Here is a 57,671-nt window from a genome sequence, read left to right as displayed (position 1 = left end):
GCCAGGCCGACGGCGATCGTGGGCCAGATGCCGACGAACCGCCCGACCAGGCCGGCCGCCATGGCGGGGAGGACCAGGAGCGTCAGGGCGCCCGGGGTCAGCCCGGTGACCGGGATGAGCAGGATGCCGGCGAACGCCGCCATGGCGCCGCCCATGCCCCAGGTGATGATGCCCGTCGGGTGCGGCGAGACGCCGATCGCGGCGGCGGCCTGCGGGTTCTCGCGCAGCGCGGTCGCGTTCATGCCGAGACGGGTGCGCCGGAAGAGGAGCGAGAGCCCGATGCCGAGGGCCAGTGTGATGAGCAGGATCGCCAGCGTGTCGTGGGTGACGATGCCGCCGAAGATCGTGATCTTGCCGGAGCCGAACAGCGGCTTGAGCAGATGGGGCTGGGTGCCGTAGATCTTCACCGCCACGCTCTGCAGCAGGAGCATGAACCCGAGGGTCGCCACGACCTTGGCCATCTCCGAGGAGTTGTGCAGGAAGCGCACGATGACCAGATAGAAGAGCATGCCGAGCGCGGTGCCCACGGCGACGCCGATCGCCAGGGCGGGCAGGACCGGCAGGGAGCCCCGGCCGCCCTCGTACAGGTCCCAGAAGGCGTAGCTGCCGATCATGCCGATGGCGCCCTGGGAGAAGTTGAGGATTCCCGAGCCGCGGTACACCGCCACGATGCCGAGGGCGATCAGGGCGTAGGCCCCGCCTCCGGCGAGGCCGACCAGGGCGAACTGCCATAGTTCCGTCAACGCTTCTCCTTCCGGCGGGGGATCGCCGCCGGCGTTCCCTGCGTCGAGTTCGCGGGCGCGTGGTGCCGCGGGGGTTGTTCGGAAAGGGGACGCCGATCACGACCGGGGGCGAGCGGGCACGGGTCGTCGGCAGGCGGAAGGCGGCCTCGGCCGTCGGGACCGCGTCGGGGCCTTCGGAGTCAGGGGTGGGGGTGGGGAGTTCGGGGGTGGGCTGGGGGTGTGTGTTCAGGGGTGGGGTGGTCGGGTGGTGCGGTGCTCAGGCGGTGTCGATCCAGACCGACTTGACGTTGAGGTACTCGTCGAGCGAGTGCTGGCCCATCTCCCGGCCGTAGCCGCTGGCCTTGTAGCCGCCGAAGGGGACGGCGGGGTCGAAGAGCAGCATCGTGTTGACCCAGACCGTGCCGGTCTGCAGCTCCTGGGCCAGCCGGTGCGCCTTGCCGACGTCGCGCGTCCAGATGCCGCCCGAGAGCCCGAAGGAGGTGTCGTTCGACCGGGCGGCGACCTCCTCCAGGGAGTCGAACGGCAGCACGCACGCGACGGGGCCGAAGATCTCCTCCTGGGCCACCCGCATGTCGTCGCGGACGTCGGCGAAGACGGTGGGCGCCACGAAGTAGCCCTTGGCCAGGTCGCCGTCCTCGAGGCGGCGGCCTCCGGCCGTGGTGCGGGCGCCCTCCTCGCGTCCCAGGTCCAGGTAGCCGGTGACGCGCTCGAGCTGCTCCGCCGACACCACGGGCCCGATCTTGGTCGTGCGGTCCAGGCTGTCGCCCACCTTGAGGCCGTCGGCGAACTTCGACACGCCCTCGACGAACTCGTCGTAGACGGGGCGCTCGACGAAGATGCGGGTGCCCGCGCAGCAGATCTGGCCGGAGTTGGAGAACACGCCCCAGGCCGCTCCGGGGATGGCGCGGGACAGGTCGGCGTCGGCGAAGACGACGTCGGGGGACTTGCCGCCCAGTTCGAGCGAGACCCGCTTGAGGTTGCCGGCCGAGGCCTCCACGATCCGGCGGCCGACCTCGGTGGATCCGGTGAAGGCCACCTTGTCGACGCCGGGGTGCCCGCTGAGCGCCGCACCGGCCTCGCCGTAGCCCGTCAGGATGTTCACGACGCCGTCGGGCAGGCCGATCTCCGTCAGCAGCTCGCCGATGCGCAGGGCGGCCAGCCCGGCCTCCTCGGCCGGCTTGAGGACCATCGTGCAGCCGGTGGCGAGCACCGGCGCCATCTTCCAGATGGCGTTGCTGATCGGGCGGTTCCACGGGACGATCGCGGCGACGACGCCGACCGGTTCCTTGAGGGTGTAGCTGAACACCGAGCCCGGGATGGAGTTCTGGAGGGTCTCACCGTGGATCTTCGTGGCCCAGCCGGCGAAGTAGCGCAGCACCTCCGCCTCCCAGGGCGGGGTCCGGCCGGAGCGTTGCTTGCCGATCGGCGCGCCCATGTCGAGCGCCTCCAGGAGCTGCAGCTCCTCGTAGTGCTCCTGCACCGCGTCCGCGAGCGCCCACATCAGGGCCTGCCGGTCGCGCGGCGTGAGCCGCCGCCAGGGGCCCTCGAACGCGGCCCGGGCGGCCGCGACGGCGCGGTCGGCGTCCTCGGAACCGGCCTCGGCCAGCTCGGCGACGGTCTCGCCGGTCGAGGGGTTGACGCTGGGGAAGGTCCTGCCGGACGCCGCCTCCTCCCACCGGCCGCCGATCAGCAGCTTCTTGGGGCGGCCGTCGAGGAAGGGGAGTGCCGGCGTACCGGGGTGGGAAAGCGTCGGCATGGGTGCTCCTTCGTGACGCTGCGCCGTCGTGGGGCTCACTGTAGCGACGCCCGCGCCCTTATAAAAGAGTATTCACTCACTAATGCCTGGTCGGCGGTCGGGCGCCCTCCATGGCGACGCTCGCCACCAGGGTCGCGACCGGGGCGGCCGGGCTCGCGCACTCTAGAAAGTAATCACTCACCTTGTTATAGTGCGAAGGCCCGATCGGTCGCCCGCACGGCCCGGATCACGTAGGGGGACATCGATGGAGAAGAGCACGTCGGAAGCCGTTTCCATGCCCGACGACTGGTGCTCGCGCCACTTCGACCATCTGTCCCCCGACCTCGCCGCCACCATGCCGGCGACCATGGCCCGCATGCGCGACCTGTGCCCCGTCGCGCACAGCGAGGAGCACGGCGGCTTCTGGATCGTCTCCAAGTACGAGGACGTGCTGAGCGTCGCCCAGAACTGGGAGGTGTACAGCTCCGCGCACGGCCTGGGCGTGTCCAAGGCGCCGACCGTCGTCCGCAACCTCCCGGTCCAGGCCGACCCGCCCGAGCAGCGCATCTACAAGCGCCTCATCAACCCCTTCTTCACGCCCGCCGCCGTGGCGCGGTGGGAGCGGCCCACCCGCGACCTCGTCACCCGCCTCATCGACGACTTCGTCGAGGACGGCGCCTGCGAGTTCATGGACGCCTTCGCCCGGCCCCTGCCCAGCCTGGCGTTCTTCACCCTCGCCCTCAACGCGCCCCCCGAGGACCTGGACAAGGTCGCCTACCTGGCGTCCAAGTCCTCGGTGCCCGACGACCCCAAGGCGGCCGAGTGCTGGCGCGGCCTGTACGAGTGGATCAAGGAGTTCGTCCGGGAGCGCCGCACGCAGCCCGCGCGCGGCGACGTGGTCGACGCCGTGCTGAACGCCGAGATCGAGGGCCGCCCGATCACCGAGGACGAGATCATCGGCACCGTCCAGCTGCTGATCCTCGGCGGCCTGGAGACCACCGCCGGCGCGCTGGGGCTGATGTTCGCCCGGTTCTGCGCCGAGCCGGAGATCCCCGCGCTGCTGCGCGAGCGGCCGGAGCTCATCCCCGACGCCATCCAGGAACTGCTGCGGCTGGAGCCGTCGTTCGTGTCCGTCGGCCGCACGGCGGTCCAGGACGCCGAGCTCGGCGGCCGCAGCATCAAGAAGGGCGACAAGGTCCTGATCCACTGGGCCTCGGCCAACCGGGACGGCGAGGAGTTCACCGACCCCGACCGGTTCGACCTCGACCGCGAGCGCAACCGGCACCTCAGCTTCGGCGTCGGGCCGCACCGCTGCGCCGGCTCCAACCTCGCCCGCCTCAACCTGCGGATCGCCCTGGAGGAGCTGCTCGGCCGCCTGGACGACATCAGGCTTCAGGACGGCGCGGAGATCGGGTACCACCGGGGCATGACCCGCTCGCCGAACAGCCTCCCGATCTCGTTCACGCCCGGTCCGTGCCTGGGCCCGGCGACCTGAACGGGCGCCCCGACATCCCAGACACCCGCTCCACCGGGGAGGACGCAGATGGCCCAGCGGACACTCCTGAAGAACGCGCGCGTGCTCGCCTGCACCGGCGACGCGTCGGAGAAGCCGTTCGACGGTGACGTCCTGATCGAGGGCGACCGCATCGCCAGGGTCGTGGAGGGCCGGCTCGACGCCGACCCCGCCTCGGCGCGGACCGTCGACCTGCGGGGCGCCACCGTGCTGCCCGGCCTCGGCGACGCGCACGTCCACATCAGCTGGCCCCTGGACTTCGTGTTCGACCACGCCGGCGTCGCCGCGGCGCCGCCCGCCGAGCACATGCTCGACGTCGCCGCCGTGGTGCGGACGTTCCTGGAGAGCGGCTACACCTTCATCATCGGCGCCGGCACCACCCAGCCGCGCGACGACCTGCTCGCCAGGGACGCGATCGACCGGGGGCTGATCCCGGGGCCGCGGATCATCCCCAGCGGGCCGATGGTGGCCGAGGTCGGCGGCCTGGGCGCCGAGGGCGAGCTGATGGAGGTCGCCGCCGACGCCGACGCCCTCCGCGAGATCGTCGCCCGCCAGTGCGACATGGGCGCGCGGGCGCTCAAGCTGTTCATCTCCGGCGACGGGGTGGTGCCCGCGCACCCGTCCGACGACGTGTACATGAACGACGAGATGCTGCACGCCGCCGTCAAGGAGGCCGACCGGCACGGCGCGTTCATCACCGTCCACGCCCGCGGGTCGGAGAGCGTCGCCATGGCGGCGCGCACCGGCGTCCGGATCATCCACCACGCGTGCTTCCTGGACGACGCGGCGCTGCGCGCGCTGGAGGCCCGGCGCGACGACGTCTGGGTGTGCCCCGGCCTCCACTACCTGTACGCGATGGTGAACGGGCACGCCGAGCCGTGGGGCATGACGCCCGAGCGGATCGAGGCGTCCGGCTACCGCGAGGAGCTGCGGTCCCAGGTCGAGGGGATGCGCAGGCTGCGGGAGTCGGGCATCCGGATGCTCTCCGGCGGCGACTTCGGCCACCAGTGGACCCGCCACGGCACCTACGCCGCCGAGCTGCAGAGGTACGTCGAGCTCGCGGGCATGACGCCGGCGGAGGCGATCCACACCGCCACCCGCAACATGGGACCGGCCAGCGGGCTCGACATCGGGCAGGTCCGCGAGGGCTACCTGGCCGACCTGGTCGTCGTCGACGGCGACCCCACCGCCGACATCACCGTCCTGCAGCGGCCCGAGCTCCGCAGGGCCGTGCTCAAGGACGGTGCTTTCGCGTACGTCAACCCCGAGGTCTACCCGTGACGCAAACCCGGCCGGACCGGACGGATACCGCGATCCTGTCCGGCGTCGACACGCTCGCCCGCCTGCTCCTGCTGCGGCGGCGGCTCGACGAGAGGGACGGCCTCACCACGGCCACGATGGTCTCCGGGTACCCGGGCTCGCCGCTGGGCACCTTCGACCTCACCCTGGACCGCATGGGCGACGCGCTCGCCGAGCACGGCATCGTCCACCGCCCCGGCCTCAACGAGGAACTCGCCGCCGCGACCGTCTGGGGCAGCCAGATGGGCGCGGTGATCGAGTACGCCGAGGGCGTCGACGGCGTCGTCGGCGCCTGGTACGGCAAGGGCCCCGGGCTCGACCGCTCCGGCGACGCGCTCAAGCACGCGAACGCGATGGGGGCCGGGCCCAACGGCGGGGCCGTGATGTTCTGCGGCGACGACCCGGCCTCGAAGTCGTCCACGCTGGCGTGCGACAGCCACCACGCCTTCGAGGACGCGTGCGTCCCGGTGCTGTTCCCCGGCGACCAGCAGGACGTGCTCGACTTCGGGGTGCACGCCTTCCGCCTCTCCCGGTACTCGGGCGCGTGGGTCGGGATGAAGATCGTCACCTCGGTCGCCGACGGCGTCGGCACGGTCGACCTCGACCCCGGGCGGCACGCGCCGAGCGACCCCGAGGGGGTCGTGATCGAGGGCTCGCCGTGGCGCCACCGCCCCCAGAAGACGATCGGCCCCCACGCCGTGCCGGGCCAGGAGGCGCTGGTGGTGGAGCACCGGCTCCGCGCCGCCCAGGCCTACGCCCGCCACAACGGGCTGGACCGCGTGGTGGGCGCCGGGCCGGGGGCGCCGCTCGGCGTGGTCTGCGCGGGCAAGACCTACTTCGACGTGATCCAGGCGTTCGCCGACCTGGGCGTCACCGCCGGCGGGCTCGCCGCCGCGGGCGTGCGGATCCTGAAGCTCGGCATGACCTTCCCGCTGGTCGAGGAGACGGTCCTGGAGTTCGCCGCCTCGGTCGGCGAGCTGGTGGTCGTCGAGGAGAAGCGGCCGTTCATCGAGACCCACCTGCGGGCCGTCCTGCACCGGGCCGGGAGCACGGTGCCGGTGTCGGGCAAGCGCGACCGCTCGGGGAAGGCGCTGGCCTCGTCGGTGGGCGAGCTGGACCCGTCCGCGGTGGCGGCGATCCTCACCCGGATCCGTCCCGGGCTCGGCCGCCGCCGGGAGGCCGAGAAGGCGGCGCAGGCGGCGCAGGCGCCCCGGAAGACGCGGCTGCCGATGGTCCAGATCCCCTCGCGCGCGCCGGGGTTCTGCAGCGGCTGCCCCCACAACCGGTCCACGGTCGCCCCGGACGGCGCGCTGGTCGGCGGCGGCGTCGGCTGCCACGGGATCATGTACTTCGAGGCGCGGCACCAGGACCTGCGCAGCCTGCCGCCGACGCCGATGGGGGCCGAGGGCGTCCCCTGGATCGGCCTGTCGCCGTTCGTCGCCGAACCGCACGTGATCCAGAACCTGGGCGACGGCACCCTCAGCCACTCCGGGACGCTGGCCATCCGCGCGAGCGTCGCCGCCGGGACCGACATCACCTTCAAGATCCTCTACAACGCGGCCGTGGCCATGACGGGCGGCCAGGACGTCACCGGGCTGATGGACGTGCCCGCGATGACGCGGGCGCTGGAGGCCGAGGGCGTCGAGCGGATCGTCGTCTGCGCCGAGGAGCCCGGGCGCTACCCCCGCCGCGCGCGGTGGGCCTCGGGCGTGCAGGTGCTGGGCCGCGACCGGCTGCCCGAGGTGCAGGAGGAGCTGCGCGGCGTCCCCGGCGTCACCGTGATCATCTACGACCAGCGGTGCGCCGCCGAGTCCCGGCGGCTGCGCAAGCGCGGCGAGCTGGAGGAGCCGCCGCGGCGGGTCGTCATCAACGAGGCGGTGTGCGAGGGGTGCGGCGACTGCGGCACCAAGAGCAACTGCCTGTCGGTGCTGCCGGTCGACACCGAGTTCGGCGAGAAGCGGCAGATCCACGACCCGTCCTGCAACCGCGACTACACCTGCCTGGACGGCAACTGCCCGTCGTTCGTGACCGTCACCCCCAAGCGCCGGGGCCGGCGCAGGGTGCGGGCGCCGCAGGACGGCGGGACGGCGCGGCCGTCGCTGCCGCGGGGCGCGCTGCCCGAACCCGCCCTCCCCTCGGTGGACGGGCAGTACGGCGTCTACTTCACGGGCATCGGCGGCACCGGGGTCGTCACCGCCAACCGCATCATCGCCTCCGCCGCGGAGTCCGCGGGCTTCGTCGTCGGCGGCATGGACCAGACGGGCCTGTCCCAGAAGGCGGGCGCGGTCGTGTCGCACCTGCACCTGGCCGAGAGCAGGAACGCCCTGGGCTCGGCCTCGGTGAGCGAGGGCGGCGCCGACCTGTACCTGTCGGGCGACATCATCCAGGCCGCCGCCGAGGGCCATCTGGCCAAGATCCGCCCCGGCCGCACGGTCGCCGTCGTCGACCGGCACCTCACCCCGACCGCGGCCATGCTGCAGAGCGACGTCGCCCCGCCCGAGCTCCCGGCCCTGGAGCAGGCGATCGCGGAGCGGGCCGGGAAGGAGCGCGTGGCCTTCCTCGACTCCCAGCGCATCGCGGAGGCCGTCTTCGCCGACCACCTGCTCGCGAACGTGGTCCTGCTCGGCGCCGCGTTCCAGCTCGGCGGCCTGCCGGTCGCGCTCGGCGACGTCGAGCGGGCGATGCGGGGCCGGGCCGCCGACGCCAACCGGGAGGCGTTCGCCTGGGGCCGCTGGGCGGTGCACGACCCGGCGGCCGTCGAGGCGGCCCTCCAGGGCACCGGCGACGGCGACGGCGGGGGAGCGGAGAACGTCAACGACCCCTCGCCGCACGCGCTGGAGACGGCGGCCGCGCTCGTCGGCCGCAGCGCACTGCCGGCCGAGCTGCACGACCTGCTCATCCGGCGCGCGGCGCAGGCGGTCGACTACCAGGACGCGAAGCGGGCCGGGCGGTTCCTCGACCTGGTGGAGCGGACCGCGGCCCGCGACGGCGCCGACCGCAGCTGGGCGCTCACCACGGCGGTCGCGGAGGCGTGGTTCAGGCTCCTCACCTACAAGGACGAGTACGAGGTGGCGCGCCTGCACCTCAAGGTCGACTACGACCGGGTCGCGCGGGAGCTGGGGATCGAGGGGGCCTACGCGGTGACCTACCACCTCCACCCGCCCGTCCTGAAGAGGTTCGGGATGGACCGGAAGCTGCCCATGGGCCGGCCGTACGAGATCGCGTTCCGCGGGCTCCGCCGGATGAGGCGGCTGCGCGGCACCCCGTTCGACGTCTTCGGCTGGATCCCCGACCGGCGCACCGAGCGCGCCCTGATCGAGGAGTACGAGCGGCTGGTGGGCGAGATCCTCCGGCCGGAGGCCGCGCTGCCGTACGAGACGCGGGTGGCCGTCGCCGGGTCCGTCCTGTCGGTCAAGGGCTACGCCGAGATCAAGGACGGGAACCTGGAGGCGTGGCGGAAGCGGGTCGCCGAGCTCACCGCACCGGCGGCCGCGGCGGAGCCGCGCGCATGATCAAACGGATCCGGTGCGCCGCCCGGGGCAAGGGCGTGTCGGCCGCGGAGTTCGCGGAGGCCTGGCCGGGCGTGGTCGCCGGGGCGGCGCACGCCCCGCCGGACGTCCGGCCGTCGCGCGTCGCGGTCTGCACGACCGTGCCCGGCCTCGAGGGCGCCGCGCCCAGGCACGACGGCGTCGGCATCGAGTGGTTCGCCGACGCCGGGCACCTGCGCGGGTACCAGGCGTGGCTGCTGGAGTCGTCCGGCGGGCGGACGCTGCTGCGGAGGGCGGTCGAGCTGGTCGAGTACCGGGCCAGCCCGGTGGTCGTCGCCGAGGAGTCGGTCATGCGCGGAGAGGACTGGCTCGAACGGCGCTGGCGGGACGGGGGCGCCAGGCTCAAGCACATGGCCCTCGCGCTGCGGGCCGCCGGGCTCACGCCCGCGGAGTTCTCCGAGCGCTGGCGGAACCACGCGGGCCGGGTGGGGCGGGCGGGGCCGGCGGGCGCCGCCGCCATCCCCGCCGACGCCCGCGGCCAGGCGTACGTGCAGAACCACCCGAGCCCGCGGGCGAACGGGGAGTGGGCCTACGACGCCGTGAACGAGGTCTACTTCGACGACGTCGAGGGCCTGCGGAAGCGGATCGAGTGGTTCCGGGAGAACGTCACCGCGCAGGCCAACGAGGACCTCGTCCGCCGGTCGTGGTTCATCGCCGTGCGGGAAGAGGTCGTGCCGCCGGCCTAGGGTGACCGACATCCGTGACCGACATCCGTGACCGACATCCAGGAGGCAGGCGCATGCCGAAGGGCATCATGGTCGTCCAGTCCGGCCCGAGCGATCCCGCGCGCGAGGACGAGTACAACGAGTGGTACGGCAAGACGCATCTGGCCGACGTGTGCGCCGTGCCAGGCTTCGTGGGCGCCCGCCGCTACAAGGTGCGGGACGGCGGGGGAGAGGGCGGGGCGGGGCCGTCCTACCTCGCGATCTACGAGATCGAGGCGGACGACCTGGCCGCCCCGCTCGCGGAGCTGCGCGCCCGCAGCATCTCCGGGCAGATCAAGATGAGCGACGCGCTCCAGATGGACCCGGCGCCGGTGGTCACCTTTTACGAGCTCATCGAGTAGCGCGCGGCATCGGGTCCCGAGGGGTGTGCCCGGCATTGCGGTGGCGCCGTGCCGGGCACGTCCGTCATCGGGCGGTCATCGGTTCGCGGTGACCAGCTTGCGCGCGATGTAGACCTCGGCGCCGGCGAGGATCATCGACAGCGCGGAGGCGTTCTCGAGCGCGAGCCCGAGGCCGTTCTCGCCGACCTCGCGGACCTGGATGCCGTACGGCCCGATGGTCAGCGCGAGCGGGCCGGTGGAGCGCGCCGCCTGGCGGGGCGGTTCTGGAAAGCACCACTTCATCGGGCCTTCGGGGGTTGTGAAACACAGCTCGATGTAGTCCGCGCGGGCGGGGCAGCGGTGGACGGAGTCGAGTGTGGCCGGGAGAAAGGTCTCGCCCGGACGCGGACCGGAGAGGGAGGCTGTCTGCGCCACGATCCACCACCAATCAAGTAAGTGTTCACTCAGTTAGTATGGTAGCACCAACACACAGCATAAGAAAGGACGCCGCGGCACCATACGGCGGCCACGGCGTCCAAGGGATATTCCGGGGGTTCCGGTCCCCGCGCTCCTACCCGAGCGAGGCGGGGATGCCGATGCTCCGGGGCTCCAGGAAGCTGCGCAGCCCCTCGGGGCCCAGCTCCCGTCCCAGGCCCGACTCCTTGAACCCGCCGAACGGCACCAGCGGGAACGGCGGGTAGGCGCCGTTGATCGCGATGCTCCCGGTGCGGACGCGCCGCGCGATCGCCAGCCCGCGCGCCGGGTCGCCCGCCCAGACCCCGCCCGAGAGGCCGTAGGGCGAGTCGTTGGCGATCCGCACCGCCTCGTCCTCGCCGTCGTAGGGGATGAGGCACAGGACCGGCCCGAAGATCTCCTCGCGCGCCACCCGCATGGAGTTGTCCACGTCGGCCAGGATGGTCGGCTCGACGTACCAGCCCTTGGGGAGATGGGCGGGACGGCCGCCGCCCGCCGCGATGCGGGCGCCCGCCGCCGCGGCCAGGGCGATGTAGCCCTCGACCCGCTCGCGCTGGCGCTCGGCGACGAGCGGCCCGACCAGGACGGCGGGATCGTGCGGGTCGCCGACCGTCACCTTCGCGGCGGCCGCGGCCGCGGCCTCGACGGCCTCCGCGTACCGGGACCGGGGCAGCAGGACCCGGGTGTGGGCGCCGCAGACCTGCCCGGACAGGTGCATGGCCCCGCCCACCAGCGTCGGCATGACGCCGGCCACGTCGGCGTCGTCGAGGACGATGGCGGCCGACTTGCCGCCGAGTTCCAGCGAGACGCGCTTGACCTGCTCCCCGCACAGGCTCATGATCCGCTTGCCCGCCGCGGTGGAGCCGGTGAAGGCGACCTTGTCGGTGCCCGGGTGCGTCACCAGGTGCTCGCCGGCCTCGCGGCCGCCCGGCACCAGGTTGACCACGCCCGCCGGGACGCCCGCCTCCTCCAGGGCCTCGGCCAGCAGGTAGTTGCTCAGCGGGGCCTCGGGCGGCGGCTTGATCACCACCGCGCAGCCCGCCGCCAGCGCCGGCGCGGTCTTCCAGGAGGACAGGGTGACCGGGGCGTTCCACGGGACGATCGCCGCGACCACCCCGACCGGCTCGTTGGTCACCAGCGCCCTGCGGTCGCCGGCGGTCACCTCGCGCTCGAAGTCGAAGGTGCGCGCGAGCTCGGCGTAGTAGTCGAACAGTGCGGCGACCAGGCCGGTCTGGGCCCGGGGCGCCTGGCTGACGGCGCAGCCCATCTCGTCCACGGTCACGCCGGCGATCTCGCCCTCGCGCTTGCGCAGCGCGGTGGCGGCGCGGGCCAGGACGTCGGCCCGCTCGGCGGGCGCCATCCGCGGCCAGGGGCCGTCGTCGAAGGCCGCGCGGGCGGCGCCGACGGCGCGGTCGATGTCGGCGGTCGTGGCGACGGGGACCTCACCGACGACCTCCTCGGAGGAGGGGGACACCACGCCGAGGCGCTCCCCGCCCGCCGGTGCCGCCCAGTCGCCTCCGATGTAGAACTCCCGCCGGTACATCAGCCGGTCTTCCACGCTGCCTCCCACCTCGGCCAAGGGGCCCACAACCTAACATGATGAGTGAACGCCCGCTATAATCCGATCTAAGTATGTGAAGGCTCACTTGCCAAGGTTTCGCGGTGGCCGTTAGGTTCGTCGCGCAGCCGGACGCGGCCGGAGCGCGAACCCGAGAAGGGGACTGATGGGCCTGCTGGATGGGAAGGTCGCCGTCATCACCGGCGCGGGATCCGGGATGGCGAAGGCGTCGACGAAGGTCTTCGTGCGCGAGGGCGCCCGGGTGGTCGCCGCCGACATCAGCGGCGCCCAGAAGGACACCGCGGCCGAGGTCGGCGAGGCCGTCCTGCCGGTCCACTGCGACGTCACCAAGGAGGACGACGTCGCGGCGATGATCGAAACCGCCGTGCAGCGCTTCGGGCGCGTCGACGCCGTCCTGAACGTGGCCGGCATCGGCGTGGGCCTGCCCATCACCGACCTCACCATGGACCACTACGACACGACGATGAACGTCGACCTGCGCGGCGTGCTGCTGGGCATGAAGCACGGCATCCGGGCCATGCTCCGCACCGGCGGCGGCACGATCATCAACTGGTCGTCGGTGGGCGGGCTGAACGGGTCCACCAAGGGCACCAGCGTCTACTCCGCCGCCAAGGCCGGCGTCATCGCCGTCACCAAGGCCGCGGCCGTCGAGTACGGCCCCCAGGGCGTCCGCGCCAACGCCCTCTGCCCCGGCTTCATCCTCACCGAGGTCATGGGCGCCGCGGGCCTCAGGGACTTCCCGGACATGGTGGAGAAGGCCGCGCTGAGGCGGGCGGGGGAGCCGCACGAGGTCGCCGAGGTGGCCGCCTTCCTCGCCTCGGACCGGGCCTCGTTCGTCACCGGTGCAGTCATCCCGGTCGACGGCGGCTGGGCCGCCCACCTCGCCTGAGCCGCCGCACGGCGGAGAGCCTGACCGAAACGCAACGATCGGAGTGTCGATGGATCTGCTCCTGCGCCGGGCCACGTTGGTCGACGGCACCGGCGGCCCGGCCCGGCCCGCCGACGTGGCGGTCGAGGGCGACCGCATCACGGCCGTCCGGTCGCCCGGCGAGCTCACCCCCCTCCCGGACACCGAGGTGGTGGACCTGGACGGCCTCGTCCTGGCGCCCGGGTTCATCGACGTCCACACCCACTACGACGCGCAGATCCTCTGGGACGCCGACCTCACCCCCTCCAGCTGGCACGGCGTGACCAGCGTCGTCATGGGCAACTGCGGGTTCGGCGTGGCGCCGACCCGCCCCGAGCACCGCGACATCATCGTGCGGACCCTGGAGAACGTCGAGGGCATGTCGATGGAGGCGCTCGAGGCGGGCATCGACTGGTGCTTCGAGACCTTCCCCGATTACATGGCCGCCATCGACCGGCGCCGCAAGCGCCTCAACGTCGGCGCGTTCGTCGGGCACTCGCCGCTGCGGCTGTTCGCCGTCGGCGGGGAGGAGCGCCCGGCCACCGAGGAGGAGGTCGAGACCCTCCGCGGGCTCGTCCGCGAGGCCATCGAGGCCGGCGCCATCGGGTTCTCCACCTCGCGGCAGCCCGCCCACCAGGGCGCCTACGGCCGCCCGGTGCCGAGCCGGTTCGCCGAGACCGACGAGATCTACGCCGTCGCGTCGGTGCTGGGCGAGCTCGGCAAGGGCGTCATGCAGATCTCGATCGGCCCCGGCATGTTCGTCGACCAGTTCTCCGAGATCGCGGTCCGCTACGGCGTCCCGGTGACCTGGACGGCGCTGGTGGCGCGCGCCGACAAGCCCGGCGCCGCGCTGCGCACCGTCGAGCGCGGCGGCAAGCTCCCCGGCGAGGTCTACCCGCAGATCGCCTGCCGCCCGATCGTCATGCAGATCGCCATGACCGACCCCACCCCGCTCGGCGAGATCGACGCCTGGAAGGAGGTGCTGGCCCGTCCTCGCGAGGAGCGCGCCGACCTCTACCGCGACGAGGCGTGGCGGGAGCGGGCCCGGCCGGAGACCCTGGAGGCGTGGAGCCACCGCTGGCCCAAGACCAGCGTCGAGGAGACCCGCGCCCACGCCGACGCGGTCGGGATCCCCCTGGACCGGCTGGCCAAGGAGCGCGACACCACCCCCTTCGACCTGCTGATCGACCTGGCGCTGAGCGACGGCATGGCCACCCGGTTCCGGATCGTCCTGGACAACGACGGCGACGACGAGGTCGGCGAGCTGCTCGCCGACGAGCGCACGCTGCTCGGGCTGTCCGACGCCGGGGCGCACGCCACCCAGCTGTGCGACGCCTGCTACTCGACCCACCTGCTCGGGCACTGGGTGCGCGAGCGCGGGGCGATCACCCTCGAACAGGCCGTCTGGCGGCTGACCGGCCACCCGCACAAGGCGTTCCGCATCGCCGACCGCGGCCTGGTGCGCGAGGGCTTCCACGCCGACCTGGTCGCCTTCGACCCCGGCACCGTCGGCACCACGCCCGTCGAACGGGTCGACGACCAGCCCGGCGGCGCCGACCGCCTCGTCGTGCGCAGCACCGGCGTGGAGCACATGTGGGTGAACGGCGTGGCGACGCGGACCGGCGGCGAGGACGTCGCCGACGTGGCCCCCGGCCGGCTCCTGCGCAGCTGACGCCATGGCACCGCTGGAGGGACTGCGCGTCGTCGAGGCCGCGCTCGGCATCAGCGCCGTGGGCGCGGGCCCGGCCGTCAGCCTGCCCGGAACGCTGCTGCGGGACCTGGGCGCGGAGGTGACCCGCGTGCGCCCGGCGCGCCGCTCCACCCTCGACGCCGGCGTGGAGTTCGACCGCGTCTGGGACCGGGGCAAGGAGATCGTCGAGGTCGGCGACGACCCCGGCCGGGCCGCGGGCGCGGTGGCCGCGCTCGCCCGGGACGCCGACGTGCTGGTCGTCGCGGGCGCCGAGGACGCGGTCGAGCGGCGCGGGCTGCGCTACCAGGACCTGGCCCGGGAGAGCCCGCGGCTCGTGGTGACGCGCGTCAGGCCGAGCCACAACGCGCTGGGCCCCGTCCCCGACCTGGAACTGCTCGTCCACGCCCGGGCGGGCCTGCTCACCCAGATCCGCGGGCACCGGCCCGGCCCCGTCTTCGGCGACCTCACCGTCGCCTCCGCCGGCGCCGGGCTCTCCGCGACCGCCGGCACCCTCGCCCGCCTCTACGAGCGCGAGTCGACGGGCCTCGGCGGCTGGGTGGAGACCTCGCTGTACGACGGCCTCCAGGCCCTCCTCCCGATGATCATCGGGAGGGTCGAGCACCACTCGCCGTCCACCACCCTGCTCTGGAAGGAGCAGGGCCCGGCCGAGGCGCTGTCCTACCGCTGCGCCGACGGCGAGTACGTGCAGCTCTGGTTCGGCGCCAAGGGCGCCTACGAGGCGTTCCTCGACCATGTCGGCGACCCGCCCAGCGAGAAGGGCTACAACGCCGACCTGATGAGCGGCGCCATGGTCGAGCGGGGCGAGCGGTGGGCGGCGATGTTCGCCACCCGCGACCGCGACCGGTGGGTCGAGGACCTGAGCGGCAAGAACTTCCGCTGCGAGCCGGTGTGGCGGCCGGGGGAGGCGCTGCGCGACCCCCACGTCCGCGAGATCGGCCTCAGCGCCGACCACCACGACCCCGACCGCGGCGCCATCACGGCACTGGGGCCGGTCGTGCGCGTCACGCGCACCCGCGACGGCGCACCCCGGGGCGGCGGGGCGCCTACGGCCGGAGACGCCGCGGGCCCGCTGGCCGGTGTCCGCGTCCTCGACCTGTCGGCCTACCTGGCCGGGCCGATCGCGCCGCTCGTCCTCGCCGGGCTCGGCGCCGACGTGGTCAAGGTCGAACCGCCCGGCGGCGACGCGCACCGCGGCATGGAGCCGATGTTCGCCGCCGGCCAGCGCGGCAAGCGCGCCCTCGCCCTCGACCTGAAGTCGCCCGGCGCCCCGGCCGTCCTGGAACGGCTCTTCCGCTGGAGCGACGTGGTGCACCACAACTCCCGGGTCGGGGCGGCCGAACGGCTCGGCTACGACGAGGAGACGGTGCGGGCGGCCAACCCGGACGCGGTCTACAGCTTCGCCAGCGGCTTCGGCGAGCGTGGCCCCCGTGCCCTCCTGCCCGCCAACGACCAGCTGATGCAGGCGCTGGCCGGGGTCGAGGCCGCCCAGGGCGGCGACGGCCGTCCCCCGACGTACCTGGTGTGGGGCGCGGTCGACGTCACCGGCGGCTGGCTGGCGGCCTGCGGCATCCTCGCCGGACTGTACGCCCGCCGCCGCCGCGGCGGCGGGCAGTCGGTCGCCGGCAGCCTGCTCGGCGCCGCCCTGACCCTGAAGTCGGGCGCGTTCCGCACCGCGGACGGCGTCGTCGGCGGCCCGGTACTGGACGCGGAGCAGACCGGCTACGGCGCCGCCTACCGCCTCTACCAGGGCGGCGACGGCGCCTGGTTCGCGTTGGCCGTGCCCGACGAGCGGGCGTGGAACTGCCTGCGCGAGGTCACCGGGCTGGACGGCCTGCCCGCGACGCCCCCACCGCTGCGCACCGGGCCCTCCGGCCCGCAGCCCGAGGAGACCCTTCTGGAAGACGCCTTCCGGACCAGGGACGCCGCCGCCTGGACGGCCGCGCTCCGCGCCGCCGGAGTGCCCGTCGAACCCGTCCCCGACGCCGACCGGACCGAGTTCGCGGCGGGATTCGTCGACGACCCGGTCAACCGGCGCCTGGGGCGCGTGGTCGGCTACCGCTGGGGCGCCCGCGGCAGGGTCGACCAGCCCGCCCTCCCGCCCCGCGTCGGCCCCGGCCCCGAAACTCCCGCCCCCGCGGGAATACCCGGGCTCGGGGAGCACACCGACGAGGTGCTGCGAGAACTGGGCCTCGACGCCGCCGGGGCCGGCACCACCGGCGCACGGCGGCGACAGGATGAATGACGAAGCTATGAACAGCGGCCGGCAAGGGGCCGCCGGAGAAGGAGATCTGATGGAGACGAGCGCGTCGGGCGGACCGATCACCGACGAATGGGTCGAGCGCCATTTCGACCATCTGTCGCCGGAGCTGGCCCGCGACTTCCACCCGACGCTGGCCCGCGCCCGCGCCAAGTGCCCCGTGGCGCACAGCGACCAGTACGGCGGGTTCTGGTACGCCACCAAGTACGAGGACGTGCTGCGCATCGCGCAGGACTGGAAGACCTTCAGCTCCGAGCTCGGCATCACGGTGCCCAACCTCGGCGCCGGGATGAAGGTCCTGCCGGTCACCATCGACCCGCCGCTGCAGCGCACCTTCAAACGGCTGATCAACGTCCACTTCACCCCCGCGAAGATCGCGCCGTGGGAGGAGCCCACCCGGCGGCTGGTCACCGGGCTCATCGACGACTTCATCGAGCGCGGCGAGTGCGACTTCATGAAGGACTTCGCCCGCCCCTACCCCGGGCTGGCGTTCTTCGACCTCGCCCTCCACGCGCCCTCCGACGACCTGGACGAGGTCAACCACTACGCGACGATGGCCTCCCTGCCGCACATCGAGGAGTCGCGCGACTGCCTGATGAAGCTCGCCGGATGGATCAGCGAGTTCATCGAGCGGCGGCGCAAGGAGGAGCCGCGCGGCGACGTCGTCGACGCGGTCATGAACGCCGAGGTCGAGGGCCGTCCCATCACCCACGAGGAGGTCATCGGCACCGTCCAGCTGCTGGTGCTGGGCGGGCTGGAGACGACCGCCGGCGTGCTGGGCGCCGCGATGCAGCGCTTCTGCGAGCACCCCGAGATCCTGGAGGAGCTCCGCGCGAACCCCGAGCGGATCCCCGCCGCCGTGGAGGAACTGCTGCGCCTGGACGGCTCGTTCATCTGCATCGGCCGGACGGCCAGGCACGACGTGGAGTTCGAGGGCCACCAGATCAAGGAGGGCGAGCAGATCCTCATCTACTGGGCCTCCGCCAACCGCGACGAGGCCGAGTTCCCCGACGCCGACTCCTTCGACCTCGACCGCACCAGCAACCGCCACATCGCCTTCGGCGCCGGCCCGCACCGCTGCGTCGGCTCCAACCTCGCCCGCATGAACCTGCGCATCGCCCTGGAGGAGATCGCGCAGCGGCTCGTCGACGTCAGGCTCCAGCCGGACGCCGACATCGACTTCCACTCCACCTTCAACCGCGCCCCGCTGTCGGTGCCCATCACCTTCACCCCCGGCCCGCGGTCCTGACCCCCCGCCCATGAGATTCGTCCTGGTCCACGGCGGCTTCCACGGTGCGTGGTGCTGGAGCCGGACGATCCTCGAACTGGAACGGCTCGGGCACCGGGCCGTCGCCGTCGACCTGCCCGGGCACGGCGAGCGCCGCGACGAGGAGGGCGATCTGGGCGACCGCCGGGACGCGATCGTGTCCGTGCTGCGGCCCGGCGACGTCCTGGTCGGGCACTCGGGCGGCGGCTACGACGCGACGGTCGCCGCGGACGCGGCGACCGGCCTGGTGCGCCACGTCGTGTACCTCGCGGCCGGGCTGCCGCGCGAGGGCCGCACCATCCCCGAGGCCATGACGATGCGCGACGCCGAGGACGGGGAGATCGACGGCGACGTCACCGGGATGCTGCGGTACCTGCGCTTCCACGACGACGGGCGGATGGAGTTCGCCGACTACGAGGGCGCGCGGGACTTCTTCCACCACGACTGCGACGAGCCGACCGCCCGATGGGCGTTCGAACGGCTCACGCCCGAGTCGTTCGGCGACTACCACAGCGCCACGGTGTCGATTCCCCGGTTCTGGGAGGCGGACCAGGACCGGGCGAAACCGTTCCTAAACAGTGTCCAGGAGTGACATCTGATGTCGGCTCTGGGTACTGCGCGTATCCCGAACGGTGTTGGATGCGCTGGTCGCCCGCGTTCGTCTGCCCGTCCGGCTGGGTGCATCGTGTGCACGTTCCGTGATGGGTGGGCGGGTTCCCTCGCGCTCGCGTGCGCCGGGTCGGGCCTGGGCGGTCCGATGCCCCTGCTCATCGCTCTGGTGGGCAGGGGGCGGTGCCGTCCGTCGCCGGATCGGGTGCCCGAGGGCGCGTCGCCCGATCGCGATGCTCGCGGCATCGTGCCGGGAAACTTCTCGGTCAGGGGTGCGCAGTGGCTGCTGCCAGTGCTGGGCACCCCACTTGGATGTGTAGGCCGGGTCGACGGCCACGACCGCCAAGCCCGCTTCGGCCGCCATCGACACCAGCCGTGCCTTCAGTTTCCCGGTGGGAAGCCGGAGATCAGCTGGCGGAACCGCCTGCGCCGCCCGTGCTTCTCCCGGGTCTTGCCGTCGGTGAAGTCGAGGTCTTCGATGGCGATGGCGGTGACGCCGCAGGACGCGGCCCAGTGCAGCAGGCGGGTCAGAGCGTGCCGGATCTGCGCGTCGCGATGCGAGGCGCTTCCGGTCAGGGTGTAGTCGAACCGGTGCGGGTCGCCGACGGGGTTGCCGCAGGGGTCGAGCCGCCATGCGGCCAGGTGGTCGGCGTTGGCATCCACCCCGATCACACCCCGCGCATACGCCGTCCGGAGGGGGAGGGTGCGGGAAGGAGTGCGCTGCCAGGACACGGTCAGGTACCAGCGGTCGCGTTCGGGGTCGTGGTGGATGCGGTAGGCCACGGCACGGTCGGCCTCGATGCGGTCGGCCCACTCGGCTCCCCGGTGCCGGAACGCGACGCGGGCGGTGAGGACGTAGCGGCCGTGCGGAGCGTTCGCCAGGGACGCCAGGGGGGTGGGGAGGCGGATCGACACCTGGCCGTCGGGGGTGAGGCGGATGGTCTCGTTGCCGTACCGCTTCCCGCTCTCGCCATCGGCCTGCAGGAACCGGCGTCCGGCCTCCCAGCGCTCCCGCCACCGCTGCTCGGTGAGCCCGGCGGCGTCGAGGTGGTGGCGGGTGCGGGCGAGCCTGGTTCCGCCGCGCACCACGTGCACGATCCCGGCGTCCCGGTCGGCCCGCTCACGGGTGAGGCGGTCTTTGAGGACGCCCAGGCGGCGGGACTTGTGAAACCACTCGCGCCGGGACCGGTACCCGCCCGGGGCGCGCTTGGTGCCTTCGGCCCCGATCGGCAGGGACAGTCGGTGCTCCAGCGTCCGCACCCCCGCCTCCAGGCCCTGGATGTGGGCCTGCTGGGCGCGCCGGGCCAGGGCCCACTGGTCATGGGTGGCCTTGGTGATCGAACCGGCCCACCGCGCCGACGACACCCCGGTCAACTCCCGCTTACGCGCCGCCCACCGATCCGCATCATGGTGCAGGCCGTCGCCGCACCGGGCCTTCAGATCCCGGGCGGCCTGCGAACCCAGATGCGCTCCTACCAGCCGTAGCACCTGCTCGTCGGCAGCGGTCAGGCCCTGAAACGGTCACGCACCGCCACCCCCGACGGGCCCGCCGCCACGAACGGCGCCGCAACCGCACGCACCCCGGACGCCGCACGCATGCCGGACGCGGCGCGGACTCGGGGGGCGGGTGCATCGCCGCGGGCCGTCTCGTCGGCGACCACCACCCTGGAAGCGGAACGCGACATGGCGAACACTTTAAGTGAGGCTGTTCGAACGTGCAATCGATTTGATTGCTCGTACACTGTGGCGGCACGCCACCACGGGCATTCCTGATTGTTCATGGACACTCATGAACACTCTCCCGCCAACAGTTCCGAACCCCGCTGGCTCTCGGACGCCGTCGTGCGGCGGCTCGGTGTCGAGCCGCTCACCATCGACGCCTCGCACTCACCGTTCCTCAGCCGTCCGAGGGAACTGGCCGAACTGCTCGTGCACGCGGTGACCACCGTCCCGGTCGGCCCCCTCCTCCGGGACTGTACGGTTTTCGGTGTAACTCCTGATCATGGAGTGACACATGACAACCGGAACGAGCACGGAGGCTGTGGTGGCCGAGTCCGACAAGCCGACCACGGCCGCGGTCGAGCAGGAGCTGGTCGGCCGACTGGTGGCCCAGGCCCGCGAGCAGGGCCTGGAGCTGACCGGTGAGGGGGGGGCTTGCTGGCCGAGTTGACCAAGCGGGTGCTGGAGTCGGCGCTCGAGGGCGAGATCACCGATCACCTGGGCCGGGACCGCCACGAACGGACGGGCGAGGGTGGCGGGAACGTCCGGAACGGTCACCGTTCCAAGATGGTCACCACCGAGGTCGGCCGGGTCGAGATCGAGGTGCCGCGGGACCGGGACGCCACGTTCGAGCCGAAGATCGTCCGCAAGCGGCAGCGGCGGCTGACCGGGGTGGACGAGATGGTGCTGTCGCTGAGCGCGAAGGGCCTCACCCATGGCGAGATCTCGGCGCACCTGGCCGAGGTCTACGGCGCCTCGGTGTCCAAGCAGACGATCTCCACCATCACCGACAAGGTCATCGACGGCATGATCGAGTGGCAGAACCGGCCGCTCGACCCCGTGTATCCGGTGATCTTCCTGGACGCGATCCAGGTCAAGATCCGCGACGGGCAGGTCGCCAACCGCCCGATCTATGTGGCGCTGGCGGTCACCGCCGAGGGCACCCGCGACATCCTGGGGCTGTGGGCCGGGGACGGCGGCGGTGAGGGCGCCAAGTACTGGCTGCAGGTCCTCACCGAGCTGCGCAACCGGGGCGTGGACGACGCCTGCATGGTGGTGTGCGACGGGCTGACCGGGCTGCCCGACGCCGTCGCCCACGTCTGGCCGCAGGCCCTGGTCCAGACGTGCATCGTGCATCTGCTGCGCGGTTCCTTCCGCTATGCCGCCCGGCAGGACTGGGACAAGATCGCCAAGGCGCTCAAGCCGGTCTACACGGCACCGACCGAGTCGGCGGCGATGGAGCGGTGGCTGGAGTTCGCCGAGACCTGGGGCGCCAAGTACCCGGCGATCGTGCGGTTGTGGGAGAACGCCTGGGCCGAGTTCGTGCCGTTTCTGCAGTTCGACCCCGAGATCCGCAAGGTGGTGTGCTCCACCAACGCCATCGAGTCGGTGAACGCCCGGATCCGCCGCGCGGTCAAGGCCCGCGGGCACTTCCCCAACGAGCAGGCCGCCCTCAAGTGCGTCTACCTCGCGGTGATGAGCCTGGACCCCACCGGCACCGGCCGCAAACGCTGGATCGCCCGGTGGAAGGCCGCCCTCAACGCCTTCGACATCGCTTTCGAAGGCCGCCTCACCACCGCCGGCAGCTGACCTCAGCAATATCGAGTCACACCGTTAACTGGACAGACCCCCTCCTCCCGGACTGAGACCCCGCGGGCTCGGGTCAGGGGGTCTTGTCCGGCTGCGGCGCGGGCGCCGCGGGGTCGCCGCCCGTCCCGTTGGGTGTGGTGGGGGTTCCGTCGGGTTTGGTCATGGTCTCGTCGTCGGCTTCGAGTGAGGCGAGGCCGCTGACGCGCCATTGGCCTTTTTCGCGGATGAGTTCGAGGAGGAGTTTGGTGCCCAGGACGCGGCGGGTGCCGGCGGTGGAGCGGACTTCGGAGTCGAGGACGACGAGGGCTTTGGCGCGGTCGCCGTCGATGTGGTTGATGTAGGTGTCGCGGACGGTGGCGGTGGCGGTGGCTTTGTATTTGCCGATGGTGTCGGCGAGTCCGGTGAAGGCGGCTTCGTAGGTTTTGCCGAAGTCGGTGGCGGTGAGTTGTTGGATGCGGGTGCGGGCGCTGTTGAGGTCGGTGTGGTCGTAGGCGAGGAGGGCTCGGCCGAATTGGGCGGCGCGGGTGCGGACTTGCTGCTGGGTGTGGGCTTGCTGGTTGAGGTGGTCGGCTTGGCGCCATTGCAGGACGGCGGTGGTGGTGACGGCGGCCAGGACGATGAGGATGAGGGCGGTGCCGAGCTTGTCGCGTCGCCCGGCGACCAGGCCGCGGCCGCGCGGGGGCGTCCGCCGCCGCGGCCGCTCCTTGGCGGTCTTCGTGTCGTCGTCGCCCTCATCGCCGGCGTCGCCGTCCACGGCCTCGCCCTTGGCCTTGCCATCCGCGTCGGCCTTCTCGGCCTTCTCGGCCGCGGCACTCTTGCCGTCCGCGTTGGCCTTGTCTGTGTCGGCGTTCTCGGTCGCCGCTGCGGTGGCGGTGTCCGGGGTTTCCTCGTCCCGGGTTTCCTCGTCGCCGGTGGCCTTCTTGTCGTCGGTGCCGGTCTTCTTGGTTTTGGTGGTCATACTGCCTCCGGTCAGCTTCGGGGTCGGCGTCGGACGGTGGCGCTCATCCGGTAGGCGGCGTAGGCCAGGACGAGTGCGGCGGCGGCCACGGGCAGCAGCGGCAGCCACCGTGACCACGGGGAGTCGTGTGGGGTGTCGGCGGCCCGTTTGTCAGCGGTGATGAAGGGGCCCTTGGCGATGGTGCCCGCCGTGGATCCGGGCGCCGAGGGAGCAGCCGTGCCCTGCTTGGAACCGCCCTGCTGGCCGGTGTTGGTGCTCTGTGCCTGGCCGGTGCACTCATAAAGCGGCGGAATGACTGGTCCGGGGGTTTCACGCGAGTAGAGCCGGCCATCAGGGGTGGGGACGCCGTTCCCGATGGAGATGAGCGGCCTGAGCCGGACGTAACTCCCCTCGGGTCGTTTCTCGATGAAGGAGTCGGTGGCGATGGGGAGTTGTTTGGCCAGCACGGTCAGAGCGTGGTCGAAATGCCGGGTGTTGGCCGGGGTGAACACCGGCGGCGCGGGTGCGCTCATTGCGTGGAGGATGCAGCGCAGGCCGGGGCGGGCGGCGGTGAGGAGGTTGTTGGTCTGGGTGACCATGGCGGGGCCGCGTTGCAGGATGCTGTCGAGGTCGTGGCGGGATTGTTTGAGGGTGTGGGTGAAGGCGGCCAGGTCGTTGATGCCGGTGCCGAGTTGGGGGGCGGTGGGGGCCAGGGTGGCGGTGAGGGCGGTGAGCTGGACGGCGAGGCTGTCGAGGGTGCCGGCGTTGTCGGCCAGGGTGCCGGCGAGCTGGTGGGTGTCGCCGATCAGGTCGCGCAGGGTGGTGCCGCGTCCTTCCAGTCCGTTGGACAGCTCGCGCAGCAGCGTGTTGGCGTCCTGCGGCCGGGTCGCCCGGAGCAGTTTGCCGGCGTTGTCGAACAGCTGCTTGTACTCCACCGTCACCGACGTGCGGGCGAGGGGGATGTTGTCTCCGGCCCGCATCGGCGCCCCGTCGGGCCCTGAGGGCGGGGACAGTTCGACGTAGGGTTCGCCGACGGCGGATTTGCGGAGGACGGCGGCGCGGGCGCCGGTGGGGATGGTGGTGCCGCGGTCCATCTTGAGCTGGACGGCGACCTTGCCCGGTCGCAGGGCGACGTTGCCGATGCTGCCGACGCGCACGCCCAGGTAGGCGACCTCCAGGTCGGGGCGCAGGCCGGGTGAGGAGGCGAACTCGGCGGTGAGGGTGTAGGGGCGGCGGACGGCGTCGACGCTGATGATGCTGGTCAGCGCCCAGACGATCAGAGCGACGCCGAGGGCGGTGAAGAAGGCCAGGTTGGCCAGGATGCGTGAGGTCACGACCGCTCTCCCTTTTACCTGGGTGCCAGCAGGCGTCGAAGTTCACGGGCCGGATCGCGTACCGGTTTGGGTCCGGTGTCGGGCAGGAACCCCGCGACCCAGGCATGGGCCAGGGCTTGCCCGTCGTAGGTCATGGAGGGGGCGTTGACCAGGCCCTTGTCCAGCAGGTCCACCACCTCTTTGAGTTGTTCCTTGCCGCGGGTCATGGAGGTCATGATCTGGTCGATGCGCAGCAGCAGGGCGCGCAGGCGGGTGGCGTGGCGCTGCTGGAAGGTGGTGTTGAAGGAGTTGCCCAGCCGCACCAGTTCCTGCACCGACCCCTTCAACTCCGCCCGGTCCTTGCGCACCCGCTCGGTCGCCAGCGACACCATGCCGGGCAGGCGGTCCAGGTCCCGCGACCCCTTCTCCAGGGAGGAGGACAACCGGCCGAGCCCGTCGATCACCTTGCCCAGGTCGGTGGCGGCGGCGGCGTAGCTGTCGGACAGTTCGGTGGAGCGTTTGATGATGCGGTTGAGCTGGGGGCCTTTGTTGGTGGTGGCGCTGGCCAGGGTGGTGACGATGGCGTCGATGTCCTGGCCGCCGACCGCGGCCAGGATCGGGCCGACCCGCTGGGTGACCGATTCCAGGTCGGGGGCCAGGGTGGTCTGGGTGATGGTGGCGCGCTGGGCCAGGAACGGGCCGGTGCTCATCGCCGCGCCCTTGGGCGGGGTGAGGCGGACGAAGTTCTCGCCCAGCAGGGAGGTCTTGGCGATGGCGGCGGTGGTCCCGGCGGGGACGCGGCGGCCGTTGGTGATCGACATCCTCACCCGGACCTTGTAGCCCTGCAGCTGGACGGTCATCACCGTCCCGATCCGCACATCGGCCAGTTGCACGCTGTGCCCGGTCACCAGGTTCTGCACATCACCGAACACCGCGTACAGGGTGAAGTCGCCCTTGGGCGCCCCCAGCGTCTGCACCGAACATGCGGTGCAGGTACCGGCGGCCAGCACGGCCGCGACCACTGTCCTCCTGCCACCGGTCATGATCGTCCCTTCCGCTGCACGGTGGACCGGCACCCGTTCCGCCCGTCCAGGCAGGGCACCTTGCCCCAGCCCATCGCGGTGAAGATCGGCTGCAGCCAGATCCGCAGCGTGGCGTTGATCTGCGCCCGCACCGTGATCGTCCCGGTCTTGCGGTCCCAGGCCTTGATGACCGCGTCGGTGACCCCGGCCAGCGAGGTGATGGCCTGGGAGATCGAGGCGCTGTTGGCCTTGAGCGTCATCACCATCTCCGACGCCTCGGTCAAAACGGCGGGGAGCTTCTCCTGGTAGGCGGTCACCACCGCCCCGCCCTGCCGGATCAGCGCCTCCAAACCCGCCAGGAAGGTCCGCAGCCGCGCCCGCTCATCGGCCAGCGCGCGGCTGGCGGCGGAGAAGTCGCCGATGAAGGCGGTGAGCTTCTCATCGCGGCGGTTGAGGGAGGTGGCCAGCTGGTTCAGATCGCGGGCGATCCCGGCGAGCTTGCGGTCCTGGGCGGCCAGATTCCCCGCCAGCGTCCCGGTCGACTGCAACGCCCGGTTGACATCATCACCACGCCCATCGACCGCCCGCGCACCCCCCTCGAACACCTCACCCAACGCCCCCGGATCAATCGACTGAGTGAGAGCGGTGAAAGCGGTGAGGGCCTCATCGATCTCCACCGGCAGGTCGGTCCGCTCCTGCGGGATCACCGACCCCGCAGGCGCCCGCGGAGTCCCCGGACGCCAGGCCGGATGCAGGACCACGCTGCGTTCGCCGATGGTGCTGGCCGCCACGATCGTCGCGCGCACATCACGCGGGACGGGGACGTCCTCGCGGATCCGCAGATCGACGCGGACCTGGCGGTTGTGGACACCGATGGCGGTGATGCTGCCGACATCGGCGCCCATCACCTTCACCCGCGACTTCTCATACAACGACGGAGTCTTCGCGAAGTACACGCTCATCCGATAGGTGCCGTTCCCGCCGGGGACCACGGCGCAGCCGCCGATCGACAACACCATCACCGCGGCGGCAAGGACAGGGATCAAACGTCTCATCGGGCGGTCCGTCCACTCTGCAGCATCTGGGTCAGGCCCTGCAGATCACTGGCCGCCAGCGGACCGAGCTGGGAGAACACCGCGTTGAACCACGGCCCGTTCACCCCGGTGCTGACAAACCCCGCCATCGTCGGCCCCGACCACGCCAGCGTCTGATTGAGATCGTCCATCTGCGGCTCGAGCGTCTTCATCGTCGTCCCCAGCTCATCCACGATCTCGACCAGCTCCGCCTGCTTGGTGCTGATCAACCGCGACAGGCTCTGCACGGTGCGGTCGCCGCTGCCCAGCAGCACACTCAACTCGGCCTGCCGGTCACGCAGCTGCCCCAGCAGCACACTGGCGTTGCGGGCCAGCTGCGACAACTGCCGATCCTTGGAATTGACCAGCCCGATCAACCGGTCCCCATCGGCCAGCAACCGCGCAATCTGCGGATCGCTCTCATTGACCGCCTCCGCCAACGCCGTCAGATTCTGCAACGCCCCGCCCAGGCGGCCGCGGCCCTGGCGGGACACGTCCCGCAACTGGTCCAGGACCGAGGAGACGGCTTTGGCGTCGAGTTTGGCCAGGGTGCCGGTGCCCTCGTTCAGCAGATCGTTGAAGGTGATCGGGGTCGCGGTCCGCTCCAGCGGGATCCGCCGCCGGCCCTCGGACACATCGGCCATGTAGGGTTCCCCGACCGGGCCGCTGAGGCGCAGGTACCGGCCGCCCAGGATGTTGGACATCCGGATTTCAGCGCGGGTGCGCGGGCCGAGTTCGACCTTGCTGTCGACCTTCCACGTCACCATCACGCGGCCGTTGCGGAAATCGGGTTTGACCTCGGTGACCTCACCGACCGCGACCCCGGCGACCTCGACCTCGTGGCCCGAGCGCAGGCCGCCGGTGTCGGCGAACACCCCGGTCATGGTGTACCGCTCCTTGAGCAGGCCCAGGGTGCCGGTGAGGAAGGAGATCGTGACGCCCAGCGACAGCACCGTCAATCCGGCGATGCCGACGATGAGGGGGTTGCGGTCACGGAAGGACGTGCGCGCCATCAGTTCCCCTCTCCGACCACCAGGCCCCGCAGCACATCCTCCGAAGAACCGCGCTCGGGGTACTTCTTCAACTCGGCCTTGTAGGGGCAGGGGCCGGGAGCCAGGGTCAGGCAGGGGGTGGTGCCGACGAACAGCTCGCCCTCGTTGATCAGGTCGAACAGCCGCGACATCTTGGGGCCCGCCGACTTCAGGATCGGGGTCAAACGGTCCAGATTGCGGTTGGTGCCGCCCATCACCACCGCCATCCGGCCCACCACCTCCTCCAGCTCGCGCGCGTTGCCGGCCGTGAGCTTGTCGGAGGTCCGCACCATCGCCGCCAGCTGCGTGATCGCCTGATCCACCAGCCTGCGGTTGTCCACGAACGCACCCGACAGCGTCACCAGGTTGTCGGTCATCGTCGCGATCTGCTTGTCACGGCGGGACAGGACCTGGGTGACGGCGGCGAAGTCGTCCAGGGTGCGCTGCAGGCTCTGGCGGCGCGCGGCGATGGTGGAGGAGAGCTGATCGATGTTGCCGATCAGCTGGTGGATGTTGGCCTCGTTGCCCTCCAGCGCCTGGTGCAGCGAGGTCATCAGCTGGTTGATCTGCTGGGGGTCCAGCGTCCGCGTCAGCGGCGCGATCTGGTTGATCAGCTCACCCAGATCCACCACCGACCGGGTCCGGGTGATCTTGTCGCCGTCCTTGAGCCTCGCGCCCGCCGTGCCCGGGATCAGATACACCACCCGCTGCCCGATCGGATCCCGCCACCGCACGGCGGCCTCGCTGTCGGAGGGGAGGCGGTGCCGCTCACGGACCGACAGGGTGACCTCGGCGCGGCCCTTGCGGACGTGAATCTGGTCGACCTGCCCGACCGGGGCCCCGGCGATCTTGACCCGGTCACCCTCACGCAGCCCCCCGACATCGTCGAAGGTCGCGGTGACCCGGTAGGAATCGGAGAAGTCCAGCCGCGCGATCTGCATCGCGATGAACCCGGTCAACGTCACCGTCACGGCCAGGAACAACAACAACCGCGCCAGCGAGGAGAACGCCTTCTCAGGACGCGCCGCCATGTCACCGCCCTCCTAGGGAAGGGAGCGGCGTGGACGGAGTGCCGGAGCCGCAGATGCCCAGAATGAGCTCGCAGGGATCGGTGGGAAGCATGATCTTGGCTGCGAGCATGTGCTTGCCTTGCGGAGCGGCCGGCCACGACACCGCCCGGTAGATCGGCAACTGATCGATGATGGCGTTCACGGAGGGACTGACGATGCCGCCCCCGACCCCTAGTTGGGCGTAGATGAACGCGGTGGCACGTTCCGCCGAGCGGCCTGCTTGGCCGAGTTGGCCGCCGTGCCGGTTCAGGCCACCGGCCAGCGTGCCCGACAGGCGGGCGGTCTCCCCGGTCAAACGCCGCAACCGGTCCTGACCCGAAGCGGCCGTGCCCACGATCGCATTGGTGTCACCCGCCAAACCGGCCACGCTGTCACCGATCCCGCGCACCTGCGCCAACCGCGCCAGATCAGCGGTAAACCGCACCGCCCGCTGCCGCTGCTTATGACCGATCGCCACGATCGTGTCGGCATCATCCAGCAACTCACGCACCTGAGTGGCCTGCCCCCCCAAGCCCTGGGCGAGGGTGCCCACGATGATCGACACATCCCGCGCATCGATCGCCGTCAGCATCCGATCGGCGCTGGACACGAGATCGTCCAGGTCCTCCGACCCGGCCGTCGCGGCAATATGAGCGTGATTGGCCAAGTAAGGCCCCGCCGTCTCGCCGGCGCCGGGAACGAGGTTGATGAACTTCGGCCCGAACACCGACTCCGGCTCCAAGGAGGCCCGGGCCGTCCGAGGGACCTGGACGCCCTCGTTGATCCGAAGAATGAGGCGGGCGCGGCCGTTGGGCAGCAGGTCGATCGACTCGACCTGGCCCACCTGCACCCCGCGGACCTTGATCGGCGACGACGTCGTCAACCCCTGGCTCGCCTTGTCGAAATCGGCCGTCAGGCGCGTGCCCTCGGCCTCCCATGGCTTGGTGATCAGCGCATACAGCGCGCCGGCCACCAGCACCAGCGTCAGCAGCGAGACGGCCAGGCGCCTCGAGAGGGAGTCGTCCTGGGAAGCGCTCATCCGGCCAGCCTCACTGTTCCGCCCTGCCCCCAGAACACATACGACAGCAGCAGGTTGAGCGTGACGATGACGATGATCGACAGGCGGATCGCGCGGCCGGCGGCCTGCCCGACGCCGACGGGGCCGCCGGTGGCGTAGTAGCCGTAGTAGCAGTGGATCGAGATCACCGCGAACGCGAACACCGCCACCTTGATCGCGCTATAGATCAAATCGATCAACGGCAGATACAGATGGAAGTAGTAGTCGTAAACCCCGGGCGCCAGATCGAAGAACTCGGTACTGATGAACCGGGTCGCGAAGAAACTCGCGAACAAGGCGATCAGATACAACGGCACCAGCGCGATCAGCGCCGCCACCACCCGCGTGCAGATCAGATACACGAACGAGTGAATGCCCATGACCTCCAGGGCATCGATCTCCTCCGAGATCCGCATCGCCCCCAGCTCCGCCGTGAACGACGACCCGCACTGCGCCGCCAACGCGATCGCCGCGATCACCGGAGTCGTCTCACGGACATTGATGAACGCCCCCACCAGGCCCATGAACGACTCGGCGCCGATCACCTCCAGACCCGTGTACACCTGCATACCGATCTCGGTGCCCAAGAACAGCGACATCGTGAAGATCACAAAGATCATCCCGCCGCCGACCACCGTCGCGCCCACACCCACGACGATGTCGCTGACCTGCAACGCCACCGTCTTGGCGTACTTGAACCGGAACACGATGTCACGCAGCGAATACAGCAGCACCGCACCGATGAAACGCGGCCACGCCGACAACGCCGCCACCCGCTCGGCACCCGCCACCGCCACCCGCGTCGTCCCCAACGCCGCCTTACGCGGAGCATTGACCAACATCAGCCGCCCCCACTCACAACTTCGGCGGGAACGCGACGAAATACACCGTCGTGATCACGTAATTGAAAACGAACACCAGCATGAACGCCACCACCGTCGCCCGGTTCACCGCCCGGCCAACCCCGGCAGGGCTCCGCTCACAATTCATCCCCATATAGCAGGCCACCAGCGCAGCGATCAGACCGAACAACCACGCCTTGCCCAGTGTCACGAACAGGTCCGACACCCGCAGCAGACCCAGCGCCCCATCGAAATAGGCGCCCGGCGTCACACCCTGCAGCAACACGTTGAACACAAAACCGCCCACCGCACCCGACAGGATCACCAGGGAGGCGAGCATGCACGAGATCATGCTGGCCGCCCACATCCGCGGCGTCACCAGCCGATGCACCGGATTGACGGCCATGACCTCCATCGCCGACAACTCATCCCGGATATTGCGCGCGCCCATGTCCGAGGTCATCGCCGAACCACCCGCACCCGCGATGATCAACGCCGACGCGATCGGCGCGACCTGCCGCACCAACCCCACCACCACCGCACCACCGGTCGCCGACTGAGCACCCAACTGCCCCGCCAGATCACCCACCTGCAACGCCACCGTCGCCCCCAACGGCAACGCCACCAGCAACGACGGCAACATCGTCACCCGCGCCAAAAACCAGGACTGCTCCACGAACTCCCAGAACCAATCCCGCACATCCCACGTCCGCCGCAACGCCTCCAACCCGATCGCGAACAACGAACCCATCGCGACCAGAGCACCCACGCCCCACCCCGCCAAGCGGTTCGGCACGGCGCTCACGGACACCGCCTGGGGACGTGGGACGCGGTGGTGGTGCTCACTGAGGCCTCCGATGGGGTGGGCGGAACCGGGAGGTTCCGGAAGGGGGACCGGGCGGGCACGCGGCGGGGCCGTCGGGACGGGTCACCCGCCGCCGGGGGGACGACGGCTCGGGCGGATGGGGCATGTGATCAGAAGAGCGTCATGACCAACATGTGTGAAGGAAGTTCTCTCATGATGCTCTCTTTCTTCTCCCTTATCCGCTCCTTCGCCGAAGACGCAAGGGGCAGGAGATAAGTGAGTGTGCACTCGTAACGTAGGGGGTCCGTGGGACTGGCGCAATCAACATCACATATATGGCATAAAATGTACATCCCCTCCATGGTGCGCGTGGGGCGAAACGCCCGAGGGAGCGGCGGCTCGCCGCGCGGCCTCAGGGCGACGGGCGGCGGCCCTCGCGGATCGCGTCCTCGACCAGCCCGATGACCCAGGTGATGGCCGTGATGGCCTCCTTGGGCTCGAGCTCCCAGTCGGTGACCAGCCGCTCGTAGGAGACCACGCTCCAGAGCACGTCGAGGACGGAGGCCGCGACCACGCGGTCGGCGGCGGGCCATGACTCCGCCGGGCCCGCCACCGCGCGGCGCAGCGCCTCCCGCTGGACCCGGTTGGCCGCGGCCACGTTGGGATCGCGTGGTGTGCGCGGCGCGATGGGGAAGGTGGACACGTATCCCAGGAGCCGGGCGGTGATGCCCGCGACGTCTTCGAGCCGCAGGTCCGAGAGGTCGATCCCGACCTCCTTCCTCAGCCGGTGCAGCACGGCGGCGCGCAGGTCGCGCTCGGTCGCGAAGTGGCGGTACACCGTCCGCACGTTGACCCCGGCCCGCTCGGCCACGGCCCGCACGGTCAGCGCGTCCCAGTTCCAGATGGGGAGGCCGTGGATGATCTCGGCTCCGGCGTCGACGATGCGTTCGCGCGTCTCGGCGGCACGCTGCCGGCGCAGCGGGCTGTCGTACGCTCTGCGCTCGCCCGGTTGATCGCTCAGGTCCCCTCCACTTCGCCATGGGCCTCGCCGGCCCTGCCATCCCGTCGCGCCGCCCGGCCCGACCGGGGAACGGTCATCCGACGCGCACCGGTAGCGACTCCCAGCCGCGAACCGTCGAGGTGGTCGCGAGCGTGGCCCCGTCCAGGTCGACCTCCCACTCGGGGAAGCGCTTGAGGACCTCTTCCAGGGCGATGCGCCCTTCGAGCCGCGCCAGTGCCGCGCCCAGGCAGAAATGGATGCCGCGGCCGAAGGTGAGGAGCGAGCCGACCTTCCGGTGGACGTCGAAGCGGTCGCCGTCGTCGTAGCGCCGGTCGTCGCGGTTGGCCGAGCCCAGGAGGAACATCATGACGCTGCCCGCGGGCACGACCCGGCCGTGCACCTCCACGTCCCGCGCCACGTACCGGGCCACGTGGGGCGCGGGCGCCTCGTAGCGGAGGAGTTCCTCGATGGCGTTGGGGATCAGGGTGTGGTCCTCGGCCAGCTGCCGCCGCTGGCCGGGATGGTCGGCCAGGACCTTGCCCGCCCAGCCGATCAGCCGGGTGGTGGTCTCGTTCCCCGCTCCGGCGATCACGGTGACGTAGGTCAGGATCTCCTCGCGGGTCAGCCGCCTGCGCGTCCCGGTCTCGTCCTCGAACTCGGCCTGCAGGAGGTGGGTCATGATGTCGTCGGAGGGGTGCTCGGCGCGCCAGTCGATGTAGTCGGCGAACGCCTCGCCGTCCAGGAAGTCGTCGGAGTACTCCATGGGCCGCCCGGCCTCGGTGCGCAGGCGCGCGTCGCCCTGGTCGCGGATCGCCTCCTGGTCCTGCTCCGGGATGCCCAGCAGCATGCCGATCACCCGCATCGGCATCTGCGCGCCGAGGTCGGCGACGAAGTCGAACCGCCCGGCGCCGGCCAGCGGGTCCAGGCTGCGGGCGCAGAACCGGCGGATCCCGGGCTCCAGCTCCGCCACCCGGCGCGGGGTGAAGACCCGCTTCATCAGGCCGCGGTGGACGGTGTGGACGGGCGGGTCCTCGAAGAGGAGCACGCCCGGCGGGATCTCGATGCCCGCCCTGATCAGCTCGAGGATCGCGCCCCGGCCGGAGATGCAGGTCTCGTGGTCGGTCACCCCGCGCTCGACGTCCTCGTACCGGGCGACGGCGTAGAAGTCGTGCGGCTCGTTGTAGTAGAGCGGCGACTCATCGCGCAGTCTGCGGAACACCGGGTACGGATCGGCGTTGATGCCGGGGTCGTAGGGGTCGTAGTAGACCCCGGTGGCTTCGGGCGCGGTCATCACTGCCCCTCTCCCGCGGCGGTCGGCGTTCCGGACGCTTTCCGAATTGACGCCATACCTGTGGCGCGAATACTAACGCCACGGGGCCGCCGGACAAAGGGTGTTCTCCCGCCCGGTTTTCCGTCGCTCGGGGCTGCAGCTCAGAGGCACCGCCCGGAGCGCGGCTCTGGGGCGGGAGCGCGGAGGCGCGGTGCGGCACGCGCGGCTCAAGGGGTGCGGAGCGGAGAGGCGCGGAGCGAAAAGGCGCGGCTCAAGGGCGCGGTGCGGCGAGGCGGAGGCGCGGTGCCGGGGGGCGCGGCCTCAAGGGGCGCGGAGCGAAGAGGCACGGCTCAAGGGGTGTGGAGCGGGGGGCGCGGTGCCGGGGCGTGGGGCGGAGAGGCGCGGGGCGGGGAGGGGTGTGCGTGGGGGAGACCGGGGACGCCGACGCCCCGCAGGCGCAGAGGGGGCGTCGGCGTCGCCGGGGATCAGTCGCGGGCCGGAGGGTCCAGGTTGTAGAGCTTCGTCGCGGTGTGCTGGAGCACCTTGCCGACGGTCTCCTCGGGCAGCCCGCCCAGCGCCTGCTCCATGACGTCGCGTGGGCTCGGCGACTCCGACGCCGGGCCGGGGGAGAGGCTGGTGGCGTGCGGGAAGTCGGTCTCGAACATGAGGTTGTCGGCGAGCTGGTCGATCACCGACCGCACCGACTGCCGCTCGAACCAGAACATGCCGTAGATCTGCCGGCGCATGTACTCGCTCGGGAGCATCCGGTCGGGGTACTCCTTGTGGGCGCCGACGTTCAGCCACTGCCAGTCCATGCTCTCGCCCAGGAACGGCAGCCAGCCCGCGCCGTTCTCGACCGAGACGAACTTCAGGTCCGGGTAGCGGTGGCAGACGCCGCTGAGCACCACCTCGGCGATGTTCTGGGCGTTGCCCAGGAGGACCAGCGCGCTCTCCTTGGTGAAGTCGAGCTTCTTGGACTGGTCGACGGCGCCCTTGAGCTCGTCGTCGGTCGCGAGGAAGCCGACGTGGAAGTTCATGCTGAGGCCCATCTCCTGGGCCTGGCCCAGCAGCGGCTCCCAGTAGTCGTCGATCAGGCGGGGGAAGCCGGCCTTGTCGTAGCGGGCGGCGAACAGGACGCCCTTGTGCCCCATCTCGTGGGCCCGCTTCATCTCGGCGACCGACTCGTCGATGTCCCAGAACGGGAGCATCGTCATCGGGATGAGCCGGCGGGCGTCGGCCGAGCAGAACTCGGTGATCCAGTCGTTGTAGGCGCGGACGCACTCGGTGGCCAGCTCGCGCGGCATCTGGTTGAGGAAACGGTGGCTGTGGAACCCGAGGATGTTCGGGTACATCACCTGGTAGTAAACGCCCACCTTGTCCATGTAGGCGAGGCGTTCCTTGGGGTCGATGGCGGCCGGGAGCGCCTCGGAGAGCTTCTTGGGGTGGGAGGGCGGCCACTCGGGCCATCCGGCCTGGGCGAACGCGCCCACGCCGTACAGCTTCTTGTCGCCGATGTACCAGTAGTCCTCCTGCCGCCGCTCGTGGAACCGCACGTGGGGCACGAGGTCGTCCCACTTCGACGAGACGCGCGACGTCCAGAGGTCGGCCGGCTCGATGATGTGGGAGTCGACGTCGGCGACCGCGTACCGCTCGCACAGGGCGGCACCGGCCGCGTCTTGGTCAGCCATCCGCGTGAGCTCCTTTGGCGTCATTAGAGAGTGTTCGCTCACTTACTTTAGGCGCGGCGCGGCCGATGCGCAACGGCCGCGGGGCCCGGCGGCCGCTCACTCCCCGGGCTCGGGGACGCCGCGCAGCCGCGGCGCCATCATCAGCGGGGTCACGCTGAGCACGCCCGACTCGACGGGAAGGGTCGCGCCCGTGACCCACCGCGCCTCGTCGCTCGCCAGGTAGACGGCCGCCCAGGCGACGTCCCAGCCGGTGCCGGGCGTCCCGAGGAGGCCCGCCTCGGACCGCATCGTGTTCATGAAGTCGGCGCGGGGGCCGGGCGCGGAGACCGACATCACCATCGGCGTGGTGATGTGGCCGGGCGCGATCGCGTTGACCCGGATCCCCTCGCGGCCGTGCGAGTACGCCATGTCGACCGTCATCGCGATCAGGCCGCCCTTGGCCGCCGAGTACGCGAGGGTGCCGTCCCCCCGGAGCGCCGAGATGGACGCGATGTTGACGATCGACCCGGCGCCCTTGGCGGCCATCACGGGCACCGCGTACTTGGAGGCGAGGAAGGCGGTCCGCAGGTTGATGTCCAGGGCCCGGTCCCAGGCCTCCTCGGTCGTGTCGACGACCGTCCCGAGCGAGGCCAGGCCGATGTTGTTCACCAGGACGTCGACGGTCCCGAACGCCTCGACGGCCGTGCGGACCATCGCCTCGCACGCCTCCGCCCGGGTGGCGTCGCCGGCGAACACCTCGGCCTTGCCGCCCTCCTCCGCGATCATCGCCCGCGTCTCCTCGGCGCGCTCGGGGTGCAGGTCGACGAGCAGCACGCTCGCCCCCTCCCGGGCGAGCGCCACCGCGGTCGCCTTCCCCGTGCCGACCCCCGGTCCCGGCGTCGACCCGGCCCCCGTCACGATCGCGACCTTGCCCTCGACCCGCCCGGCCCGCTCCACCATCTGGCGCTTCCTCTCCTCGTACGAACCCGAACCGTTCGCCGCCGGCGCTTCCCGGCGCCGTTCGGCGCTCCTTCTACCAGCGTGTCAGCAGCGCCGCGCCGGCCTCGAAGCCGCCGACGTTGGTCACCGCCGCGACCTCCGCGCCGGCGACCTGCGCCGCCCCGGCCTCGCCGCGCAGCTGCCGCACGGCCTCGGCGGTGTGCCCGAAGGCGGCGTGGAGGCGGCCGCCGGACAGCTGGCCGCCCCAGGTGTTGAGCGGGAGCTCGCCGTCGAGGGCGATGCGCTTGCCTCCATCGACGAACGCCCCGGCCTCGCCGGGCCCGCAGAAGCCCATCGCCTCCAGCCACCAGACGGCCTCGATGGTGAAGCCGTCGTAGAGTTCGGCGACGTCGACGTCACCGGGCCGCAGGCCGGTCCGCGCCCACATCGCCCGTGCGGCGCCGTGGCCCACGCGGCCCATGTCCTCCCACTGCTCCCACGACGGCCTGCCCTCCACGACCCCGGCCATGGCCTCGATGCGGACCGGTGCCCGCAGGTCGGACGCCGTGTCGGCGGCGGAGACGACGATGGCGGTGGCGCCGTCGCAGGGCGCGTCGCAGTCGTACAGGCACATCGGCGTGGAGATCATCCGCGAGCCGAGGTAGTCCTCGACGGTCAGCGGCGTCCGGTAGACCGCGTCCGGGTTGAGGGCGGCGTGCGCCCGCTGCGTCACCGGGATCCACGCGAGCTGCTCGCGGGTGACGCCGTACTCGTGCATGTAGCGGGCGGCGTACGGGGCCACCTGGCAGACCGGCGACAGCATCCCGACGGGCAGCAGCCACGCCAGCGGGCCCTCGGCGACCGGCTTGGTCGAGCCGTAGGCGGGACGGCCCCCGGCGTTGCGGCTGGCGCTGCCCTCCTTCACCGTCCGCCAGATGACCACGTGGCGGGCCTGCCCGGTGGCGACGGCCTGGGCCGGCCCGTAGAAGGGCAGCGACATCCCCTCCACCAGCCCCTGGCGCCAGGTCGTGGTGATCCGCAGCGTGTCCTGGACCTCGTAGAGGTTTCCGTTGGCGTAGCCGGGCAGGTTCGCCGCGCCCCCGCCCGGGAACATGGCCAGGCCGTCGATGTCGTCCAGCGTCAGACCGGCGTCCTCGACGGCGGCGAGGACGGCGTCGAGCGTGAGCTGCAGGCCCGACCGGTCGACCTGGCGCCCGATCGCGGACTGCCCGACGCCGGAGATCACGGCCCGCCGCTCGAACAGGTCGGTCCCCATCAGGCCTCCCCTTCCCGCGCGGACGGTTCGCCGCCCTCGACGGCCACGAAGCTGGGGATGGCGAAGCCGCCCGGCCCCGGCTCGAAACCGATGCCGACCTCCATGCCGATCGCCGCCTCCTCGGGCGGGCAGCCCCGCAGCCTGCCGACCACCCGCACGCCCGGGTGGCCGGGGAACTCGACGAGGACGACCGCGTACGGCACCTCCAGACCTGGAAGCCAGCGCTGGTGGTTCACGGTGAGGCTGTAGACGCGGCCCGGCCCGGTGATCTCGACCGGCTCCATGGACCTGCCGCGGCAGGAGCGGCACATCCCCCGAGGCGGGAAGGACCGGGCGCCGCAGGAGGAGCATCCCTCGACGACCAGGCGGCCCTCGGCGGCCGCGTCCCAGAAGGGCCGGGTCTCCTCGGTGACGGCGGGCGGTATCCCTACGGTCGCGTCCATCTTCTCCCTATCGCTGGTCGGGGCCGGAGGGGCGGCCGGCCTGCACCACGGCCCCGGCGTCGAGCAGCGCGCCGACCTCGTCGGCGCCGAAGCCCCAGTCGCGCAGCACCTCGCTCGTGTGCCCGCCCGCCTCGGCCGGAGGCGTGGCGGGCGCCGCGGGCGTGCGACCGAACCTGGGGGCCGCCGACGGCTGCACCACGCCGTCGATCTCCACGAAGGTGCCCCGTTCGACGTTGTGGGGGTGCGAGGGGGCCTCGGCGAGCGTGAGCACCGGGGCGAAGCAGGTGTCGGTGCCCTCCAGCAGCTCGCACCACTCCTCGAACCGCCTGGACCTGAAGACGGCCGCCAGCCGGGCCCTGTCCTCCGGCCAGGCGGCGGGGTCGGCCTGGCGGTGCAGGAGCTCGTCGCCCAGGCCCAGGCGGTCGAGCAGCTCGGCGTAGAACTGCGGCTCGCCGCAGCCGACGGTCACGTGGCGGCCGTCGGCGGTCTCGTAGACGTTGTAGAAGGGCGCCCCGAGGTCCAGGACGTTGGTGCCGGGCTCGTCGGACCACAGGCCCTCGGCGCGCATCCCGTGGAAGAGCGTGGTCAGCAGGGCGACCCCGTCGACCATCGCGGTGTCGACCACCTGCCCCCGGCCCGAGCGCGACCGCTCGAACAGGGCGCTCAGGACGCCGACGACCAGGAGCATCCCCCCGCCGCCGTAGTCGCCCAGGAGGTTCAGCGGCGGGGCGGGCGGACCGTCGCCGCGGCGCAGCGGGTCGAGCGCCCCGGCCAGCGCGACGTAGTTGATGTCGTGCCCGGGGGTGCGGGCGTACGGCCCGTCCTGGCCCCAGCCGGTGATGCGGGCGTAGACCAGCCGGGGGTTGCGTTCGAGGCAGACGTCCGGGCCGACGCCGAGCCGCTCGGCGACGCCGGGGCGGAACCCCTCCACCAGCACGTCGGCCTTCCCGGCCAGGCGGAGCACCGCGGCGAGGCCGCCGGCGTGCTTGAGGTCGACGGCGACGGAGCGGCGGCCGCGCGTGACCAGGTCGATCCTGCGGCGGCCGCGTATCATGCGTTCCGTCCCGCTCTCGCCGGCGGCGGGCGCACCGGCGGCGGGCGCGACGTCCTCCGGGCGGACGACGCGCACCACGTCGGCCCCGAGATCGGCGAGGACCATGGCGCCGAACGGACCGGGCCCGCGGCTCTGCAGCTCGACGACCCGCAGTCCGGACAGTGGTCCCGCCATGGGCCTCCCCTTCTTCCGCCCGAGACAAAGAGAGCGTTCGCTCACTATACTCACTACCGGGAGAAAGTGAGCCTTTGCTATCTTCCCCCCGTCGGCGCCGACCGGCGTCGGAGCCTCTCGCGAAGGAGCCTCGGTGCCAGGCGATCGCATCATCTTCGGGGCAGCGGCCATTCCGGAACCCGACAGGGACTGGCTGGCCGCGGCCGAACGACTCCCGATCGAATCGATCTGGCAGGGCGGCCATCTGCTGCCGCCGACCTCGACCGGCGAGGCGATCACCCGGCTCGCCCTGATGGCCGCCTGGACCGAGCGGGTGCGGGTGGGCACCGCCGTCCTCCAGTTGCCGCTGTACCCGCCGGTGATCGCGGCCAAGCAGCTCGCCGACCTCGACTCCCGCACCGGCGGCCGGGTCTCGGTCGGGGTGGGCGTCGGAGGCGAGTTCCCCAAGGAGTTCGAGGCCGTCGGCGTGCCGCTCAAGGAGCGCGGCCCCCGGACCGACGAGGCGATGGAGATCCTGCGGGCGCTCTGGAACGGCGGGCCGGTCACCCATCACGGCAGGTTCTTCGACTTCGACGACCTGGAGCTGCGGCCGGTCCGGTCGCCGGGCGCTGACGCCCCGGAGATGCGGCCGGGCGGCCCGCCGCTGCTGGTCTCCGGCCGCAAGGCGCCGGCCATGCGCCGCGCCGCCCGCCTGGGCGACGGCTGGATGCCTTATCTGATGTCGCCCGACGCCTACGCCCGCTCGGTGGCCGCCATCGAGGACGAGGCGCGGGCCGCCGGCCGCGACCTGGCCGGCTTCGAGTGGATGATGTACCTCTACTGCTGCGTCCGCCGCGACGGCGACCGCGCCCGCAACGACGTCGAGGCGTTCCTCGGCGGCGCCTACGGCGACAAGCCGCGCGCCATGCTCGACCGCATCGCCCCCTCGGGCACGCCAGAGGAGGTCGCTGCACGGCTCCAAAAGTACGTCGACGCCGGCGTCCGGCACTTCGTCATCTCCCCGGCGGCGCCCGACGACACCCTTGAGGTGGTCACGCTCGCCGCGGAGGAAGTGCTGCCGCGCCTGACCCTCCCCGTCCCGGCGGCTCCCGGTGGCGTGGCCCCGTGAGCGCCCCGCTCTCCGGGACGCCGCTCGCGGGCCTGACGGTCGTCGAGGTCGCCGCGGGCACGAGCGACCTCGGCCTCGGCCTGGCCGGGGGCGTGCCGGGCATGCTCCTGGCCGACCTCGGGGCCGACGTCGTCCGGGTGGTGGGCACGCGGCCCGCGCCCCTGGACGCCGGCGTGCCGTGGGGCAGGGCCTGGCACCGCGACAAGCGCGTCGTCGCCACCGACGACCGCGACGAGGTGTCCGCGCTGCTCAGCGAGGCCGACGCCGCCCTGGTCTACGGGCCGGAGGCGCTCGTGGAAGGCCGCGGCCTCGGCTACCGCGACCTGCGGGAGGGCAGCCCCGGCCTGGTCTACGCCCGCTGCCGCCCCAGCCGCACCGCCGCCGGGACCGTCGAGGACCACGGCCTGCTGGTGGAGGCGCGCGCCGGTTTCTGCACCCAGCTCGAGGGCCACCGGCCCGGCCCGATCTTCGTCGACGTCCGCGCGTCCGGCATCGGCACCGCGTCCCTGCTGACCGTGTCGGTCCTCGCGCTGCTGCGCCGCCGGGCGCTGACCGGCGCCGGGGGGTGGGCCGAGACCTCCCTCTACGACGGCATGCTCGCCACGCTCGGCTGCATGATCGGCCGGTCGGAGCGGGCCAAGCCCGAGATCGAGGGGTACTGGGAGAAGGGCTCGACCTTCCCGAACTTCCTCTACCGCTGCGCCGACGGCGAGCTGATCCAGGTGTGGTTCGGCGGCAAGGGGATGTACACCGCGCTGCTCGGCGTGCTCGGGGACGAGCCCAGCGCCGAGGGCTACTACACCGACCAGATGACCGGCAGGCTCGGCGAGCGGGCCGCCCGCTGGGGCGCGATCTTCGCCACCCGGCCCCGCGACGTCTGGATCGGCCAGCTGCGCGAGTCGGGCGTCGCCTGCGAGCCCGTGTTCGGCCCCGGCGAGGCGCTGGGCGACCCCCACGCCGCCGAGAACGGGCTGGCCCTCACGCGGACGGACGGCGGCCACCGCGACGTGGTGGTCGGCTCCCCGATCTCGGTGTCCCCGCTCGCGGACGCCCCGGCCGGGGAGGCCCCGTCGTCCGGCCCTCCGGAGGACGGGGAGGAGACCGGCCTGCTCGGCGGCCTGCGCGTCCTGGACTTCTCGGCGTTCGTCGCCGGGCCGCTGGCCGCCGAGATCCTCGCCGACCTCGGCGCGGACGTCATCAAGGTCGAGCCGCCCGACGGCGAGGCGATGCGCGCCGCCGCGTACGCCGTCGCCGCGTGCCAGCGCGGGAAGCGCAGCCTGGCGCTGGACATCGGCGCGCCCGAGGCGCGGCCCGTCGTCGAGCGGCTGCTGAAGTGGGCCGACGTCGTCCTGCACAACTTCCGCGTGGGGGTGGCCGAGCGGCTCGGCATCGACGAGGAGACGGTCGCCCGCCTGAACCCCGGCGCCGTGTACTGCCACGCCAGCGCCTTCGGCGCCGCCGGCCCCCGGGCCAGGTTCCCGGCCAACGACGCGCTCATGCAGGCCGTGACCGGGTTCGAGCGCGCCGTCGGCGGCGCCGGGAACGACCCGCTGGCGGCGACGTGGATCCCGCTGGACATGTCCGGGGGATGGGTCGCGGCCATGGGGCTGCTGACCGGCCTGTACGCGCGGGCGCGCGACGGCCGGGGCCGGCGCGTGGTGACGAGCCTGCTCGGCGCCGGCATGCTGGTGCAGAGCGGGGTGTTCGAGCGCGACGGCGAGCTCGTGCGCGGTCCCGAGCTGGACGCGCGGCAGACGGGCTACGGGCCCGGGTACCGCCTCTACGAGGGCGGCGACGGCGGCTGGTTCGCGCTGGTCGTCCCCGACGAGGAGGGATGGCGGCGGCTGGCGTCGCTTCCCGGGGCCGGGGCGCTTCCGGCGGAGTACACGCCGCTGCGCGGCGGTGCCGACGACGCCCGCGCCCGCCGGGCCGAGACGGTCCTGGAGACGGCGTTCGCGTCGGCGCCCGCGGCCGAGTGGACGGACCGGCTGCGGGGCCTGGGACTCCTCGCCGAGCTCGTCGAACCGCTGGACCGGGACGGCTTCCGGCGCGCCGTCCTCGACGATCCGGTGAACCGCCGGATGGGCCGGGTGGTGTCGTACGAGACCGCCGACTGGGGCCGGTTCGAGCAGATCGGCCCGCTGGTGCGGTGCGGGCCGGACGCCTCCGCCGGGCCGCGGCTGATGCTCCCGGGCGTCGGCGAGCACACCGCCGAGGTCCTCACCGAGCTGGGCGTGCCCCGGGAGGAGGCGGACGCGCTGCTGGCCGGGAAGATCGCCCGGCAGCTCGGGGACGCCGCCGGGCTCCCGTGAGGCCCGCCCCGCCGGCGCGGCCGGCGCGACCCGGGAAGAACCCAGTACGACCGGCATGCCCGCGGGCGTGCCCGACGACCGTGAGGAGCCGCAGGCATGGGCACGACCGACAGCGCGCGACAGGACGGCGTGGAACTGGTGAACGAGATGGCGCGCCGGTTCCAGGCCGGCGACCGCGACGGCGCGTTCGCGCTGCTCCACCCGGACTTCCGCATCCAGCAGCCGGCGTCGCTTCCGCACGGCGGCTGGCACCGGGGGAGCGAGGGCATGGCCGAGATGGGGGCGGCGTTCGCGCGGCACTGGGACCGCGCGATCGAGGAGCCGCGGATCCTCGGCTGCGGCGACACGGTCGTCCAGGTCACCACGCAGACGTGGACGGCGAAGGCGTCGGGCCGCTCGGCGACGGTCGACGTCGTCGAGCTGTTCTCCTTCGCCGGCGGCCTCATCTCGGAGATCAGGGTCTTCCAGCAGGACACGCACGCCCTGCTGGCCACCCTTGACGGGGCCTGACACCGGAGCGCGCGGCGTGTCGGGCAGGTCGCGGCCCGCCTTGACACGCCGAAGCCGGTAGTGGAACAGTAGTAACTGGGCGCTCACTTACTAAGCGTCCGATCCCTTTGTCGACGGGGCGTCCGGAGGTAGGCGGGGATGGAGTACTTGCTGATCGATGCCGATGGGCACTATTACGAGCCCGACGACTGCTTCACCCGGCACATCGAGGCGCGCTTCAAGGACGAGACCGTCCGCGTCCGGCGGGGCGACGACGGCCTCGGCCGCATCTACCTCCGGGGCGGGCGGACGTTCATGAGCGTGATGCCCGGCGACTACGCCTCGGCGCCCGGCGCCCTGGAGGGGCTGTTCGCCGGCGAGGTCGCCGACGGGTTCACCCACCGCGAGGTGATCAACGCCAAGGACCATCCGGAGTTCATGGAGCGGACGGCCCGCCTGGCGCTGATGGACGAGCAGGGCCTGGAGGCGACCATCATGCTTCCCACCCTGGGCGTCGCGGTGGAGTACGACATGCGGGACGACGTCGACCTCAGCTACGCGAGCCTGCGGGCCTTCAACCGCTGGCTGGAGGAGGACTGGGGGTACGGGGCGGACGGCCGGATCTTCGGCGTGCCCATGCTCTCGCTGCTCGACATCGACCGCGCCATGGCCGAGCTGAACCGGGTCATCGACGCCGGCGCCCGCCTGGTGCACCTGTGCCCGGGGCCGGTGGGGGGCCGCTCGCCGGCCGACCCGCACTTCGACCCGTTCTGGGCGACCGTGGCCGAGGCCGGGATCCCGGTGGTGTTCCACGTCTCCAACAGCGGCTACCAGCACTTCTACGGCACCCACTGGTCCGAGGACCCGGCCAACCCCTCGCACGCGCAGTCCCCGCTGCAATGGGCCCTGTGCAACACCGAGCGGCCGGTGGTCGACACGCTCATCGCGCTGACGCTGCACAACCTGTTCGGCCGCCACCCCGAGGTGAAGATCATCTCGATCGAGAACGGGTCGAACTGGCTGAAGCCGCTGTTCAAGAGCATCGACAAGGCCGCGGCGCTGGGCCGCCGCGGTCCCATGATCGGCGGGCAGCTGCCGGCGCGTCCCAGCGAGGCGCTGGCGGAGCACCTGTGGATCAGCCCGTTCCCCGAGGACGACGTGCGCGACCTGATCGGCACCCTCGGCGCCGGCCACGTCCTGTTCGGCTCGGACTACCCGCACCCCGAGGGGCTCCGCGAGCCCCGCGACTACCTCTCCCGGCTCGCCGGCTTCGACGCCGCGGTCACGCGCCGGGTGCTGCGCGGGAACACCGCGGCGCTGCTGGGCATCCCCGACCACGCGCCGGCCCTCTCGGGCTAGGCCTTCCGCGCACGTCCTTCCTCCTTCCTCGGTGTCGGACCGGATCCCAAGGGGTTTCAGCAGTGAAAGTCGCCATCGCGTACGAGGTCGGCCGGCCGGCCGTGGTCGAGGACCTGCCCGTTCCGGCGATCGGACCGCGGGACGTCCTCGTGCGCGTCACCGCGAGCGGCATCTGCCACACCGATCTCAACGTGCTCAACGGGCTGTCGGCGCTGCCGCTCCCGATCGCGCTCGGCCACGAGGGCTGCGGCGTGGTGGAGGAGGTGGGCCCCGAGGTGCGCCGGGTCCGTCCAGGGGACCGGGTCCTGGCCTCGGTCACGCCCGCGTGTGGAACGTGCCGCCGCTGCGTCGACGGCATGTCGAACCACTGCGCGCTCAACCCGGTGGTGAAGGCGGCCGAGCGGTTCGCGCTCGCCGACGGCCGCATGGCCCCGGCGGTGTGCGGCTGCGGGACGTTCGCCGAGGCCATGGTCGTGGACGAGGCGTCGGTGGTCCCGGTCGAGACCGACCTCGCCGACGAGCAGCTCGCCCTCCTCGGGTGCGGCGTCACCACCGGCCTGGGCGCCGCCCTCAACACCGCGGCCGTGGCGCCGGGCTCCAGCGTGGCGGTGATCGGCTGCGGCGGGGTCGGCCAGTCGGTGATCCAGGGCGCGCGCATCGCGGGCGCGGCGGTCATCGTCGCCATCGACCCGATCGCCGGCCGGCGCGAGGCGAGCCTGGCCCAGGGGGCCACGCACGCCGTCGACCCGGCGGAGGGCGACCCGATCGAGCAGGTCCGGGCGCTGACCGGCGGGGAGGGGGCCGACTACACCTTCGAGGTCGTGGGGCGTCCCGAGCTGATGGTGCAGGCGTTCGACATGGCGCGCGTCCAGGGCACGGTGACGCTGGTGGGGATGCCGGCGCTCGGCGACACCCTGACGCTCCCGGCGGTCAAGGCGGTGTTCTCGGGGAAGCGGCTGGCGGGCTCGGTCGTCGGCGGGTCGCAGATCCTGCGCGACTTCCCCCGGTTCATCCGGCTCGCCGAGTCGGGGAAACTCGATCTCGGCTCGATGGTCTCCACGCGCATCGGGCTGGACGAGATCAACCACGGGATCGACCTGGTGGCCAAGGCCGAAGGGGTGCGGACCGTCATCGTCTGACCGGGCCCCGGCCCGGCCGCCGACCTCCCGCCGGCGCACCGCCGGGTCAGGACATCGAGTCGTGAGAGTAGTGGCAGTTCCACTCGACCACCTTGCCCGTCGCGTCGACCCGCATGGAGTCGGCGCCGCGGCGCACCGTCCCGTCCGGGGCGTGGCAGGTGTAGGCCAGGACGACCGCGTCGGTGCCCGCGTAGACCGCGTCGAGCGTGTACCGGATGCCGGGGGTGCGGCGCAGCGCGTAGTCCACGTAGCCGCTGAGCGCCTCGAAGCCGTCGATCGTCTTCTTGGCCGGGTCGCCGGTCAGCCGCGGGACGAACGGGGAGCTGAAGACGACGTCGGCGGCGAACGGCTCCATGATCGTGGCCAGGTCGCCGGCGTTCCACCCCTCGTCCCAGTGGCGCCGCAGGTTCTCCACCGTGGTGTCGTCGAGCATCGGCAGCCCTTCCGTTCGGGTTCGCGCCGGATGCGCGCTGGACGGGGCGAACACCGATGAGTCTATGATCGCGGTCATGCAGTGGCAAGTATTGTAATCCTTTAAAGGATAGCGTAGGGTGATGATTCATGGACTTCACGATGGGGGAGGCCGCCACGGCCCTGCGCGGTGAGCTGCGCGGGCTGGTGGAGGAGCACGTCCCGCCGGACTTCCTCGGGGCGTTCACCGACGACCCGGCCGACCTGGAGGTCGCCCAGCGCTTCTGCCGGCTCCTCGCCGAGCGCGGCCTGCTCTGCATGGCCTGGCCCGAGGAGTACGGCGGCCGGGACGCCTCGATCTGGGAGCAGACCGTGGTCCGCGAGGAGATGTGGGCGCACCACGAGCCCCGCGGCGCCCAGTACATGGGGGTCAACTGGGTCGGGCCCACGATCATGCGGCACGGCACCCCGCAGCAGCGGCGCAAGCACCTCCCGCCGATCGCGCGCGGCGAGGTGATCTGGTGCCAGGGCTTCAGCGAGCCCGACGCCGGCTCCGACCTGGCCTCGCTGCGCACCGCCGCCCGGCCCGACGGCGACGGCTGGCTGGTCTCCGGCCAGAAGATCTGGACGTCCTACGCCACGATGGCCCAGTGGTGCTTCCTCCTCGCCCGCACCTCCAGGGGCGAGCGCAAGCAGCAGGGCCTCACCATCTTCCTGGTCCCGATGTCCGACCCCGCCATCGAGGTCAGGCCGATCCCCTGCATGATGGGGCCGCACCACCTCAACGAGGTCTTCTTCGACGACCTGCGGGTCACCGAGGCCGACGTCCTGGGCACCGTCGGCGAGGGCTGGAAGGTGGTGCAGGAGGTGCTGTCGTACGAGCGGGTGGGCATCGCCCGCTACGCCCGCTGCGAGCGCCTCCTGCAGGCCGCGCCCGAGGCGCTCGGCGACCGCTGGGACGACCTCCCGGCCGAGCTGCGCGGCCGGTGGGCGCGGATGCTCACGCACTGCCGGCGGGCCCGGCTGCTGGCCTACCGCGTGGTGTCGCTGCAGAGCGAGGGCACCATCAAGCCGGGCGACGCCGCGGCGTACCGCATCGCGGTGACCCGGCTCGACCAGGAGAGCGCCGAGGTGCTCATGGAGATCGTCGGGGCGGCGCCGCCCGAAGGGCCGGAGGGCGCGTGGTTCCGCGCCGAGGTGGAGGACCACTGGCGCTACTCGCAGGCGTCCACCGTCGCCTCGGGGAGCATCGAGATGCAGCGCATCCTGCTGTCCCGGTCGCTGCTGGCGGCGTCATGAACATCGAGCTGAGCCGCGAGGCGGCCGAGTACGGGCGGCAGGTGCACCGCGCGCTGGAGGCGGCGGGCGGCGACGCGCTCGCCGAGACCGCCGAGCGCGAACCCGCGCGCAGGGCCGGCCTCGTGGCCCCCGTCCTCGGCGAACTGGGCGCCTGGGAGCTCGACCCCCGAGGCGACGCCGAGGAGCTGGAGGCGGCGGCCGCGCTGTGCCGCGCCGCCGGCTACTGGGCGGCCCCCTACCCGGTGGCCGAGCGCCTCGCGCGGCCCGCCGGCCTCGGCGCCGACGGCCTGCTGGTGGTCGCCGGCACCGCCCCCTCCGCCGCCGTGGCCGGCCTCGACGACCTGCGCTGGGCGGCGGTCACGCTGGACGGCCGGCGCAGCCTCGCCGTCCCCCGCCCCCCGGACGGGCCGCCCCGCACGTCCGCGTTCGTCACCGGGCTGGACCTGCGGCCGGTCGACGACGACGGCGCGGACGACGTGGCCCTCGGCCTCGTCCTGCCGTGCTGGACGCTGCTCGGGATGCTCGACCGGGCCCTCGACCTCGCCCGCGAGCACGTGCTCGTCCGGGAGCAGTTCGGGCAGGCGCTCGCGCGGTTCCAGGGCGTGCAGTTCCAGCTGACCGACGCCGAGGTGGAGCGCAGCGGCGTCGAGGTGCTGGCCAAGTACGCGCTGTGGAGCGTCCAGACCCACCGCGGCGAGGCGCTGGACGACGCGCTCGCGCTCCGCCTGGCGGCGGTCGAGGCGGCCGAGGCCGTGTTCCGCGTCGCGCACCAGCTGCACGGCGCCACCGGCTTCTGCGACGAGGCGACCCTGTCCTGGCTCTCCCGGTACAGCCAGCCGCTGCGCCGGCTCCCGCTGGGCCTGTCGGCGACCCGCGACCGGCTCGCCGCCCGGCTGGGACGCAACGGCCTGACGGGGCTGTTCGGCGACACCGCGCAACGGGTGACCGCATGACCGTGACCTACGACCTTCCCGGCGAGCTGACCGTCGAGGCCGAGGGCCCCGTCCGCACCGTCGTCGTCAACCGGCCCGCCGAGCTGAACGCCGTCAACGAGCGGCTGCACTGGGCGTTCGCCAACGTCTGGCGGCAGCTGGCCGCCGACCTGGAGGCCAGGGTGGTGATCCTCACCGGTGCCGGGCGCGCGTTCTGCGCGGGCGGCGACCTGGACTGGATCGCCTCCTTCCTGGACGACCCGGTCGCCCGCGACGAGAGCCTCCGCGAGGGCGCGCAGATCATCGAGGAGATGCTCCGGTTCCCGCTGCCGGTGATCGCCGCCGTCAACGGCCCGGCGGTCGGGCTGGGCTGCAGCATCGCGGTGCTGTCCGACATCGTGCTGATGTCGGACACCGCGTACCTGGCCGACCCGCACGTCAGCGTCGGGCTGGTGGCCGGGGACGGCGGCGCCGCGTTCTGGCCGCTGCTCACCCCGATCCTCCGGTCGCGCGAGTACCTGTTCACCGGCGAGCGCATCCCCGCGGCGACGGCCGTCGAGCTGGGGCTCGCCTCGCGTGCCGCCGCGCCCGACGACCTGCTGCCCGAGGCCCGGCGCCTCGCCGAGCGGCTCGCCCGGCAGCCGGTGGAGGCGCTCCGCGGCACCAAACGGGTGGTCAACATGCACCTGTCGGAGGCGCTGCGCGGCGCGATGCAGGCCGGTTTCGCCGCCGAGGCCGTCACGATGCGCTCCGAGGAGCACCGCGACCGGCTGCTCGCGCTGCGGCGGAAGGCGGGCTGACGATGACGCCGCCGACCGGAGACCTCCAGGAGTTCCGCTCCTCCGTGCGCGAGTGGTGCCGGACCCACGTGCCCGCCGACTGGCGGCGAGCGCAGACCGGCGTCCCCGACGAGGAGTTCGTCGCCTTCCAGAAGGAGTGGTTCCAGGAGCTGCGCCGCTCCGGCTACGCCGTTCCGCACTGGCCCCGGGAATGGGGCGGCGGGATGCCGGTCGCCGAGCAGATCGTCCTGTACCAGGAGCTCGCCGCCCACGACGCGCCGCGCCTGGTCCTGGCGTTCGTCTCCATCCACCACGCCGCGTCCACGCTGCTCGCCGCCGGCACCGACGAGCAGCGCCGCCGCCACCTCCCGGCGATCCTGGACGGCGAGATCTGGGTCCAGGGGTTCTCCGAGCCCGACGCCGGATCCGACCTCGCCGCGCTCAAGACGACGGCCCGCCGCGAGCGCGACGGCTTCGTCGTCAACGGGCAGAAGCTGTGGGCGAGCGGCGCCACGCACGCCGACTGGTGCCTGCTGCTGGCCCGCACCGACCCCGCCGCCCCCAAGCGGCGCGGCATCTCCTACTTCCTCATGGACATGCGCACGCCCGGCATCGACGTCCGGCCCATCCAGCAGGCGACCGGTGAATCGCACTTCTGCGAGGTCTTCCTCAACGACGTCGTCATCCCGGCCGAGAACCTGGTGGGCCCGGAGAACGAGGGCTGGCGGGTGGCGCAGGAGACCCTGGGCGCCGAGCGCGGCATGACGATGCTCGAGCTGGCGGAACGGCTCGGCAACGCCGGCTTCCGCTGGCTGGTGGAGGCGTGCGCCCGGCCGGGGCCCGGCGGTGAACGGCTGATCGACGACTCGCTGGTCCAGGACCGGCTGGCGGCGTTCGAGACCGAGGCCACCGGCCTGCGCGCGCTCTGCCGCGACCTGGTGGAGCGCCACGACGACGGCACCGCCGGCCCGGCGGACGCCTCGATCGTGAAGCTGCACTACAGCGAGCTGCTGCAGCGGATGACCGGCTTCGGTGCCGAGGTCGCGGGCCTGGCGGCCCACACCGAGCTGCGCAAGCCCATGTCGAGCGGGTGGGAGTCGGGGGCCTGGGTCCTGGACTTCATCGGCTCGTGGGAGTGGACGATTCCGGGCGGGACGAGCGAGATCCAGCGCACCATCATCGGTGAGCGCGGCCTCGGACTGCCCCGAGAACCGAGGAGAAGCTGATGCCCGCCGACTCCTCCGACCTTTCCGACTTCTCCGAGATCCACGACGAGCTCCGGGCCGTGGCGCGCGACCTGCTCGGCAAGGCCGGCCCCGGGTCCGGGGCCGACTGGGCGCGGATCGCCGAGTCCGGATGGCTCGGGCTGGAGGCGCCGGCCGCGCTGGACGGCGCGGACGCCACCTTCGCCGAGGTCGCCGTCGTCCTGGAGGAGATGGGCCGGGCGGCCGCGTGCGGCCCGTACCTGGGGGCGGCGGTCCTGGCCATCGGGACGCTCAACCTGCTGCGGCCCGGCCCCGGCCGGGACCTGCTGCTGGGCCGGACCGCGGCGGGCGAGGCCGTCCCGGTGGTCGCGCTGTCCGGCGGCGGTGAGGGCCTGGGAGGCGACGGCGCCTCGGCCGAGCCGCCGTTCCGCCTGGACCGCTCACCGGAGGGCCTGCGGGTGCACGGCCGCGCCGCCTTCGTGCTCGACGCGCCCGACGCCGGAAGCCTCCTGCTGCCCGCGCTCGACCCCGAGGGCACGCCCGTGATCGTCGATGTCGCGGCGGACGCCGCCGGGCTCGGCCTGGAGGCGCAGCCCGTCCTGGACGCCACCCGCCGCTTCGGCACGGTGACCGCGGACGCCGTGGCGGTGGGGGAGGAGTCGGTGTGGCGCTTCGACGGCGAGCCCGAGGCCGCCGTCCGCCGCGTGCTCGACCGTGCCGCCGTCGCCGTCGCCTGCGACAGCCTCGGCCTGAGCGAGGCCATGCTGGAGGCGACCGTCGCCTACGCCGGGGTGCGGGAGCAGTTCGGCAGCCCGATCGGCTCCTTCCAGGCGGTCAAGCACGCGTGCGCCGACATGCTCGTCCAGGTCACGGTGGCGCGCCGGCTCGTCGCGGCGGCCGTGCGGGCGCTGGCCGGCGATGACCCCGAGTCGTGGGTGGCGGCCTCGATGGCCAAGTCGTACGCGTGCGGCGCGGCGGTCGACGTCACCGGCAAGGCGATGCAGCTGCACGGGGGGATGGGCTACACGTGGGAGAGCGGCATCCACGTCTACCTGAAGCGGGCCGCGCTCAACCGCTCGCTGTTCGGTTCGCCGGTGTCCCACCGCCGGCGGCTGGCCGGCCGCTACCGCTGACACCGCGCCTTCACCCCTGCGGCCGCTCGTCCCGGCCGTTCCTTCCCGGCGGTTCTCCCCGCCGTCCTTAGGGCCGCCCACCGCGCCGTTCTCGCGCGCCGTTCGGCGCGCCGACTCGCGCGCCGCTTTTGCGCGCCGTCCTTCCATCCGTTCTGCCTGCCGTTCTGCCTGCCGTTCGTCCTGCCGTCGGCGTGCGGCCATTTGCCACTGGCGTACCGGCGGCCCTCCGCCTACGATGTATGTGAGCGTTCGCTTTCAAAAGTCCCCGCTCCCGGGTGAGCGGTTGGGAGGGCTGTATGTCGTTCAACTGGTTCATCTCGGTCGATGACCACCTCATCGAGCCGGCGCGCCTGTGGCAGGAGCGGCTGCCGCAACGCTGGCGCGACACAGGCCCCCGGATCGTGCGCGACGGCGACTCGGAGTTCTGGGTCTACGAGGACCGCCAGATCGTGACCACCGGCCTGAACGCGGTGGCCGGCAAGAAGCGCGAGGAGTTCTCGCCGGAGCCGATCACCTACGACGAGATGCGGCCCGGGTGCTACGACCCGGCCGCGCGCGTGGCCGACATGGACCAGGGCTTCGTGCTGTCGTCGATGCTGTTCCCGTCCTTCCCCCGCTACTGCGGCCAGGTCTTCCACGAGGCCAAGGACAAGGAGCTCGGGCTGCTGTGCGTCCAGGCGTGGAACGACTTCATCCTGGAGGAGTTCGCGCAGGCCTACCCGGGCCGGTTCATCCCGATGATGATCATCCCGCTGTGGGACCCGGTGGCCGCCGCCGCCGAGATCGAGCGGACCGCCGGCCTCGGCGCCAAGTCGATCGCGTTCTCGGAGAACCCGACCAAGCTGGGGCTGCCGTCCATCCACACCGGCCACTGGGACCCGGTCTGGCGCGCCTGCGACGAGACCGGCCTGGTCGTGTCGATGCACGTGGGGTCCTCGTCCAACCTGATCCGCACGTCCGAGGACATGCCGACGCTGGCGTTCATGGCGTACTCGGCGGCCGCCAACCAGGCGGGCACCCTGCTGGACTGGCTGTTCAGCGGCAACTTCGAGAAGTTCGGCAACCTGAAGATCGCGCTGTCGGAGGGGTCGATCGGCTGGATCCCCTACTTCCTGGAGCGGGCCGAGCAGGTCGTCGACAAGCAGCGGTTCTGGGCGTCCCGCTTCGACATCGACATGAACGCCGCCCACGACCGCGGCGAGCAGAAGGGCGAGGCCTCCTTCGACCTGAACACCGACATCCGCCGGCTGTTCAAGGACCACGTCTTCGGGACGTTCATCGAGGACCAGGCCGGCCTCCGGCTGCTGGACATCATCGGCGAGGACAACGTGATGCTCGAGTGCGACTACCCGCACTCGGACTCGACCTGGCCCGACACCATCGAGATGGCCAACAAGTGGCTCGGGCACCTGCCCGAGGACGTGCAGCACAAGATCACGGTCGGCAACGCCTCCCGGGTCTACAACTTCACGCCGGCCGACCCCGCGACCATCGCGGTCCCCTGACGCCTCCCGCCCCGCACGCCACGTCGCCGCCGCCCGGAAGGGCGGCGGCGACGCCGTGTCGGGCGGAGGCCGCGGCAGGTGAAGACGGCCGTGGAACGCCGAAAACGGGCGCTCGCGTCCACCGCGGTGGTGCGGGCGCCCGGCTCCGGCCCGGGCCGGCCAGGAGGTCTCAGTGCACGCTCAGTGCACGCTGATGGCGCGCTCGGGGCAGTTGGCCGCGGCCTCGGCGGCGCCGGCCTCGAACTCGGCGGGGACCTCGGGGACCGAGACCACCCCGTGCCCCTGCTCGTCGAGCGAGAACACCTCCGGGCAGATCTCCCAGCAGCGGGCGTGCCCCTGGCAGAGGTCCGGATCCACGGTGACCTTCATCAGTGGTTCTCCTTCGTCGTCGGATCGGTCAGAACGTCGCCGAGAGGGCCCACGGCCCGTCGGGGAACGGCCGTCCCAGCAGCTCCATGCTGTAGGCGATGCGGCCGGTCACGGGGGCGGGCCGCGCGCCGCACAGCGCGAGGGCTGCGTTCGCCATGGCGTCGGCGTCCTCCACCGGGGCGTTGTCGGGCGTGTGGGGCGACACGACGGCCACGCCGGGCGTCATCACCAGGCCGGAGGTTCCCAGCGAGTTGACGTTCACTCCCGTGCCGTGCAGCTCGGCCGCCAGGCCGGTGGTGAGCCGGTCGAGCGCCGCCTTGCACATCCCGTAGGGGACGCAGCCGTCGCTGGCCCAGTCGGGGTACGGCGGCCCCATCGGGTGGCGGGCCTGCTTGGAGGTGATGTTCAGCACCCAGCCCCGCCCGCGCTCGATCATGCCGGGAACCGCCAGCTGGCACAGCCGGAACGGGGCGTGCACCATCATCTGGAACATCAGTCCGTAGCGGCGCGCGGGGATGTCCAGCGCGGGCCCGTAGAAGTTCACGCCCGCATTGTTCACCAGCGTGTCCACCGGACCGAGCGCCGCCTCGGCGCGTTCCACGACCGTCTCGACGTCCTCGGGGACGGTCAGGTCGGCGGGGACGGCCTCGACCCGGCCGCCGTTGTCCCTGATGCGGCCCATGACCTCGTCGAGCGAGCCGGGCAGCGATGACGAGCCGGGGGAGACCGTGCGAGCCACCAGGGCGATCGCCGCTCCCTCGGCCGCGAATCGTTCGGCGATGTACTGCCCGATGCCGCGGCTCGCGCCCGTGACGAGCGCCACGCGGCCGTCCATCGATCCCAAGAGAACTCCAGAGGTGATTCGTCGGAGCGGGCCGGGCCCGGACCCGGATCAACTCTAGCAAAGTAAGCACATACTCTCTCCGCTTGCCAGGGATGACTCCGGCGGAACGCCGGGCTATGGTGAGTGAGCACACGCTTTGTTTCTGGTGGGCGTTCCGGTCGGAAGGACATGAACCATGCATGACCTCGTGATCCGTCACGGCGAGGTGGCCGACGGCACGGGCTCGGCCCCGAGGCGGGCCGACATCGCCGTCGACGGCGACCGGATCAGCGTGGTGGGCGCGGTCGACGGCCGGGGCCGGCGCGAGATCGACGCCTCCGGCCGCCTGGTCACCCCCGGGTTCATCGACGTCCACACCCACCTCGACGCCCAGTTCTTCTGGGACCCGGCGGCCACCCCGTCCTGCCACCACGGCGTGACCACGGTGGTCCTGGGCAACTGCGGCGTCACCTTCGCGCCCGTCCGCCCCGGGCAGGAGGGCTACCTGGCCGGGATGATGGAGTCGGTCGAGGACATCCCGGCCGACACGATCATGTCCGGGCTCGACTGGGGCTGGGAGACCTACGGCGAGTACCTCAAGGCCCTGGGCCGCCGGGAGCTCGGCGTCAACGCCGGCGGCCTGGTCGGCCACTGCGCCCTGCGGTACTACGTCATGGGGGAGCGGAGCCTGGAGGAGGCGCCCGCCACCGGCGACGACATCGCCGGGATGGCGGCCGTCGTGGCCGAGGCGATGGACAACGGCGCCCTCGGCTTCTCGACCTCCCGCACCTACATGCACACCGTGCCGGACGGCCGTCCCGTGCCGGGCACCTTCGCGCTGCCCGCCGAACTCGCCGCCATCGCCGACGTCCTGGCCGCCCGCCGCCGCGGCACCTTCCAGGTCGTGCCGCGCATCGGCGAGCGCGACGGCGCCGAGCGGAAGAACTCCCGGGCCGAGATGGCGTGGATGGAGGAGGTCAGCCGCGCCTCCGGGCGGCCGCTGGCGTTCTCCATCATGCAGAGCGACCGCCGACCGGGCCTGTGGGAATGGGTGATGAACGAGGTGGCCGCGGCGCGGGGCCGCGGCGCCGACGTGCGGCCGATGACCTCGGTGCGCGGCAGCGCGATCCTCTACGGACTGGTCGGCCGCACCCCCTACGACGCGCTCCCGGCCTGGGCCGACCTCATGGCCCGGCCGTTCGCCGCCCGGCTGGAGGCGCTGGCCGACGCGTCGCTGCGCCGCCGCCTCGCCGAGGAGGCCGAACGGCCGGTGGAGCAGTCGGGCCCGCTGGCGCCCAAGGACCCCGCCAAGCTCTACCTCATGCCCCCGGGGTCGGCCGACTACGACGTGAGCCCGGACAACAGCCTGGCCGCCGAGGCCGCCCGCCGGGGCACCAGCCCCGCCGCCGCGCTCCTGGACTACACGGTCGAGACCCGCGGGCTCGGCCTCCTCTACTACCCGGTGCTCAACCAGGACCTCGGCGCGGTCGCCGAGATGATCGCCAACCCGGACGTCGTGGTGGGCGTGGCCGACGCCGGCGCGCATGTCGCCCTGACGATGGACGCGGGCAACTCGACCTTCTTCCTGAAGCACTGGGTCAGGGACGAGGGCCTGCTCGACGTCGGCCGGGCCGTCAAGAAGCTCACCCTCGAAGGCGCCGACCTCTTCGGGATCCCCGACCGCGGCGTCCTCGCCCCGGGCGCCTTCGCCGACATCAACGTCCTCGACCTCGAGGACCTCTACCTGCACACGCCCGAGATGGTGGACGACTTCCCGCTCGGCGCCAGCCGGTTCGTCCAGCGCGCCCGCGGCTACGACTACACGATCGTCAACGGCAGGGTCCTGGTCGAGCACGACGAACTGACCGGCGAGCGGCCCGGCCGGGTGGTCACCCCCGCCTGACCGCTCGGCCTCCCCGGCCCGGGGCTTCGTGACGGCGGCCGTCCGTCAGGCCCCGGCGCCCAGGGGGATCGCCTCGCGCGCCCACGTGTCCAGCACCGGGGCGAGCAGCGGCCAGCGCACGAAGAGGCCGGGGGCCTCCCCGGAGGTGCGCGCCGCCTGCCGCTCGCTCCACTCGGCGTCCCCCCACGGCGGCTCCACGAGCCGGGCGCCGGGGAGCAGCGCCGCCACCTGCTCGGAGGTCTCGCGCCGGTGGTGGAGGTCGCTCGCACCGCTGCGGAACACCAGGGCCGGAAGGTCGAGGGCCTGCGCGTCGGCGTCGGACATGCCGGGGACCGGCTCGTCGTCGCGGGGGCAGTACGCGGCCAGCCAGCGTTCGAGGGTGGCGATGAACTCCTTGGGGTCGGTGTCGAGGAAGCGCCGCCGGTTGGCCGGGTTGCGCTCCAGGACCTCGGCCCACTCGGGCAGTTCGGCGACGGCCTCCATGCCGCCCTCCCACGCCGCGCGGATCGACCCGGCGCAGTAGTAGGAGCCGATCGACAGGAGGCCGAAGACGCCGCCGCTGATCCACCAGAGCGCCAGGCCGGCGGCCGTGCCGGGGTGGCGGGCGGCGGTCAGCAGCGAGACGCGCGAGCCGCCGGAGCCTCCGGCGATCACGGCGGGCGTCATGTCGAGGTGCGCCAGCAGCGCGGCCAGCGTGTCGGCCTGCATGGCCGACTCGGAGGAGCCGGTGAAGCACACGTCGGACTCGCCGGTGTTGGGACGGTCCCAGATGAGCACCCGGTTGCCGCGTTCCGCGAGGGCCTCCGCGAGCTCCCGGACGCCGGGCGAGTCCCGGGCGACCCGTCCCCCGGGCGTGATCGCCCACGGCCGCCCCTCGCCGATCACCTCGTAGCCGACCGTCAGACCGTTCACCCTTGCCGTGACCATGAGCCGACGTTACTATGAAATCGCTAATTGAGGAAATACTTACTCATTTACTGGCACCGCCCCGATCAGGGGTTTCGCGCCCGGCGGGTGTTCCACGAGAGGAGTGACGCATGGTGAGCCATGAGGCAGTGATCGTCTCCGGGGCCCGGACCGCGATCGGGACCGCGTACAAGGGGACCCTGGCCGACGTCGACGCGCTCGAACTCGGGACGGGGGCGGTCGCCGAGGCCGTCCGGCGGTCGGGCCTCCCGCCCGAGGTCGTGGACGACGTCGTGCTCGGGGAGTCGCTCTACGGCGGCGGCGCCATCGGCCGCTACGCCGCCATCGAGGCCGGCCTGGTGAACGCGCCGGGCATCGCCCACAACCGCCACTGCGCCTCCGGGCTCGCCGCCCTGCAGACCGCCGCCTCCTCGATCATCGCCGGGATGGACCGTGTCGTCGTCGCCGGCGGCGTCCAGTCGAGCTCCACCGCCCCCAGGACCGACCGGCGCGTCCCCGGCACCGACGACTGGGAAGAGGACTGGCTGGCCCCCAGCCACCGCGAGACGCCCGACGCCCCGATCCGCGACATGACGATCACGGTCGGCTGGAACGCCGCGGTCAAGGCCGGGATCAGCCGGGAGGACCAGGACGCCTGGGCGTTCCGGTCCCATCGGCGCGCCGTCGCCGGGATCGACGCCGGAAGCTTCGAGGAGGAGATCTTCCCGATCGAGGTCACCCGCCGCGACGGCACGCGCGTCACGTTCGCGGTCGACGAGCACCCCAGGCGCACCTCCACCCTGGAGAAGCTCGCCTCGCTCAAGCCGCTGCACCCCGAGATCGAGAACTTCAGCATCACCGCCGGCAACTCCGCGGGCGTGAACGACGGCGCGGCCGCCCTGGTCGTCACCGACCGGTCCTTCGCCGAGGAGCGCGGGCTGGAGCCGCTGGCGGTCGTCCGGGCCTGGGCGTCCGCCGGGGTGCCGCCGGCCGACACGGGCCTCGCGCCGTCCCTGGCCATCCCCAAGGCGCTCGACCGCGCCGGGCTGTC

Annotated in this window: 49 protein-coding genes and 1 pseudogene (2 of these 50 cut by a window edge); 24 read left to right on the top strand and 26 right to left on the bottom strand. The window is 72.3% G+C overall.

Translation table 11 applies throughout. The features are described from left to right. Both ACZ466_RS53845 and ACZ466_RS53840 read right to left on the bottom strand, forming a co-directional pair. A protein-coding gene (locus ACZ466_RS53845) for an ABC transporter permease subunit (protein WP_378288190.1) crosses the window boundary here: on the bottom strand, positions 1-743 show its 5' end (the start). Its footprint begins 1,996 nt before the window's first position; only the first 743 of its 2,739 coding nucleotides appear in the window; its start codon is at positions 741-743; its stop codon lies off the left edge, out of view. Positions 744-999: 256 nt separating this feature from the next. Beyond that, entirely contained in the window at positions 1,000-2,499 is a 1,500-nt protein-coding gene (locus ACZ466_RS53840) for an aldehyde dehydrogenase family protein (RefSeq protein WP_378288191.1), read from the bottom strand. A gap of 244 nt (positions 2,500-2,743) precedes the next feature. Here ACZ466_RS53840 and ACZ466_RS53835 point away from each other — a divergent pair, with 244 nt between their 5' ends. From ACZ466_RS53835 to ACZ466_RS53815, 5 genes are read left to right on the top strand one after another with little or no spacing between them, the layout of a single operon-like run. Next, the gene (locus ACZ466_RS53835; protein ID WP_378288192.1) at positions 2,744-3,973 is read left to right on the top strand and encodes a cytochrome P450; all 1,230 of its coding nucleotides are present in this window, start codon (positions 2,744-2,746) and stop codon (positions 3,971-3,973) included. Positions 3,974-4,021: 48 nt separating this feature from the next. Next, positions 4,022-5,272: a metal-dependent hydrolase family protein gene (locus ACZ466_RS53830; protein WP_378288193.1), complete on the top strand. Its 1,251-nt coding sequence runs from the start codon at positions 4,022-4,024 to the stop codon at positions 5,270-5,272. Next, positions 5,269-8,802, top strand: coding sequence for an indolepyruvate ferredoxin oxidoreductase family protein (locus tag ACZ466_RS53825; protein WP_378288194.1), 3,534 nt, complete (start codon positions 5,269-5,271; stop codon positions 8,800-8,802). Before ACZ466_RS53830 ends, ACZ466_RS53825 begins: the two co-directional genes overlap by 4 nt. Beyond that, positions 8,799-9,524 carry an EthD domain-containing protein gene (locus tag ACZ466_RS53820; protein ID WP_378288195.1) on the top strand — a complete coding sequence of 242 codons (726 nt, stop codon included), beginning with the start codon at positions 8,799-8,801 and terminating at the stop codon, positions 9,522-9,524. The genes ACZ466_RS53825 and ACZ466_RS53820 overlap by 4 nt, the downstream gene beginning before the upstream one ends. Positions 9,525-9,577: 53 nt before the next feature. After that, a complete protein-coding gene (locus ACZ466_RS53815) occupies positions 9,578-9,904 on the top strand; it encodes a hypothetical protein (protein WP_378288196.1) in 327 nt (108 codons plus the stop codon). A 75-nt stretch (positions 9,905-9,979) separates the two neighbouring features. Here the strand turns inward: ACZ466_RS53815 and ACZ466_RS53810 are convergent, their stop codons facing one another. Both ACZ466_RS53810 and ACZ466_RS53805 read right to left on the bottom strand, forming a co-directional pair. Beyond that, positions 9,980-10,318, bottom strand: a complete 339-nt coding sequence (locus ACZ466_RS53810; protein WP_378288197.1) for a hypothetical protein — start codon at positions 10,316-10,318, stop codon at positions 9,980-9,982. A gap of 136 nt (positions 10,319-10,454) precedes the next feature. Continuing rightward, positions 10,455-11,915 carry an aldehyde dehydrogenase gene (locus ACZ466_RS53805; RefSeq protein ID WP_378288198.1) on the bottom strand — a complete coding sequence of 487 codons (1,461 nt, stop codon included), beginning with the start codon at positions 11,913-11,915 and terminating at the stop codon, positions 10,455-10,457. 166 nt (positions 11,916-12,081) lie between these two features. Between ACZ466_RS53805 and ACZ466_RS53800 the strand changes: the two genes are divergently transcribed. From ACZ466_RS53800 to ACZ466_RS53780, 5 genes are read left to right on the top strand one after another with little or no spacing between them, the layout of a single operon-like run. After that, entirely contained in the window at positions 12,082-12,825 is a 744-nt protein-coding gene (locus tag ACZ466_RS53800; protein ID WP_378288199.1) for an SDR family NAD(P)-dependent oxidoreductase, read from the top strand. Positions 12,826-12,874: 49 nt separating this feature from the next. After that, positions 12,875-14,515: an N-acyl-D-amino-acid deacylase family protein gene (locus tag ACZ466_RS53795; protein WP_378288200.1), complete on the top strand. Its 1,641-nt coding sequence runs from the start codon at positions 12,875-12,877 to the stop codon at positions 14,513-14,515. A gap of 4 nt (positions 14,516-14,519) precedes the next feature. Next, positions 14,520-16,796 (top strand): CoA transferase, encoded by a 2,277-nt coding sequence (locus ACZ466_RS53790; RefSeq protein ID WP_378288201.1) that lies wholly within the window; start codon positions 14,520-14,522, stop codon positions 16,794-16,796. Positions 16,797-16,845: 49 nt separating this feature from the next. Continuing rightward, positions 16,846-18,060, top strand: a complete 1,215-nt coding sequence (locus tag ACZ466_RS53785; protein ID WP_378288202.1) for a cytochrome P450 — start codon at positions 16,846-16,848, stop codon at positions 18,058-18,060. Positions 18,061-18,070: 10 nt separating this feature from the next. After that, a complete protein-coding gene (locus ACZ466_RS53780) occupies positions 18,071-18,670 on the top strand; it encodes an alpha/beta fold hydrolase (RefSeq protein ID WP_378288203.1) in 600 nt (199 codons plus the stop codon). A 398-nt stretch (positions 18,671-19,068) separates the two neighbouring features. On the opposite strand, the gene ACZ466_RS53775 is transcribed toward ACZ466_RS53780, so the two are convergent. Next, positions 19,069-20,052: a hypothetical protein gene (locus ACZ466_RS53775; protein ID WP_378288204.1), complete on the bottom strand. Its 984-nt coding sequence runs from the start codon at positions 20,050-20,052 to the stop codon at positions 19,069-19,071. A gap of 140 nt (positions 20,053-20,192) precedes the next feature. Next, a complete protein-coding gene (locus ACZ466_RS53770; protein ID WP_378288205.1) occupies positions 20,193-20,372 on the bottom strand; it encodes a hypothetical protein in 180 nt (59 codons plus the stop codon). 329 nt (positions 20,373-20,701) lie between these two features. Between ACZ466_RS53770 and ACZ466_RS53765 the strand changes: the two are divergent. Then, positions 20,702-21,996, top strand: a pseudogene (locus ACZ466_RS53765) (IS256 family transposase). Positions 21,997-22,069: 73 nt separating this feature from the next. Here the strand turns inward: ACZ466_RS53765 and ACZ466_RS53760 are convergent. From ACZ466_RS53760 to ACZ466_RS53685, 16 genes are all read right to left on the bottom strand, one after another. Then, positions 22,070-22,954 carry a hypothetical protein gene (locus tag ACZ466_RS53760; RefSeq protein WP_464042419.1) on the bottom strand — a complete coding sequence of 295 codons (885 nt, stop codon included), beginning with the start codon at positions 22,952-22,954 and terminating at the stop codon, positions 22,070-22,072. A gap of 11 nt (positions 22,955-22,965) precedes the next feature. Beyond that, the gene (locus ACZ466_RS53755) at positions 22,966-24,267 is read right to left on the bottom strand and encodes an MCE family protein (RefSeq protein WP_464042418.1); all 1,302 of its coding nucleotides are present in this window, start codon (positions 24,265-24,267) and stop codon (positions 22,966-22,968) included. A gap of 14 nt (positions 24,268-24,281) precedes the next feature. Then, positions 24,282-25,289: an MCE family protein gene (locus ACZ466_RS53750; protein ID WP_464042416.1), complete on the bottom strand. Its 1,008-nt coding sequence runs from the start codon at positions 25,287-25,289 to the stop codon at positions 24,282-24,284. After that, on the bottom strand, positions 25,286-26,323 hold the full coding sequence (locus tag ACZ466_RS53745; RefSeq protein ID WP_464042414.1) for an MCE family protein: 1,038 nt from the start codon (positions 26,321-26,323) through the stop codon (positions 25,286-25,288). Before ACZ466_RS53745 ends, ACZ466_RS53750 begins: the two co-directional genes overlap by 4 nt. Further along, complete coding sequence (locus tag ACZ466_RS53740) at positions 26,320-27,354, bottom strand: MCE family protein (protein ID WP_464042412.1); 1,035 nt, start codon at positions 27,352-27,354, stop codon at positions 26,320-26,322. The genes ACZ466_RS53745 and ACZ466_RS53740 overlap by 4 nt, the downstream gene beginning before the upstream one ends. Beyond that, positions 27,354-28,403: an MCE family protein gene (locus ACZ466_RS53735; protein WP_464042411.1), complete on the bottom strand. Its 1,050-nt coding sequence runs from the start codon at positions 28,401-28,403 to the stop codon at positions 27,354-27,356. The genes ACZ466_RS53740 and ACZ466_RS53735 overlap by 1 nt, the downstream gene beginning before the upstream one ends. A gap of 1 nt (position 28,404) precedes the next feature. After that, positions 28,405-29,460: an MlaD family protein gene (locus ACZ466_RS53730; RefSeq protein WP_378293594.1), complete on the bottom strand. Its 1,056-nt coding sequence runs from the start codon at positions 29,458-29,460 to the stop codon at positions 28,405-28,407. After that, a complete protein-coding gene (locus ACZ466_RS53725; protein WP_464042409.1) occupies positions 29,457-30,320 on the bottom strand; it encodes an ABC transporter permease in 864 nt (287 codons plus the stop codon). Before ACZ466_RS53725 ends, ACZ466_RS53730 begins: the two co-directional genes overlap by 4 nt. Before the next feature lie 13 nt (positions 30,321-30,333). Continuing rightward, entirely contained in the window at positions 30,334-31,125 is a 792-nt protein-coding gene (locus tag ACZ466_RS53720) for an MlaE family ABC transporter permease (protein ID WP_464042407.1), read from the bottom strand. A 412-nt stretch (positions 31,126-31,537) separates the two neighbouring features. Then, entirely contained in the window at positions 31,538-32,011 is a 474-nt protein-coding gene (locus ACZ466_RS53715) for a TetR family transcriptional regulator (protein ID WP_464044070.1), read from the bottom strand. A gap of 208 nt (positions 32,012-32,219) precedes the next feature. Next, a complete protein-coding gene (locus ACZ466_RS53710; protein WP_378291395.1) occupies positions 32,220-33,416 on the bottom strand; it encodes a cytochrome P450 in 1,197 nt (398 codons plus the stop codon). Between the two features lie 464 nt (positions 33,417-33,880). After that, positions 33,881-35,083, bottom strand: coding sequence for an amidohydrolase family protein (locus ACZ466_RS53705; protein WP_378291397.1), 1,203 nt, complete (start codon positions 35,081-35,083; stop codon positions 33,881-33,883). 96 nt (positions 35,084-35,179) lie between these two features. After that, positions 35,180-36,022, bottom strand: a complete 843-nt coding sequence (locus tag ACZ466_RS53700; protein WP_378291399.1) for an SDR family NAD(P)-dependent oxidoreductase — start codon at positions 36,020-36,022, stop codon at positions 35,180-35,182. Positions 36,023-36,095: 73 nt separating this feature from the next. Further along, on the bottom strand, positions 36,096-37,277 hold the full coding sequence (locus tag ACZ466_RS53695; protein ID WP_378291401.1) for a thiolase family protein: 1,182 nt from the start codon (positions 37,275-37,277) through the stop codon (positions 36,096-36,098). Further along, positions 37,277-37,720: a Zn-ribbon domain-containing OB-fold protein gene (locus ACZ466_RS53690; RefSeq protein WP_378291403.1), complete on the bottom strand. Its 444-nt coding sequence runs from the start codon at positions 37,718-37,720 to the stop codon at positions 37,277-37,279. The genes ACZ466_RS53695 and ACZ466_RS53690 overlap by 1 nt, the downstream gene beginning before the upstream one ends. 7 nt (positions 37,721-37,727) lie before the next feature. Beyond that, positions 37,728-38,948, bottom strand: a complete 1,221-nt coding sequence (locus ACZ466_RS53685) for a CaiB/BaiF CoA transferase family protein (protein ID WP_378291405.1) — start codon at positions 38,946-38,948, stop codon at positions 37,728-37,730. A gap of 133 nt (positions 38,949-39,081) precedes the next feature. On the opposite strand from ACZ466_RS53685, the gene ACZ466_RS53680 reads away from it, so the two are divergent. From ACZ466_RS53680 to ACZ466_RS53660, 5 genes are all read left to right on the top strand, one after another. Continuing rightward, the gene (locus tag ACZ466_RS53680) at positions 39,082-40,056 is read left to right on the top strand and encodes an LLM class flavin-dependent oxidoreductase (RefSeq protein WP_378291408.1); all 975 of its coding nucleotides are present in this window, start codon (positions 39,082-39,084) and stop codon (positions 40,054-40,056) included. Further along, positions 40,053-42,368 (top strand): CaiB/BaiF CoA-transferase family protein, encoded by a 2,316-nt coding sequence (locus ACZ466_RS53675; protein WP_378291410.1) that lies wholly within the window; start codon positions 40,053-40,055, stop codon positions 42,366-42,368. The genes ACZ466_RS53680 and ACZ466_RS53675 overlap by 4 nt, the downstream gene beginning before the upstream one ends. A 96-nt stretch (positions 42,369-42,464) precedes the next feature. After that, positions 42,465-42,878 carry a nuclear transport factor 2 family protein gene (locus ACZ466_RS53670; protein WP_378291412.1) on the top strand — a complete coding sequence of 138 codons (414 nt, stop codon included), beginning with the start codon at positions 42,465-42,467 and terminating at the stop codon, positions 42,876-42,878. A gap of 138 nt (positions 42,879-43,016) precedes the next feature. After that, positions 43,017-44,216 carry an amidohydrolase family protein gene (locus ACZ466_RS53665; protein ID WP_378291414.1) on the top strand — a complete coding sequence of 400 codons (1,200 nt, stop codon included), beginning with the start codon at positions 43,017-43,019 and terminating at the stop codon, positions 44,214-44,216. A 62-nt stretch (positions 44,217-44,278) separates the two neighbouring features. Beyond that, positions 44,279-45,355 carry a Zn-dependent alcohol dehydrogenase gene (locus ACZ466_RS53660; protein WP_378291416.1) on the top strand — a complete coding sequence of 359 codons (1,077 nt, stop codon included), beginning with the start codon at positions 44,279-44,281 and terminating at the stop codon, positions 45,353-45,355. Between the two features lie 46 nt (positions 45,356-45,401). Here the strand turns inward: ACZ466_RS53660 and ACZ466_RS53655 are convergent, their stop codons facing one another. After that, complete coding sequence (locus ACZ466_RS53655) at positions 45,402-45,866, bottom strand: nuclear transport factor 2 family protein (RefSeq protein ID WP_378291418.1); 465 nt, start codon at positions 45,864-45,866, stop codon at positions 45,402-45,404. A 50-nt stretch (positions 45,867-45,916) separates the two neighbouring features. Between ACZ466_RS53655 and ACZ466_RS53650 the strand changes: the two genes are divergently transcribed. From ACZ466_RS53650 to ACZ466_RS53625, 6 genes are all read left to right on the top strand, one after another. Beyond that, on the top strand, positions 45,917-47,065 hold the full coding sequence (locus ACZ466_RS53650; RefSeq protein ID WP_378291420.1) for an acyl-CoA dehydrogenase family protein: 1,149 nt from the start codon (positions 45,917-45,919) through the stop codon (positions 47,063-47,065). Further along, the gene (locus ACZ466_RS53645; RefSeq protein WP_464042401.1) at positions 47,062-48,018 is read left to right on the top strand and encodes an acyl-CoA dehydrogenase family protein; all 957 of its coding nucleotides are present in this window, start codon (positions 47,062-47,064) and stop codon (positions 48,016-48,018) included. The genes ACZ466_RS53650 and ACZ466_RS53645 overlap by 4 nt, the downstream gene beginning before the upstream one ends. Beyond that, a complete protein-coding gene (locus ACZ466_RS53640; RefSeq protein ID WP_378291424.1) occupies positions 48,015-48,797 on the top strand; it encodes an enoyl-CoA hydratase/isomerase family protein in 783 nt (260 codons plus the stop codon). Before ACZ466_RS53645 ends, ACZ466_RS53640 begins: the two co-directional genes overlap by 4 nt. A gap of 2 nt (positions 48,798-48,799) precedes the next feature. After that, positions 48,800-50,002, top strand: coding sequence for an acyl-CoA dehydrogenase family protein (locus ACZ466_RS53635; protein ID WP_378291426.1), 1,203 nt, complete (start codon positions 48,800-48,802; stop codon positions 50,000-50,002). Beyond that, complete coding sequence (locus ACZ466_RS53630) at positions 50,002-51,114, top strand: acyl-CoA dehydrogenase family protein (RefSeq protein WP_378291428.1); 1,113 nt, start codon at positions 50,002-50,004, stop codon at positions 51,112-51,114. The genes ACZ466_RS53635 and ACZ466_RS53630 overlap by 1 nt, the downstream gene beginning before the upstream one ends. Before the next feature lie 296 nt (positions 51,115-51,410). Continuing rightward, complete coding sequence (locus ACZ466_RS53625; RefSeq protein WP_378291430.1) at positions 51,411-52,619, top strand: amidohydrolase family protein; 1,209 nt, start codon at positions 51,411-51,413, stop codon at positions 52,617-52,619. Between the two features lie 180 nt (positions 52,620-52,799). Here ACZ466_RS53625 and ACZ466_RS53620 read toward each other — a convergent pair whose 3' ends face one another. Both ACZ466_RS53620 and ACZ466_RS53615 read right to left on the bottom strand, forming a co-directional pair. After that, complete coding sequence (locus ACZ466_RS53620) at positions 52,800-52,988, bottom strand: ferredoxin (RefSeq protein WP_378291433.1); 189 nt, start codon at positions 52,986-52,988, stop codon at positions 52,800-52,802. Positions 52,989-53,016: 28 nt separating this feature from the next. Then, positions 53,017-53,823 (bottom strand): SDR family NAD(P)-dependent oxidoreductase, encoded by an 807-nt coding sequence (locus ACZ466_RS53615; RefSeq protein ID WP_378291435.1) that lies wholly within the window; start codon positions 53,821-53,823, stop codon positions 53,017-53,019. Between the two features lie 184 nt (positions 53,824-54,007). On the opposite strand from ACZ466_RS53615, the gene ACZ466_RS53610 reads away from it, so the two are divergent. Then, positions 54,008-55,714 (top strand): N-acyl-D-amino-acid deacylase family protein, encoded by a 1,707-nt coding sequence (locus tag ACZ466_RS53610; RefSeq protein ID WP_378291437.1) that lies wholly within the window; start codon positions 54,008-54,010, stop codon positions 55,712-55,714. Between the two features lie 45 nt (positions 55,715-55,759). Here the strand turns inward: ACZ466_RS53610 and ACZ466_RS53605 are convergent, their stop codons facing one another. Beyond that, positions 55,760-56,641, bottom strand: a complete 882-nt coding sequence (locus ACZ466_RS53605) for an alpha/beta fold hydrolase (protein WP_378291439.1) — start codon at positions 56,639-56,641, stop codon at positions 55,760-55,762. A gap of 110 nt (positions 56,642-56,751) precedes the next feature. On the opposite strand from ACZ466_RS53605, the gene ACZ466_RS53600 reads away from it, so the two are divergent. After that, positions 56,752-57,671 carry the 5' portion of a thiolase family protein gene (locus ACZ466_RS53600; protein ID WP_378291442.1) on the top strand. The gene runs 271 nt beyond the window's last position, so 920 of the gene's 1,191 nt are visible here — the first part of the coding sequence; it begins with the start codon at positions 56,752-56,754; its stop codon lies off the right edge, out of view.

The organism is Actinomadura rugatobispora (assembly GCF_055379765.1).
This window is presented reverse-complemented; position numbering and strand designations above follow the sequence as displayed.

Coding starts and splice junctions, on each gene's coding strand:
- ACZ466_RS53840 (WP_378288191.1), bottom strand. CDS start 2,499: ATGCCGACGCTTTCCCACCCCGGTACGCCGGCACTCCCCTTCCTCGAC.
- ACZ466_RS53835 (WP_378288192.1), top strand. CDS start 2,744: ATGGAGAAGAGCACGTCGGAAGCCGTTTCCATGCCCGACGACTGGTGC.
- ACZ466_RS53830 (WP_378288193.1), top strand. CDS start 4,022: ATGGCCCAGCGGACACTCCTGAAGAACGCGCGCGTGCTCGCCTGCACC.
- ACZ466_RS53820 (WP_378288195.1), top strand. CDS start 8,799: ATGATCAAACGGATCCGGTGCGCCGCCCGGGGCAAGGGCGTGTCGGCC.
- ACZ466_RS53815 (WP_378288196.1), top strand. CDS start 9,578: ATGCCGAAGGGCATCATGGTCGTCCAGTCCGGCCCGAGCGATCCCGCG.
- ACZ466_RS53800 (WP_378288199.1), top strand. CDS start 12,082: ATGGGCCTGCTGGATGGGAAGGTCGCCGTCATCACCGGCGCGGGATCC.
- ACZ466_RS53795 (WP_378288200.1), top strand. CDS start 12,875: ATGGATCTGCTCCTGCGCCGGGCCACGTTGGTCGACGGCACCGGCGGC.
- ACZ466_RS53790 (WP_378288201.1), top strand. CDS start 14,520: ATGGCACCGCTGGAGGGACTGCGCGTCGTCGAGGCCGCGCTCGGCATC.
- ACZ466_RS53785 (WP_378288202.1), top strand. CDS start 16,846: ATGGAGACGAGCGCGTCGGGCGGACCGATCACCGACGAATGGGTCGAG.
- ACZ466_RS53780 (WP_378288203.1), top strand. CDS start 18,071: ATGAGATTCGTCCTGGTCCACGGCGGCTTCCACGGTGCGTGGTGCTGG.
- ACZ466_RS53770 (WP_378288205.1), bottom strand. CDS start 20,372: ATGTCGCGTTCCGCTTCCAGGGTGGTGGTCGCCGACGAGACGGCCCGC.
- ACZ466_RS53760 (WP_464042419.1), bottom strand. CDS start 22,954: ATGACCACCAAAACCAAGAAGACCGGCACCGACGACAAGAAGGCCACC.
- ACZ466_RS53750 (WP_464042416.1), bottom strand. CDS start 25,289: ATGACCGGTGGCAGGAGGACAGTGGTCGCGGCCGTGCTGGCCGCCGGT.
- ACZ466_RS53745 (WP_464042414.1), bottom strand. CDS start 26,323: ATGAGACGTTTGATCCCTGTCCTTGCCGCCGCGGTGATGGTGTTGTCG.
- ACZ466_RS53740 (WP_464042412.1), bottom strand. CDS start 27,354: ATGGCGCGCACGTCCTTCCGTGACCGCAACCCCCTCATCGTCGGCATC.
- ACZ466_RS53735 (WP_464042411.1), bottom strand. CDS start 28,403: ATGGCGGCGCGTCCTGAGAAGGCGTTCTCCTCGCTGGCGCGGTTGTTG.
- ACZ466_RS53730 (WP_378293594.1), bottom strand. CDS start 29,460: ATGAGCGCTTCCCAGGACGACTCCCTCTCGAGGCGCCTGGCCGTCTCG.
- ACZ466_RS53725 (WP_464042409.1), bottom strand. CDS start 30,320: ATGTTGGTCAATGCTCCGCGTAAGGCGGCGTTGGGGACGACGCGGGTG.
- ACZ466_RS53710 (WP_378291395.1), bottom strand. CDS start 33,416: ATGACCGCGCCCGAAGCCACCGGGGTCTACTACGACCCCTACGACCCC.
- ACZ466_RS53705 (WP_378291397.1), bottom strand. CDS start 35,083: ATGGCTGACCAAGACGCGGCCGGTGCCGCCCTGTGCGAGCGGTACGCG.
- ACZ466_RS53700 (WP_378291399.1), bottom strand. CDS start 36,022: ATGGTGGAGCGGGCCGGGCGGGTCGAGGGCAAGGTCGCGATCGTGACG.
- ACZ466_RS53695 (WP_378291401.1), bottom strand. CDS start 37,277: ATGGGGACCGACCTGTTCGAGCGGCGGGCCGTGATCTCCGGCGTCGGG.
- ACZ466_RS53690 (WP_378291403.1), bottom strand. CDS start 37,720: ATGGACGCGACCGTAGGGATACCGCCCGCCGTCACCGAGGAGACCCGG.
- ACZ466_RS53685 (WP_378291405.1), bottom strand. CDS start 38,948: ATGGCGGGACCACTGTCCGGACTGCGGGTCGTCGAGCTGCAGAGCCGC.
- ACZ466_RS53670 (WP_378291412.1), top strand. CDS start 42,465: ATGGGCACGACCGACAGCGCGCGACAGGACGGCGTGGAACTGGTGAAC.
- ACZ466_RS53665 (WP_378291414.1), top strand. CDS start 43,017: ATGGAGTACTTGCTGATCGATGCCGATGGGCACTATTACGAGCCCGAC.
- ACZ466_RS53655 (WP_378291418.1), bottom strand. CDS start 45,866: ATGACCGCGATCATAGACTCATCGGTGTTCGCCCCGTCCAGCGCGCAT.
- ACZ466_RS53650 (WP_378291420.1), top strand. CDS start 45,917: ATGGACTTCACGATGGGGGAGGCCGCCACGGCCCTGCGCGGTGAGCTG.
- ACZ466_RS53645 (WP_464042401.1), top strand. CDS start 47,062: ATGAACATCGAGCTGAGCCGCGAGGCGGCCGAGTACGGGCGGCAGGTG.
- ACZ466_RS53640 (WP_378291424.1), top strand. CDS start 48,015: ATGACCGTGACCTACGACCTTCCCGGCGAGCTGACCGTCGAGGCCGAG.
- ACZ466_RS53635 (WP_378291426.1), top strand. CDS start 48,800: ATGACGCCGCCGACCGGAGACCTCCAGGAGTTCCGCTCCTCCGTGCGC.
- ACZ466_RS53630 (WP_378291428.1), top strand. CDS start 50,002: ATGCCCGCCGACTCCTCCGACCTTTCCGACTTCTCCGAGATCCACGAC.
- ACZ466_RS53625 (WP_378291430.1), top strand. CDS start 51,411: ATGTCGTTCAACTGGTTCATCTCGGTCGATGACCACCTCATCGAGCCG.
- ACZ466_RS53620 (WP_378291433.1), bottom strand. CDS start 52,988: ATGAAGGTCACCGTGGATCCGGACCTCTGCCAGGGGCACGCCCGCTGC.
- ACZ466_RS53615 (WP_378291435.1), bottom strand. CDS start 53,823: ATGGACGGCCGCGTGGCGCTCGTCACGGGCGCGAGCCGCGGCATCGGG.
- ACZ466_RS53610 (WP_378291437.1), top strand. CDS start 54,008: ATGCATGACCTCGTGATCCGTCACGGCGAGGTGGCCGACGGCACGGGC.
- ACZ466_RS53605 (WP_378291439.1), bottom strand. CDS start 56,641: ATGGTCACGGCAAGGGTGAACGGTCTGACGGTCGGCTACGAGGTGATC.